This window comes from Shewanella sp. BJSY2023SW001 (assembly GCF_047314685.1).
GTDB lineage: Bacteria > Pseudomonadota > Gammaproteobacteria > Enterobacterales > Shewanellaceae > Shewanella > Shewanella indica.
In genome coordinates, this window is the sequence record NZ_JBKORF010000011.1 from 57,672 (window position 1) to 114,287 (window position 56,616).

52 protein-coding genes and 3 tRNA genes (2 of these 55 running past the window's edge) are annotated in these 56,616 nt (G+C 50.7%); 32 read left to right on the top strand and 23 right to left on the bottom strand.

The window, feature by feature from the left end; genetic code table 11:
- Positions 1-421 carry the final stretch of an acyl-CoA dehydrogenase family protein gene (locus ACMHXH_RS01980; protein ID WP_071476680.1) on the top strand. 1,352 nt of this gene lie to the left of the window's left edge, so only the last 421 of its 1,773 coding nucleotides appear in the window; its start codon lies off the left edge, out of view; it ends in the stop codon at positions 419-421.
- Between the two features lie 104 nt (positions 422-525).
- Here ACMHXH_RS01980 and dacB read toward each other — a convergent pair whose 3' ends face one another.
- Together dacB and ACMHXH_RS01990 are read right to left on the bottom strand one after the other, a co-directional pair.
- On the bottom strand, positions 526-2,064 hold the full coding sequence (dacB, locus tag ACMHXH_RS01985) for a D-alanyl-D-alanine carboxypeptidase/D-alanyl-D-alanine-endopeptidase (protein ID WP_071476679.1): 1,539 nt from the start codon (positions 2,062-2,064) through the stop codon (positions 526-528).
- A 51-nt stretch (positions 2,065-2,115) separates the two neighbouring features.
- Positions 2,116-2,280 (bottom strand): hypothetical protein, encoded by a 165-nt coding sequence (locus ACMHXH_RS01990; protein WP_100143596.1) that lies wholly within the window; start codon positions 2,278-2,280, stop codon positions 2,116-2,118.
- Positions 2,281-2,628: 348 nt separating this feature from the next.
- Here ACMHXH_RS01990 and pssA point away from each other — a divergent pair, with 348 nt between their 5' ends.
- Complete coding sequence (gene pssA / locus ACMHXH_RS01995) at positions 2,629-3,942, top strand: CDP-diacylglycerol--serine O-phosphatidyltransferase (RefSeq protein WP_144361510.1); 1,314 nt, start codon at positions 2,629-2,631, stop codon at positions 3,940-3,942.
- Between the two features lie 119 nt (positions 3,943-4,061).
- Positions 4,062-4,997 (top strand): LysR family transcriptional regulator, encoded by a 936-nt coding sequence (locus tag ACMHXH_RS02000; RefSeq protein ID WP_071476677.1) that lies wholly within the window; start codon positions 4,062-4,064, stop codon positions 4,995-4,997.
- Here the strand turns inward: ACMHXH_RS02000 and ACMHXH_RS02005 are convergent.
- From ACMHXH_RS02005 to ACMHXH_RS02020, 4 genes are all read right to left on the bottom strand, one after another.
- On the bottom strand, positions 4,984-6,060 hold the full coding sequence (locus ACMHXH_RS02005; RefSeq protein WP_083399833.1) for a YjjW family glycine radical enzyme activase: 1,077 nt from the start codon (positions 6,058-6,060) through the stop codon (positions 4,984-4,986). The genes ACMHXH_RS02000 and ACMHXH_RS02005 overlap by 14 nt on opposite strands.
- An 11-nt stretch (positions 6,061-6,071) precedes the next feature.
- Positions 6,072-7,622, bottom strand: a complete 1,551-nt coding sequence (locus ACMHXH_RS02010) for a YjjI family glycine radical enzyme (protein ID WP_071476676.1) — start codon at positions 7,620-7,622, stop codon at positions 6,072-6,074.
- Between the two features lie 345 nt (positions 7,623-7,967).
- Positions 7,968-8,978, bottom strand: a complete 1,011-nt coding sequence (gene gap / locus ACMHXH_RS02015) for a type I glyceraldehyde-3-phosphate dehydrogenase (protein ID WP_025010313.1) — start codon at positions 8,976-8,978, stop codon at positions 7,968-7,970.
- Positions 8,979-9,189: 211 nt separating this feature from the next.
- A complete protein-coding gene (locus tag ACMHXH_RS02020) occupies positions 9,190-10,137 on the bottom strand; it encodes a DUF2989 domain-containing protein (RefSeq protein WP_335908516.1) in 948 nt (315 codons plus the stop codon).
- A 193-nt stretch (positions 10,138-10,330) separates the two neighbouring features.
- Between ACMHXH_RS02020 and ACMHXH_RS02025 the strand changes: the two genes are divergently transcribed.
- The 4 genes from ACMHXH_RS02025 (at position 10,331) to ACMHXH_RS02040 (ending at position 12,504) form a co-directional block, all read left to right on the top strand.
- Positions 10,331-11,773, top strand: a complete 1,443-nt coding sequence (locus ACMHXH_RS02025; RefSeq protein WP_039032918.1) for a glyceraldehyde-3-phosphate dehydrogenase — start codon at positions 10,331-10,333, stop codon at positions 11,771-11,773.
- Between the two features lie 432 nt (positions 11,774-12,205).
- Positions 12,206-12,281, top strand: a tRNA-Gly gene (locus tag ACMHXH_RS02030).
- 20 nt (positions 12,282-12,301) lie between these two features.
- Positions 12,302-12,375: transfer RNA gene (locus tag ACMHXH_RS02035), tRNA-Cys, on the top strand.
- 42 nt (positions 12,376-12,417) lie between these two features.
- Positions 12,418-12,504: transfer RNA gene (locus ACMHXH_RS02040), tRNA-Leu, on the top strand.
- Between the two features lie 372 nt (positions 12,505-12,876).
- On the opposite strand, the gene ACMHXH_RS02045 is transcribed toward ACMHXH_RS02040, so the two are convergent.
- The 3 genes from ACMHXH_RS02045 to ACMHXH_RS02055 all read right to left on the bottom strand — a co-directional run bounded on the left by ACMHXH_RS02045 (position 12,877) and on the right by ACMHXH_RS02055 (position 16,133).
- Positions 12,877-14,211, bottom strand: coding sequence for an anti-phage deoxyguanosine triphosphatase (locus tag ACMHXH_RS02045; RefSeq protein WP_071475536.1), 1,335 nt, complete (start codon positions 14,209-14,211; stop codon positions 12,877-12,879).
- An 11-nt stretch (positions 14,212-14,222) separates the two neighbouring features.
- The gene (gene yfbR, locus ACMHXH_RS02050) at positions 14,223-14,810 is read right to left on the bottom strand and encodes a 5'-deoxynucleotidase (RefSeq protein ID WP_039032920.1); all 588 of its coding nucleotides are present in this window, start codon (positions 14,808-14,810) and stop codon (positions 14,223-14,225) included.
- Between the two features lie 108 nt (positions 14,811-14,918).
- Positions 14,919-16,133, bottom strand: coding sequence for a pyridoxal phosphate-dependent aminotransferase (locus ACMHXH_RS02055; protein ID WP_039032921.1), 1,215 nt, complete (start codon positions 16,131-16,133; stop codon positions 14,919-14,921).
- A gap of 575 nt (positions 16,134-16,708) precedes the next feature.
- Here ACMHXH_RS02055 and ACMHXH_RS02060 point away from each other — a divergent pair.
- Positions 16,709-18,091, top strand: coding sequence for a Na+/H+ antiporter NhaC family protein (locus tag ACMHXH_RS02060; RefSeq protein WP_071475537.1), 1,383 nt, complete (start codon positions 16,709-16,711; stop codon positions 18,089-18,091).
- 216 nt (positions 18,092-18,307) lie between these two features.
- Here the strand turns inward: ACMHXH_RS02060 and ACMHXH_RS02065 are convergent, their stop codons facing one another.
- Positions 18,308-19,561, bottom strand: a complete 1,254-nt coding sequence (locus tag ACMHXH_RS02065) for a uracil-xanthine permease family protein (RefSeq protein WP_039032923.1) — start codon at positions 19,559-19,561, stop codon at positions 18,308-18,310.
- A 211-nt stretch (positions 19,562-19,772) separates the two neighbouring features.
- Between ACMHXH_RS02065 and ACMHXH_RS02070 the strand changes: the two genes are divergently transcribed.
- Together ACMHXH_RS02070 and hda are read left to right on the top strand one after the other, a co-directional pair.
- The gene (locus ACMHXH_RS02070; RefSeq protein ID WP_413737549.1) at positions 19,773-20,918 is read left to right on the top strand and encodes a DUF2066 domain-containing protein; all 1,146 of its coding nucleotides are present in this window, start codon (positions 19,773-19,775) and stop codon (positions 20,916-20,918) included.
- A 76-nt stretch (positions 20,919-20,994) separates the two neighbouring features.
- Positions 20,995-21,705: a DnaA inactivator Hda gene (gene hda / locus ACMHXH_RS02075; RefSeq protein ID WP_039032924.1), complete on the top strand. Its 711-nt coding sequence runs from the start codon at positions 20,995-20,997 to the stop codon at positions 21,703-21,705.
- A 79-nt stretch (positions 21,706-21,784) separates the two neighbouring features.
- On the opposite strand, the gene ACMHXH_RS02080 is transcribed toward hda, so the two are convergent.
- Entirely contained in the window at positions 21,785-23,734 is a 1,950-nt protein-coding gene (locus tag ACMHXH_RS02080; protein ID WP_071475539.1) for a PKD domain-containing protein, read from the bottom strand.
- A 310-nt stretch (positions 23,735-24,044) separates the two neighbouring features.
- Between ACMHXH_RS02080 and ACMHXH_RS02085 the strand changes: the two genes are divergently transcribed.
- Positions 24,045-24,323: a peptidylprolyl isomerase gene (locus ACMHXH_RS02085; RefSeq protein ID WP_025010268.1), complete on the top strand. Its 279-nt coding sequence runs from the start codon at positions 24,045-24,047 to the stop codon at positions 24,321-24,323.
- A gap of 1 nt (position 24,324) precedes the next feature.
- Here the strand turns inward: ACMHXH_RS02085 and ACMHXH_RS02090 are convergent, their stop codons facing one another.
- Complete coding sequence (locus ACMHXH_RS02090; RefSeq protein WP_071475540.1) at positions 24,325-24,912, bottom strand: class I SAM-dependent methyltransferase; 588 nt, start codon at positions 24,910-24,912, stop codon at positions 24,325-24,327.
- On the bottom strand, positions 24,909-25,382 hold the full coding sequence (locus ACMHXH_RS02095) for a mechanosensitive ion channel family protein (protein WP_052247916.1): 474 nt from the start codon (positions 25,380-25,382) through the stop codon (positions 24,909-24,911). Before ACMHXH_RS02095 ends, ACMHXH_RS02090 begins: the two co-directional genes overlap by 4 nt.
- A gap of 256 nt (positions 25,383-25,638) precedes the next feature.
- Between ACMHXH_RS02095 and ACMHXH_RS02100 the strand changes: the two genes are divergently transcribed.
- From ACMHXH_RS02100 to ACMHXH_RS02120, 5 genes are all read left to right on the top strand, one after another.
- Positions 25,639-27,144, top strand: a complete 1,506-nt coding sequence (locus ACMHXH_RS02100) for an EAL domain-containing protein (RefSeq protein ID WP_071475541.1) — start codon at positions 25,639-25,641, stop codon at positions 27,142-27,144.
- Positions 27,144-29,012: a VRR-NUC domain-containing protein gene (locus tag ACMHXH_RS02105; RefSeq protein ID WP_335911697.1), complete on the top strand. Its 1,869-nt coding sequence runs from the start codon at positions 27,144-27,146 to the stop codon at positions 29,010-29,012. Before ACMHXH_RS02100 ends, ACMHXH_RS02105 begins: the two co-directional genes overlap by 1 nt.
- A gap of 165 nt (positions 29,013-29,177) precedes the next feature.
- On the top strand, positions 29,178-29,711 hold the full coding sequence (locus ACMHXH_RS02110) for a PepSY-associated TM helix domain-containing protein (protein WP_411911903.1): 534 nt from the start codon (positions 29,178-29,180) through the stop codon (positions 29,709-29,711).
- Positions 29,712-29,780: 69 nt separating this feature from the next.
- Positions 29,781-30,314: a DUF2271 domain-containing protein gene (locus tag ACMHXH_RS02115; RefSeq protein ID WP_071475544.1), complete on the top strand. Its 534-nt coding sequence runs from the start codon at positions 29,781-29,783 to the stop codon at positions 30,312-30,314.
- Positions 30,315-30,317: 3 nt separating this feature from the next.
- Positions 30,318-31,142: a DUF4198 domain-containing protein gene (locus ACMHXH_RS02120; RefSeq protein WP_335911696.1), complete on the top strand. Its 825-nt coding sequence runs from the start codon at positions 30,318-30,320 to the stop codon at positions 31,140-31,142.
- A 283-nt stretch (positions 31,143-31,425) separates the two neighbouring features.
- On the opposite strand, the gene ACMHXH_RS02125 is transcribed toward ACMHXH_RS02120, so the two are convergent.
- The 3 genes from ACMHXH_RS02125 to ACMHXH_RS02135 form a co-directional block, all read right to left on the bottom strand.
- On the bottom strand, positions 31,426-31,803 hold the full coding sequence (locus ACMHXH_RS02125) for a DUF2069 domain-containing protein (protein ID WP_335911695.1): 378 nt from the start codon (positions 31,801-31,803) through the stop codon (positions 31,426-31,428).
- Complete coding sequence (gene arsC / locus ACMHXH_RS02130) at positions 31,804-32,154, bottom strand: arsenate reductase (glutaredoxin) (protein WP_101056322.1); 351 nt, start codon at positions 32,152-32,154, stop codon at positions 31,804-31,806.
- 122 nt (positions 32,155-32,276) lie between these two features.
- Positions 32,277-33,746 carry a M48 family metalloprotease gene (locus ACMHXH_RS02135; protein ID WP_039032942.1) on the bottom strand — a complete coding sequence of 490 codons (1,470 nt, stop codon included), beginning with the start codon at positions 33,744-33,746 and terminating at the stop codon, positions 32,277-32,279.
- 102 nt (positions 33,747-33,848) lie between these two features.
- On the opposite strand from ACMHXH_RS02135, the gene ACMHXH_RS02140 reads away from it, so the two are divergent.
- Positions 33,849-34,094 (top strand): sulfurtransferase TusA family protein, encoded by a 246-nt coding sequence (locus ACMHXH_RS02140; protein ID WP_039033027.1) that lies wholly within the window; start codon positions 33,849-33,851, stop codon positions 34,092-34,094.
- 61 nt (positions 34,095-34,155) lie between these two features.
- Complete coding sequence (locus ACMHXH_RS02145) at positions 34,156-35,247, top strand: AI-2E family transporter (RefSeq protein WP_039032943.1); 1,092 nt, start codon at positions 34,156-34,158, stop codon at positions 35,245-35,247.
- 102 nt (positions 35,248-35,349) lie between these two features.
- On the opposite strand, the gene ACMHXH_RS02150 is transcribed toward ACMHXH_RS02145, so the two are convergent.
- Entirely contained in the window at positions 35,350-36,243 is an 894-nt protein-coding gene (locus ACMHXH_RS02150) for a LysR family transcriptional regulator ArgP (protein WP_335911694.1), read from the bottom strand.
- A gap of 156 nt (positions 36,244-36,399) precedes the next feature.
- Here ACMHXH_RS02150 and ACMHXH_RS02155 point away from each other — a divergent pair, with 156 nt between their 5' ends.
- A complete protein-coding gene (locus ACMHXH_RS02155) occupies positions 36,400-37,026 on the top strand; it encodes a LysE/ArgO family amino acid transporter (protein WP_039032945.1) in 627 nt (208 codons plus the stop codon).
- A 112-nt stretch (positions 37,027-37,138) separates the two neighbouring features.
- Here ACMHXH_RS02155 and ACMHXH_RS02160 read toward each other — a convergent pair whose 3' ends face one another.
- The 4 genes from ACMHXH_RS02160 to ACMHXH_RS02175 form a co-directional block, all read right to left on the bottom strand.
- Positions 37,139-38,740: a PepSY-associated TM helix domain-containing protein gene (locus ACMHXH_RS02160; protein WP_335911693.1), complete on the bottom strand. Its 1,602-nt coding sequence runs from the start codon at positions 38,738-38,740 to the stop codon at positions 37,139-37,141.
- The gene (locus tag ACMHXH_RS02165; RefSeq protein ID WP_234500655.1) at positions 38,741-39,028 is read right to left on the bottom strand and encodes a hypothetical protein; all 288 of its coding nucleotides are present in this window, start codon (positions 39,026-39,028) and stop codon (positions 38,741-38,743) included. It lies immediately after the preceding gene.
- On the bottom strand, positions 39,025-39,282 hold the full coding sequence (locus ACMHXH_RS02170; RefSeq protein ID WP_039032947.1) for a hypothetical protein: 258 nt from the start codon (positions 39,280-39,282) through the stop codon (positions 39,025-39,027). The genes ACMHXH_RS02165 and ACMHXH_RS02170 overlap by 4 nt, the downstream gene beginning before the upstream one ends.
- A 964-nt stretch (positions 39,283-40,246) precedes the next feature.
- A complete protein-coding gene (locus tag ACMHXH_RS02175; RefSeq protein WP_335911723.1) occupies positions 40,247-41,524 on the bottom strand; it encodes a site-specific integrase in 1,278 nt (425 codons plus the stop codon).
- Positions 41,525-42,029: 505 nt separating this feature from the next.
- Between ACMHXH_RS02175 and ACMHXH_RS02180 the strand changes: the two genes are divergently transcribed.
- Positions 42,030-43,607, top strand: coding sequence for a DUF3369 domain-containing protein (locus ACMHXH_RS02180; RefSeq protein ID WP_335911692.1), 1,578 nt, complete (start codon positions 42,030-42,032; stop codon positions 43,605-43,607).
- A 36-nt stretch (positions 43,608-43,643) separates the two neighbouring features.
- Here the strand turns inward: ACMHXH_RS02180 and ACMHXH_RS02185 are convergent, their stop codons facing one another.
- Positions 43,644-43,931, bottom strand: coding sequence for a hypothetical protein (locus ACMHXH_RS02185; RefSeq protein WP_157823068.1), 288 nt, complete (start codon positions 43,929-43,931; stop codon positions 43,644-43,646).
- Positions 43,932-44,370: 439 nt separating this feature from the next.
- Between ACMHXH_RS02185 and ccoN the strand changes: the two genes are divergently transcribed.
- The 11 genes from ccoN to ttcA all read left to right on the top strand — a co-directional run bounded on the left by ccoN (position 44,371) and on the right by ttcA (position 54,358).
- On the top strand, positions 44,371-45,807 hold the full coding sequence (gene ccoN, locus ACMHXH_RS02190) for a cytochrome-c oxidase, cbb3-type subunit I (RefSeq protein WP_028779894.1): 1,437 nt from the start codon (positions 44,371-44,373) through the stop codon (positions 45,805-45,807).
- 12 nt (positions 45,808-45,819) lie between these two features.
- Entirely contained in the window at positions 45,820-46,425 is a 606-nt protein-coding gene (ccoO, locus tag ACMHXH_RS02195) for a cytochrome-c oxidase, cbb3-type subunit II (RefSeq protein WP_025010382.1), read from the top strand.
- A gap of 10 nt (positions 46,426-46,435) precedes the next feature.
- Positions 46,436-46,612, top strand: a complete 177-nt coding sequence (locus tag ACMHXH_RS02200) for a CcoQ/FixQ family Cbb3-type cytochrome c oxidase assembly chaperone (RefSeq protein ID WP_039032950.1) — start codon at positions 46,436-46,438, stop codon at positions 46,610-46,612.
- A 5-nt stretch (positions 46,613-46,617) separates the two neighbouring features.
- Entirely contained in the window at positions 46,618-47,598 is a 981-nt protein-coding gene (gene ccoP, locus ACMHXH_RS02205) for a cytochrome-c oxidase, cbb3-type subunit III (protein ID WP_101056347.1), read from the top strand.
- 104 nt (positions 47,599-47,702) lie between these two features.
- Positions 47,703-48,182, top strand: a complete 480-nt coding sequence (locus tag ACMHXH_RS02210) for a FixH family protein (RefSeq protein WP_039032951.1) — start codon at positions 47,703-47,705, stop codon at positions 48,180-48,182.
- 8 nt (positions 48,183-48,190) lie between these two features.
- Positions 48,191-50,587 carry a heavy metal translocating P-type ATPase gene (locus tag ACMHXH_RS02215; protein WP_039032952.1) on the top strand — a complete coding sequence of 799 codons (2,397 nt, stop codon included), beginning with the start codon at positions 48,191-48,193 and terminating at the stop codon, positions 50,585-50,587.
- Positions 50,584-50,811 (top strand): cbb3-type cytochrome oxidase assembly protein CcoS, encoded by a 228-nt coding sequence (ccoS, locus tag ACMHXH_RS02220; protein ID WP_039032953.1) that lies wholly within the window; start codon positions 50,584-50,586, stop codon positions 50,809-50,811. Before ACMHXH_RS02215 ends, ccoS begins: the two co-directional genes overlap by 4 nt.
- Positions 50,801-51,493: a sulfite exporter TauE/SafE family protein gene (locus tag ACMHXH_RS02225; RefSeq protein ID WP_039032954.1), complete on the top strand. Its 693-nt coding sequence runs from the start codon at positions 50,801-50,803 to the stop codon at positions 51,491-51,493. The genes ccoS and ACMHXH_RS02225 overlap by 11 nt, the downstream gene beginning before the upstream one ends.
- A 55-nt stretch (positions 51,494-51,548) precedes the next feature.
- The gene (etrA, locus tag ACMHXH_RS02230) at positions 51,549-52,301 is read left to right on the top strand and encodes an electron transport transcriptional regulator EtrA (protein ID WP_025010389.1); all 753 of its coding nucleotides are present in this window, start codon (positions 51,549-51,551) and stop codon (positions 52,299-52,301) included.
- Positions 52,302-52,390: 89 nt separating this feature from the next.
- Positions 52,391-53,317: a universal stress protein UspE gene (uspE, locus tag ACMHXH_RS02235; protein WP_039032955.1), complete on the top strand. Its 927-nt coding sequence runs from the start codon at positions 52,391-52,393 to the stop codon at positions 53,315-53,317.
- 78 nt (positions 53,318-53,395) lie between these two features.
- Positions 53,396-54,358, top strand: coding sequence for a tRNA 2-thiocytidine(32) synthetase TtcA (ttcA, locus tag ACMHXH_RS02240; RefSeq protein ID WP_039032956.1), 963 nt, complete (start codon positions 53,396-53,398; stop codon positions 54,356-54,358).
- Positions 54,359-54,532: 174 nt separating this feature from the next.
- Here ttcA and ACMHXH_RS02245 read toward each other — a convergent pair whose 3' ends face one another.
- Positions 54,533-54,994: a hypothetical protein gene (locus ACMHXH_RS02245; RefSeq protein WP_143078331.1), complete on the bottom strand. Its 462-nt coding sequence runs from the start codon at positions 54,992-54,994 to the stop codon at positions 54,533-54,535.
- Between the two features lie 190 nt (positions 54,995-55,184).
- Here ACMHXH_RS02245 and dgt point away from each other — a divergent pair, with 190 nt between their 5' ends.
- A protein-coding gene (dgt, locus tag ACMHXH_RS02250; RefSeq protein WP_256213841.1) for a dGTPase crosses the window boundary here: on the top strand, positions 55,185-56,616 show its 5' portion. It continues 26 nt past the right edge of the window; the window shows 1,432 of its 1,458 coding nt (coding positions 1-1,432); it begins with the start codon at positions 55,185-55,187; its stop codon lies beyond the right edge, outside the window.

A 56,616-nucleotide genomic window follows, 5' to 3' on the forward strand; every position in this document is an offset into this window, starting at 1 on the left:
GCTGACAGGTGATCGCTTGGCAACCTTGAATGAGTTTATCGCCGATATCAAGGTTGATATGGCGACTTTTGGACAAGTATCAAGTGAGCAGAAACAGCGCGTTGAAAGCCTGTTTGACCAGTTCGCCAGCGCGATTGCCGCTATTAACGAGCAAAAAGGCGATAAGCCTGCGCTTATTAACGCCTTGGCGGTTGAAGCCTTGGATGCCTTTGGTTACATACTCTACGGTTACCTGTGGCTGTTGATGGCAGATAAGGCACTCGCTGCAACCGATAATACCCTTGAGCCAGGCTTTGCCGAGGTCAAGAACCAACTGAAGGAGTTCTACTTTGCCAAATTGTTGGCCAAAGCCGATTTCCATTTGAGTCAGCTGGCCGGTGGTGATGACAGTGTGATGGCCCTTGCGCCCGAGCTGTTCTGAGAACGCAGAAGTATTCAAGCTGAATCGAAAGAGCCGCTATAAGCGGCTCTTTTCTCATGGCTTTGTTGGCGTTTTATCTAAGTACAAGCTTTGACGTTGCTCTACTAACGGGCGCTGACATTCAGCTCGGCCTGGGCTTTTTCCTGTTGTGCAGCTTTGGGTTTGTCTTGCCCTTTTGCCGCCAGTTGGCCTTCTGCGCGGCTGTTTGTGCGAAAATCTGTCAGCCCCTGCAGCAAAAGTGTGGCAAAGGGCGCGGCTTCAAGCTCCTTGCTCTGGGGGCTCAAACCATTTTCCAGCACTACAAACAGGTATCTGGGCACTTGCTTGTCACTGCCATCGGTAACATAACCGGCCAGATTCACCACACCCTGCATACTGCCGGTTTTGGCCCAGACTCTGCCCTTGAGCGGCTTGTTGGCATAGCGCTTGCGGTACTTTAAGGTGCCGCTGTGGCCGGAAACCGGTAGCTTGTGCATCAACCATTGGTAATCCGGGGTATCGGCAATTAATCGCAGCAACTGCGCCAACTGCCTGGCATTGAGCAGGTTATAGCGTGACAGTCCGGAGCCATCTATCAACTGGGCTCTTTCCAGCACTACACCTTTTTCTGCCAGCACTTCCCTGATGGCTTTGGCGCCGGCACTGAAACTGGCGCCATCACCATAATAGTGTTTCCCCAGCTGTTTAAGTAGGCTGTCGGCAATCAGGTTGTCAGATTCCAGTAACATGATTTCCAACAGCTCGGGCAGGGCATCCGAGGCATGACTGGCTACCACCCTGGAGCTGGCCGGCAGCTGATTGGAGGTCAGTATCTTGCCTTTGATACTGAGTTTACCCTTGATAATGCCGGCGACGCTGTCGATGGCATATTGGCCGGGGTCGTTGACCGCCAGCGCCAACGGTAATACCTGAGCGCCCGGGAAACAGCCACTGAAATGAAAGTGGTTGCCGGGTAATCGGTCCAGTTGCAGTTCGCAAAAGCCCTGCTTGTGACCTTTGTCGAAAATGGCGTTGGTGGTCAGCTTGACCGGCAGATAAACCGGCGCTGAAATTTTGGCTTTGTCCGAGGCGAGTGTGGGTTCGAGTTTGCCATGGACACAGTTTTGGTTAATCACATAGCTGGAGACGGGGGCTGCGTAACAGATCCCCAAGTCATCCCATACCCAACCGGGTGCTCTAAGCTGCTCATGGGTTTCTCCTATCAAGATAAGGTTGCCCTGTACCTGATTGATACCCGCTTCGGTGACACGCTTGAACAGTTCCATCAGATCCTGGCGCTTTAAGGTAGGATCGCCACTGAACAGTAGATAGAGATCGCCTTGAAGTACGCCATTTTTGGGCGAATTGGTACTGAGAATGCTGGTGTGATAACGAAACTCCTCTCCCAGCAGCTCAGTGGCCGTTACCGCGGTCAGCAGTTTTTGAGTACTGGCCGGGATCATCAGGGTTTCACTGTTGTGGCTCAGCAGTTGCTCGCCGCTTTGCAGATCTTCTATCCAGACGGCAGTTTGTGATGAGGCCGGAGTGATCAGAGTCAAAAGATCATCAAGGGAGGTATTATCGGCCTTCAAAGGGGAAGACAGCGCCATGGCGCTCAATAACAACAGTGGACGTGCCAAGCCCTGCAGGGACAACTGTGGCATAAAAAAGCCTCCGGTTCCGTGAATGCTTTCGAGAGTATAACCTGCAGAGCCTTAGCTGTCGTCCTTGTCCATCAGTGCATAGAGTTTAAGTGTGACTATCAATACCAAACCGATAAACAGCGGCAGTACCAAAGGGCCGAGATAGGTTTTGAAGTGAAACAAGGCCCAGGCCGCGAGCAGGGTACCGATAAGCGTCAACCAGAATTGTTTGTTCATTGCCGTCCAGGTTTGAGTTAAGTGAGTGAGGGATTAAGGGCATATTAGTGTATAAGGCTAATGCTGTGATAACAGGGCTGCCATCACAAAAGCGTGATCTGGGTCGGTTTTACTCTTGGCGCGGTGTCCTCATAGCCTCTTTTGATACAAATTGCGCCGAAATCGTGAACCAATAGCGGCTGTTGACTAGAAAAGGCTTGCCCGATAGAAGACAAGTGGGTAATTTCTATTGCCTTATTCGCCCCGCCGTGGATCTTTATCGATTACGCCATCACAGGGGAAGGACATTTTGCCGGGAAACACAAGGAGCGAGTGGATTGCCGGAACATACAGTGACAGGAGGATACCTTGCTGGATAAGCTGGGTGGAATTGCCATAGCGCCGGATGCATTGCACTGGCTGCTGACCCCAAGTAACTTCAAACAGACCTTGATTGAGCGGATCCGTAGCGCCAAAGAGGCCATCTATATTGCGGCACTCTATCTGGAAGACGATGAGGCCGGACGCGAAATACTTGCCGAACTGCTGGCGGCCAAGGCAGCCAGACCCGAACTCGAAATCAAAGTGTTGGTAGATTTTCACCGTGCCCGCCGCGGCCTTATCGGCCACAAGGGCGATGGCGGCAACAACCTGATGTACCGTCAGGTGATGGCGCAAGCGCAGCAGCGTTTCAACATCTATGGCGTACCGGTGAAATCCCGTGAGTTTATGGGAGTACTGCACCTCAAGGGCTTTATTGTCGATGATGCCGTGATATACAGCGGCGCCAGCCTCAATAATATCTACCTGCAGCAGAAAGACAGATACCGTTTCGATCGCTATCACTTGCTGGAATCGGCCGAGCTGGCTGCCAGCATGCGAGAGATGATTGACAGTGCTATTTTAAGCGACAAAGCGGTCAGTTGCCTGAGCTGTCCGGAAGAAGAGGAAGTGCTGCCGGAAAAAATTGATGTCAGAAGCTTTAAGCAGCGATTGTCGGCGGCAAGCTATCAATTCAAGGGCGTTGAAGAGGGATTGCGGGTCACGCCGCTTTTGGGGCTTGGACGCAAGCGCAATCCGCTCAACAAGGCGGTACTCGCCATGGTTGAGGAGTCCAAGGAATCGCTTTTTATCTGCACTCCCTATTTTAACCCGCCCTATGCTTTGGTGCGGGCGTTGGTTAAACATCTGCGTAACGGCAAGCGTCTGGATATTTTGGTGGGTGACAAGACGGCCAATGACTTCTATATTCCGCCGGATCAGGATTTTTCCACCATAGGTGCATTGCCGTACCTCTATGAGCAGTCGCTGCGCAAGTTTGTCAAACGCCAGCAGTGGGCGGTTGATCAAGGACTACTCAATATCCATCTGTGGAAGCATGACAACAACAGTTATCACCTCAAAGGGGTGAGCATGGATGGTCGCAAACATCTGCTCACCGGCAGCAATCTCAATCCGCGGGCCTGGGCCCTGGATCTGGAAAATGGTTTACTGCTGCATGATGACAAACAAGAGCTGGCCGAGTCTTTTGCCAAAGAGCAGCAACATCTGCTGCTGCACAGCCAGCGTTTGTATCATTACAGCCAGATAGATACCTTGCAGAGTTACCCCAAGCCGGTAAAAAAAATCATGAATCGTATTCGCAGGCTCAAGGCCGACTTTCTGCTGCGGCGTATTCTCTGACAGCGCTTTAGCAAGCGCTTGGCTGAATGAGAGCCTGATTGCAGAACTTGATTCAGTTTTGGTTTAGCCTTGGCTTATTCAGTCAAGGTTAAATCCAGTCAAGGTTAAACACAGCCAGAATGAGTGATATCGTCCGCTTATCCCGCATTAATTTCCGTCATCTTCTGGTGCTCAGACAGCTGCTGGAAGAGCAAAGCGTCACCCAGGCGGCCACGCGTCTGTGTTTGAGCCCTTCGGCGGTCAGCAAAATACTCTCCCAGCTCAGGGATTGCCTCGATGATGAGCTCTTCTACCGTCAGGGTAATCAGCTGTTGCCGACTGCCAAGGCCAAACGACTCGGGCCGGTTATCAGCGCCATGCTCAGAGAGATGGACAACCTGTTTACCGAAGAGGGCTTTCGCCCGGAAGGATTTCAAGGGCGGATGAATTTGGCGCTGAGAGAAAGTAGCTTCGAACTGCTTGCGGGCGCTATAGCCAGCGTGCAACAGCAGGCGCCGGGAATGAAACTGGCAGTGCATGCCAAAGAGAGCACGGGTTTTCAGTCCCTGTGTGAAGGACGGGTGGACTTGCTGGTTCTGCCACACGACTTGGGACAGCCGCCAACTGGCCGCAACGAACTGATTTGGGAGCGTTTGGCAGAGGACGAGATGTGTTGCCTGATGCGAGCCGGGCACCCGCTGGCAACAAAAAAGTTGACACTGGATGCCTATCTGAGCTTTGCCCATGTGGGCATTTTGGACGCCGATCTGCAGCAACCCTTTTTCGAGCAGTCATTGGCACAATTGAGCCGCAGGCGGGAGCTGGCGCTGGAAGTCGCCGACTTCGGCGCCGCCGCCAGTATCTGCCGCCACTCGGACTTGTTGTTTACCTGCTCGGCTCTGTGGGCTTCAATGGCGGCGCAGGCAAGCGGCATGGTAGTTAAGCCATTGCCCTTTGCCTATGGCAAGGTGGGCTATAGCATGGTGCATCATCAAAGTGGTAGCCGAGATCCGGCGCTACAATGGCTAAAAGCAACCCTCCTCAGTGGCTTTAAGCAGTCCATCAGCCAAGGTTAACCGGTGGCAGACTGATATTGGCTATACCGGCGCGGCTGAGCGCCTTGGCCAGGTCATCAATCTGCTGTTGGCTCGCCTTGGGCCAGCGCAAGGCCTCGCCTTTGACACCATGATGATTGTAACCGTTTAGGCGCAGCCGCATCGGCTCCCCCTTCAGCGCTTGCCGGCGTTGCAAGTCGAGCAAAAACAACGCCAGAGCGTCAAAGTGCTGCCAATAATCACTTTTTCCGGGGACTTCCAGTAGCCTGATTTCCGCCAGTTTTCCTACTTCGGCCAGCAGTTGCAGGCTCTGCTTGACCTTGATATTGCCACGGCCTGTCAGTCGTCGGTGAGCCGGCTCATCCCAGGCTTTCAGGTCAACCATAGCGCCATCAAGCCAAGGGATCAGACGCTGCCAACCACTTGCTCCCAGGCTACCATTGGTATCCAAAAGGCAAGTCAGGTGTTTGAGCTCTGGGCTTTGTTTGATGGCTTTGAACAAGGCGCTGACAAATTTCAGTTGCAAGCTGGCCTCTCCGCCACTCAAGGTGATACCGCGGATAAAAGCTTTCTGCCTTTTAATCAGTGTCAATGCTGTTTCGACTGACAGGCGTTGGGTTTTGGGCTGGCTGCTCGAAGGGCAAACATCGAGACAGGTGTTGCAGCCGATGCAGCTTGTACTATCCCAGGCAAGCCTGAGAGATGCCTTGCTATTTGAAACTGCTTGAATGTCAGCCGCAGCTGATTTTAGGCTCAAGGCACCTGCCGGGCAGTGCGTAATACACTCCTGGCAGGCGTCACACAGAGTGATGGTTTCCGGATTATGGCAACCGGGGCAGCGAAAGTTGCAACCCTGAAGGAAAAACACCATGCGATTGCCCGGGCCATCAACGGTCGAGAAGGGCAACACTCTGGCGACGTCGGCACTGGCAACCTCGGAACTTATAGCCAATACCGAAGTGCCAGTGTCGCCGCTATTTAACTCACGGCAATTCGACTTACGCCCATTCAGCTCATCGCGATTAAGCTCAGAATGATTAGACGGGCTATCAAATATTCCTATTCCCGGGGCTGCACTCTTCATAGCTTGCGTCCTTACACCTGGGACTTGTCGGCGGCATGGAACTCTGCGCTCACTACCCGCGGTGCCCTTTGGGTCACGGCCGTGGTTTCACTGGCTTCTGTGCCCAGAAAGGTGGTGTTGGTACGTGAGCCTTGTTGGCGGTAACTGGCGATCTGCGACTTTTTCACCATATAACCTGTGATGCGCACCAGATCGGTATCGGCGGTATTGGCGGTAAATTCACGAAAGCCGGCATCCAGGGCGCCAATACACAGCTCAAGCAGGGCTTCAGGATTGGCCTTGATGGTTTCATCCAGGGTCAGGATCTCGCTGATCCCGGAAGGATAGAAAGCGTGTTGCGGCGCCAGCGCCAACACATGAGTGACAGGGTCCGGCTCGTGGCCGTAGGCTATTCTGACTCCCGGAGTGGTGCCTTTGTCGATGGAAAGGCCCCCCTGGGCATGAAGTAAGGCGCGGCCATTAAAGCCAAAACTGACTTGGGTAGTGGTCACTCTGTCACTGAGCGCGCGGGTAATGGCTAAACCGAGTGCATTGGCCTGCTCGTTGTGACCATATTCGCCACTCATACCTGCCAGCTGTTGCAGATGATTGACGGCTTCGGCCATGGCATAAACGCCGAACATGGGTGCAAAGCGGGATTCGTCAATGAGTCCTTCTTTTACCAGGAAGGAGTCGAAGAAATGGGATCTATGGTGTAAAAACTCACAACGTAGCTCAATCAGTTCATACATCAGGTTGCAGTAATGGGGCAGGGTGCGCTCGAGCATTTCCTCCAGGGTACCGGCTTCTTCGGCGACGGCTTTGAGGTTAAGTCTGACCAGCGTATTGGCACCGCCTCGGGTGGGGAGCGCGTTATAACAGCTGACAATGCCGAACGTTTGATTTGGCGCCTCACCGGGAGCACAGGCAAAGGTTTGGGCATGTATCGGCCAGTTGCCGATATGAGGTTTGCTGCAGGCAATGATATTGTCTGTCGCCAATCGCAGCAGCGCTTTGGGCGTGCGCCTGGGGTCATACATAAAGGTTAGATTGGGAGCCACCTGCTTGAGCTCGGCATCAATGCGTAAAATAGTGCGGCAGACACGGTTGTCCTCTGGGCCTATATTGGCATGCATAAAGGCGTCCGGCAGGGTGCGATCCAACTGGATCCAGAAGCGTTTCAGTTTCTGATATAGGGCTTCATCACTGACGTCCTGGCAGTAAGGCAACAATAAACTATCGAGATAGCCGAGAAAAACCGGGATATTGGTGACTGACGGCACATGGTGATACAGCACCATCAGCTTCATCAGGGCATCATCCAGATCTTCGGCCGGTGTCAACTCCAGATACTCGGAGCCTTGCTCGAGAAAACGTTGGTAATCGGGCAAAACATATCTGGGTTTGAACGGGGCATGGCCCTCAAACATATCGCAAATAATGCCTTTATCCATGGCTTGGGTCAGTGCTTCACTGCGAGGCAGATAGGGAATACTGGCATCGGCGGCACCGGCCAGCGCCAGGGTCTTTTGCTTGGGGTCAAGCAGGGGATCGGTAATAAGACTAAGAAATTGATTGTCCATAGTGAGGCTCCGCTAAAGGCAAGGCGCTAACCGGCGCAATGGCCGAATTGGCTTTCAAACACAATAATTGAAATGGCTTTTAACCTGAGTCTAAGTAGGGACTTTATTTTCCGGAAGTGAAATGTGTTTGATGGCGCTTGTCTAAAATGGAAATCCGCTGCTTTACATCAAATATTGAAAGAGCAATGAGACAGCAGGGGGATATCGGGAGAAGCACTGCTGACAGACGGATAAAACGGGCTATGGAAGTTTGAGAAATAAAGACCTAGTCTGTGGCAAGACAAAGCTAGTACAACTGGCATAAAAAACGCCTGCACTAGGCAGGCGTTCGGCTTTGAACTTATATTACTTGGCTGTCATCAAGGCAACGGCGTTGTCCAGCATACGGTTGCTGAACCCCCACTCGTTGTCGTACCAGGCCATGACTTTCACCAGGCGTCCCTTGACGCGAGTCTGGGTGGCGTCGAAGTTGGATGAGAAGGCGTTGTGGTTGAAGTCGATGGAAACCAGAGGCTCCTTATTAACCGCCAGCACTTCGTTCATGGGGGAAGTCTTGGCTGCCGCTTCTATAATGGCGTTAACTTCTTCCACTGTGGTGTCGCGGGAAGCGATAAAGGACAGGTCAACCAGAGACACGTTGACAGTCGGAACCCGAACTGCCAGACCGTCAAACTTGCCCTGAAGCTCAGGTACAACCAAACCAACAGCCGCAGCAGCACCTGTTTTGGTTGGGATCATCGACAAAGCCGCCGCGCGGGCACGACGCATATCGCTGTGATACACATCAGACAGACGCTGGTCATTGGTGTAGGCGTGAATCGTGGTCATCAGGCCGGATTCAATGCCGATGGCATCGTTCAATGGCTTGGCCACTGGTGCCAGACAGTTAGTGGTACAGGAAGCATTGGAGATAACAGTCATCTCTTTGGTGATTTCCTGGTTGTTAACCCCGTATACCACGGTGGCATCAACATTCTTACCGGGAGCTGAGATGATAACCTTCTTGGCGCCGGCATCCAGGTGTGGTTGTACCGCTTCTTTGGAAGTGAAGATACCGGTACATTCGAAAACCACATCTACCTGCAGCTCGGCCCATGGCAGTTTGGATGGATCGCGTTCCTGGAAGGTCGGGATCTTGTCGCCATTGACATAAATAGCTTCATCGTCGTGTTCTACTTTGGCGTTGAAGCGGCCGTGAACAGAGTCATATTTGGTCAGGTGAGCGTTGATGGAAGCGTCTCCGAGATCGTTGATGGCAACGATTTGAATAGGATAGTCTTTCTCGCTCTCGTATAGAGCACGCAGAACATTGCGTCCGATACGGCCATAACCGTTAATTGCTACGCGGATAGTCATCTCATATCCCTCTGGTGAATGTAAAAACAGTAATTGGTAGTAAAATTACAAAAATGTCGCGGGTCGTCAAGTTAAATCACGCTGTAACTGGCTATCCCGTTAACAAATTAGGTGTTTTTATTACAGCGGTCGCGAAACAATGCTTTAATTGTGCGACCGACAGGCGTAAATTACAAACTGGCAAGTAATTTGCCGCCCGGAGAATAGATCATCAGTTTTGTTTGGCCGCTTCGGCGCTTTTCTCAAGCTTACTGTCGCTATCAATGGGTTTGCTATTTGCGGCTTGTGTTGCTCCAACCTCAGGAGCAACTTGTGTCCCCGCATTGCCTTGCAGGCGTTTGGGCCAGTCACTCTCAAGGTAATCACCGCTTTTGAGAGCGTCCGCCAGACTACTTGCCTGTTGATCCAAATGAGTACTCAGCTGACTGTTGTTGCCTATCATGGCCTGAAGCTGGACCTCATCGACCGGGTTGTCGGTCAACAGTAGATTGGTTCTTGAAAGCAGATAGGCCTGCTCCATATCCTGCAACTGCCGGGAAGCACTCGCCAGCCCCAATAACCAATCGGGGTCGAAGTTCTTATCTGTACTTTTTAAAAACACTTTAAGATAGAGTTGTTTCGCTTTGATGGCATCAAACTTGAGATAATAGCCCGCTAGCCCGGCAAGGATCTCGGATGAATCTATCTGTTGCTGTTTCTCTGCTTCAAGCAATACCTTGAGCGCCGCATCGTCACCTAAATGTGCCCAGTGATAGAAGGCAATATAAATGTCATTACTGCCCTTGGTGGAGGCCTGCAGCTCAGACAGGCTTTGCGCGCTTAAACCATAGGCTCTGGCTCTGTCATTGGTGCGCTCTGGATTGAGAATATGTTGTACTCCGGACGCAAGTCCCACACAGCGGTTGTAGTTTTCCAGTTTAGTGAGCAAGTGATAAATTTGCTCACCTGAGGGTTCAGCGGTGGTTTTGACCTGGTAGCGCTGAATAATCAGACTGTTTTTTTCCCGCCTGCACCAGCTATCCTTATGCAAATCGTCACAAAGTTCAGGATTATTCTTACAAATAGTGGCGGGGTTACCGCCGTTATCACAGCCACTAACCCATGCTATAAGGATAAATGATGTAATTATTACTAGATTACGCGTCAAAATACGCTCCACATGGTTAAATCTGTAATTTAATTAGAGATTTAGCGAAAATCTCCTACTAGCTTGAAGCTGCAGTTTTCATTACAATAGCGCCGACCAAAGAGGGGCAGGTTAGCTGTCATAAATATGATTATTGGTCTTTTCTTTTTGTTACTCAAACCTTTCCCGTTAATTTAAGTGGAAAAGTGAGATAAAGGATCTGTAAATGAGCGCTGATAAACACCTACAAAGTTGGCAAGAACGCTTCGAACTGGCAGAGGCCATGCAGCCCCTGTTGGGCAAGTTGTATCGCAATCAGGGCGTAGAAGTGGTGGTTTATGGTAAACCCCTGCTGATCGCCTCCACTATCGATATTATCAAGGCCCATCGTCTGGTTCGTCGCCATGTGGGCGACAAGCTGCGCCTGCGTGAGAGCTTCCCCTTCGTAGAAGCCCTGAGCAAACTGGATGTCAAACAGTGCAAAGTGGATATAGGTAAACTGGCGGTTAAGTACTGGCGTAATCATACCGATGGCAGCGAAATCGAGGCTTATATGAGCCGCGAGCTGGCCAGTGCCATTGAAAGCAAAGATGAAGTTGAACCACGCAACGTCGTACTGTACGGCTTCGGCCGTATCGGTCGTCTGCTGGCCCGTCTGTTGATCGAAAAAACCGGTCGCAGCAACAAGTTGCGCCTGCGCGCTATCGTTCTGCGCGGTGGCCGTAAGGGCGATCTGGAAAAACGTGCCAGCCTACTGCGCCGTGATTCAGTACACGGACCTTTTAACGGTTCGGTTGAGGTGGATGAAGAGAACAACGCCATCATCGCCAACGGTACTTATATTCAGGTGATTTACGCCAACTCACCCGATGAAGTGGATTACACCAAGTATGGTATTACTGATGCCTTGGTGGTCGATAACACAGGTATCTGGAAAGATGAAGACGGTTTGGGTCTGCACCTTAAGAGCCCTGGTGCATCCAAGGTTCTACTGACTGCACCTGCCAAAGGCAGTATCAAGAACATAGTCTTTGGTGTTAACGACAGCGATATTCTGCCGGAAGACGTTATTGTTTCTGCTGCCAGCTGTACCACCAACGCCATTACGCCTGTATTGAAGGCCGTTAATGATAAGTACGGTATCGAAAATGGTCACGTGGAAACTATCCACTCGTATACCAATGACCAAAACCTGATTGATAACTACCACAAAGCCGACCGTCGTGGTCGCAGCGCGCCGCTGAATATGGTGATCACCGAAACCGGTGCCGCCAAAGCCGTTGCCAAGGCCTTGCCGGTGCTTTCCGGTAAGCTGACCGGTAATGCGATTCGGGTGCCGACTCCTAATGTGTCTATGGCCATCATTAGTCTGAACCTGAATGCTGAAACCAGCAAAGAAGATATGAACGCGTATCTGCGTGATATCGCGCTGCATTCAGAGCTGCAAAACCAGGTTGACTTCACCGAGTCTACGGAAATCGTTTCTTGTGATCTGGTGGGTTCACGCTACGCCGGCGTGGTTGACTCTCAAGCCACTATCGCCGATGGCAAGCGCGCCATCCTCTACGTATGGTATGACAATGAGTTTGGTTATAGCTGCCAGGTGGTGGGTGTAATGCAGAAGATGTTAGGTCTTAACTACTTGTCTCTGCCATTGTCTGAAGATTAATTCCGACTCTTAATAGCCAAGGCCCGGTCTGAGTACCGGGCCTTGTTATATCCAAGCCTGAATATTATTGGATTCACCTCGGACCGTTTGAGAAGTGATTTTAGAGAGGCGTTGTACAAGGTTTTTTAGGATGTCATTTGATAGGGAAGGGAGTCGACAAGCTACTGAATCAGATTGCATTTTAATCATTTTGACCGGAAATAGTCCCCTGTTGAGTAAATTGCCAGCATTCAAGCCATTTTGATATAAAAATGCTTATTTGCCGATTGACTCCCGCCCTTAAATCGGTAGAATGCCATTCCGCAGTCAGGGGATAAGACTCTGGCTTTCGCTTGGATAGCGGAACTGGTATGCGACATTAGCTCAGTTGATAAAACAAAAGGTCGGTACCTTTGTTGATTGTCAACTCGGAAGATGAAGCAAACAAGTGATGCGACATTAGCTCAGTTGGTAGAGCGGTACCTTGCCAAGGTACAGGTCATCGGTTCGAACCCGATATGTCGCTCCAATCCCAGCCTTACGGCTTGGGGCGCGATGGCAGAATGGCTATGCTGCGGATTGCAAATCCGTCGATCTCGGTTCGACTCCGGGTCGCGCCTCCACTCTTTCAGCGACGATGAGATATGCTCCTTGTCGCACAATTTGCCCGAGTGGTGGAATCGGTAGACACAAGGGATTTAAAATCCCTCGCTGGTAACAGCGTGACGGTTCAAGTCCGTCCTCGGGTACCATATTAAAAAAGAGGCCAAGCAAATTTGCGGCCTCTTTTTTATTTCCATAGCTAGCTTTCCGAATATTTCCCTAGATGGCTACCCAACAAAGGTAACCCTCTTTTTCAATCACGTTTTAACATCAAGCGGCTATGCAGCCATCTAGAGTGATTGCTCATGATCAATCATGTAGTGGTTCATGATGGTAAAACTACCGCCATGTCCTCCTTGGTATAAATCATCAAAAAATAACAGCTATTATACGGCCTGCCTTGATGAGTTCGCCCCTTCGCAACGATATGGCAAAGCCTGCGTAAATCGTATTCCCCTCATGTGAAATGAAGATCAATTTTTTCGACCCATTATTAACTGAACGGCATTGGCTTGATGTGGTCAATAATTCTGGCTCAAGTCTATGATGGCACCGCCCTTTGGGCTAAACAGTTGCTGATGTAACCTGGCGGCAAACTCATCTGTCATTCCCGAGATATAGTCTGCTATTACTCTGTGGCTGTTTTCGCCCTTGTTGTTGGCTTGCTGCCAACGAGATTGTGTGTTGTGAGGCAAAAGCCTCAGGGGATCCGAGGCAAAGGCTTCAAACAGCTCCATCACTATCTGTTGCCCCTTGTACTCCAGCATCTGGATCTCGGGCTTACGTACCACATGTTTAAGTACAAACTGCTTCAATAGTTCCAATAGCTCGGCAAAGGCCGGCTCCAACTTGGCACTGAATCTCAGCAAGGGTTCGGCAAAGTCCGGAGTTTGGTCGATTCTGATGGCGGTTACCAGCGCATTTACCAAGGTTCCTATGGCATCCTTACGCAAGTGATGTTTGCGGGAAAACAGCTTGAGCTCAATATTCCCGAGCTGGCTTTGGATCCATTCATCCTCAATGGCTTGCAGCGGTGCACGCATATCCTCATGCCAATTGGAGCAGGTGACAATTCCCATCACTATGGCATCTTCGAGATCGTGCACCGCATAGGCGATATCATCGGCCAGCTCCATAATGGTGCAGTCGAATGATTTATAGCGGGTGCGATGGTGCAGCCCTTCGCCCGGGCTATAGTGGCTGAGAAAGCCTTGCTTGTCTTTACTATCCAGCGGCTCAAGCACCCAATCGAGGATAGCTTCATCATCATCGAAAACCCCTTTGACCGGCGGCCATTGGCTCGGCCTTAACTGACGATAGTGACTCAGTTCCGGCTGGGGTCTATCGACTTTCAGCGTACGTACCGGCGCTGGATATTTGAGTACACCGAGCAGGGTACGCCGGGTTAGGTTCATGCCAAAGTGTTCGGTATAGGGTTCAAGCCGGGTAAGAATTCTGAAGGTCTGGCCATTGCCTTCAAAGCCGCCGTGCTCACGCATCATGTAGTTGAGCGCCACCTCACCGCCATGGCCATAGGGTGGGTGGCCGATATCGTGGGCGAGACACAGGGCTTCGAGCAGACTCATGGAATCGAGCAAAAAGGCCATTTCGGGATAGCGCTGCTTCAGCTGGGCGGCTATGCCCGTGCCTATTTGCGAGACTTCCAGTGAGTGGGTCAGGCGGGTGCGGTAAAAGTCGTTCATGCCCACCCCAAGTACCTGAGTCTTGGCCTGTAAGCGCCGAAAGGCGGCAGAGTGCAGAATTCTGGCTCTGTCTCTCTGATAGGGACTGCGATTATCGTCGCGGCGCTGACTGTTATTGGGCTCGCGCCTGGCTTGCCAGTGGGCTTGGCTCATAATATCTCCTGCTAGAGCAGTTGATTGATCTCATCCAGATCCAGGGTGAAACTGGGAATAAAATGCTCGCGAAAATACGCCACTGCCGGGTCGGGGTTGGCATCCAGCATGGTTTCGAGTCGCTTGCGGGCACTATTGAACTCGTTGTTGCCTGCACGCTTTTCTTCGAGACACTTAAGATAGGCGCACAGAGTATCGGCGGACTTGACCAACTTGCGATGGCTGAGCTCGGCGTTATCACTGATAAACAGCGAGCGGTAGTCGTCACGAAACTCTTCGGGCACCATCTCCAGCAGCCTGGCTTCGGCTATGGCTTCAATCTTCTTGTATTCGGCTTCTATCTCGGCATTGAAGTATTTGACCGGAGTGGGCAGATCGCCGGTAAGAATTTCGCCGGCATCGTGAAAGATGGCCAGGGTAGCGGCGCGATCGGGCGAATACTGACCATTGAATTTACGGTTACTGATGATGGCCAGCGCATGGGCCACCATGGCGACCTGCAATGAGTGTTCCTGCACATTCTCGGGGCGGACGTTATACATTAAAGGCCAACGCTGAATTAACTTCATCCTGGCCAGGTGGGCAAAAAGGTGACTCATACAACTTCTCTAAGTTTTTGCGCGTTTCCCTTACTTTACCTCAGTGGTTAAAGGCTGTCAGTGCCGGGCGGCGATAAAAAAGCCGCCTCGACGGGCGACTGGCATTTGTTATTGGCGGTAGTACTCGAGGAAGTCACCGAAGGCGAGCAGGGCCCGCTGTAAGTCTTCCTTATGAGGGAGAAACACCACTCGTAAGTGATCCGGCTCTGACCAGTTAAAGGCAGTGCCCTGTACCAAGAGAATTTTCTTATCTTTCAGTAGATCCAGCACCAGGCGCTCATCGTCCCTGAGGCCGAAACGCTTGCTGTCGAGGCGAGGGAATGCATACATGGCACCCTTGGGTTTCACCACGCTCACGCCGGGAATTTGATTGAGTAGCTCATAACAGATATCCCGCTGTTGGGTCAGGCGGCCATCTATGGCGGTAAGCTCATTGATACTTTGATAACCACCTAATGCGGTTTGAATCGCGTGCTGATTGGGCACGTTGGCACAAAGGCGCATAGAGGAGAGCATCTCCAGCCCTTCAATATAACTTCGCGCCGCCTTGAGATTGCCGGACAGCATCATCCAACCGACCCGGAAACCGGCGGCTCTATAGGCTTTGGAAAGGCCATTAAACGTCACTGTGAGAATATCGTCCGACAAGCTGCAGGCCGGGATATGCACAGCGCCATCGTAAAGAATTTTGTCATAAATCTCATCGGCAAACAGTATGATGGAGTGTTGCCGGCACAACTCAACAATCTCCAGCAACAGCTCGCGACTGTATACGGCACCGGTTGGATTGTTGGGGTTGATAATCACAATTCCGCGGGTTCTTGGGCCAATCTTGCTCTTGATATCCTCAAGATCGGGAAACCAGTCGGCCGCTTCATCGCAGCGATAGTGGCGCGCCTTGCCGCCGGCCAGGTTAACCGCCGCGGTCCATAGTGGATAGTCAGGGGAGGGAACCAACACCTCATCATCGGTATTGAGTAGCCCTTGCATGGCCATCACTATCAGTTCGGAAACACCATTACCTATATAGATATCTTCAATATCGACACCGAAGATCCCCTGGGACTGGTAATGCTGCACTATCGCCTTACGGGCAGAAAACAAACCTTTGGACTCACAATACCCTTGAGCCGATGGCAGGTTGAGGATGACGTCACGAACTATCTCTTCCGGGGCTTCAAAGCCAAAGGGGGCCGGGTTACCTATATTGAGTTTAAGAATACGGTGCCCTTCATCTTCCAACCGACGTGCTTCTTTATGTACCGGTCCTCGAATATCGTAACAAACACTGTCGAGCTTATTGGATTTGATGATTGGCCGCATTACTACCTCGAAACTGGCTGATATGAAAGAGTTTAACCTTCGGCACGATACCTAATTTAAAGCATCTTAGAAAGGGGGGATGAGTCATATTTTTTGCTTTTAACAGAATTTTTATCTTTTCACGTCAAACAAATATGCCAGTTAAAAGATGATGCGACTACAACCTGATTGGATATCAGTATTTAAAACTGCTTAATCGCCAGGGTGCTGGTGATTAGCACAAAACTCATTTGACATTGTTTAAAATAAAAAGGCAGTTTAACTGAATGCTTATATGTCAATAACGCTAAAAGAGCTTAAAATGTGCATGTAAAAGCTATTGAATCATATAGAAATTTTTTGGCAATTGCCTACAAGGTCAAAATTTGGGCTGACTGATTCAGATTATGGTTGACTCATATGCAGTTGAGCATTATTTTCTGCGCGATGTTTTTAGCAAGGCTCCAACAAAAGCGACCAGTTGTTACTGTCCGTCTGGCGGAAAGCCGTAAATAAAGCAGTTGTTTTGGCGGTGTCTTGAACGCCCCACATGACTTTATAGGGCCGTAAGGCCATCTTTTTGAGGACCTAAGTGCATGTCTGAGCCGACAGCGTTAAGTCTTGTTCCCCCCATTGTTGTATTGGTGCTGGCCATTTGGCTGCGTCGTCCCATTTTGGCGTTGATCATAGGCGCGGTCAGTGGTCTGTTACTTTTGGATCCCAGTCAGGTACTGAATAACTTCGCCGATATTTCACTCAAAGTGATGGCCGATGAGACCATAGGTTGGTTAATCCTGGTGTGTGGCAGTTTCGGTGCCCTGATTGCCTTATTGGTGCGCACCGGCGGTGCCTTGGCCTTTGGCCGCAAGGCAATTAAGTTAGCCAAGGGGCCGCGCTCGTCCCTGCTAATGACCTTTGTACTTGGCCTGGTTATCTTCATTGATGATTACCTGAATGCGCTCACGGTCGGTGAAACCATGAAACGGGTCACCGACAGATTCAAGATCTCCCGTGAGATGCTGGCCTATGTGGTCGACTCTACCGCTGCGCCAGTGTGCGTGTTGGTGCCGCTATCTACCTGGGCGGTCTTTTTCGGCGGGCTCTTGGTCAACAACGGAGTGGCTGCCGAAGGTGAGGGGATCCAAATCTATATGCAGGCAATCCCGTACATGTTTTATGCCTGGTTGGCAGTTGCCATGGTGTTGTTGGTGATTCTCGGCATAGTCCCGGCCATAGGGCCAATGAAAAAAGCACAGCTTGCTGCGGCTGCCGGTAGTCCAGCCAAAGAACAAACAAATTTTGATGAAGTCCAGACCTTGGATGAATATGCCGTGCGCGCGATGGAAGAGGAGTTTGAGCTGGCCGATAAGCAAGGACAATTACATAATTTCCTGGTACCTATTTTGCTGTTGGTTGGCTTTACCGTCTACTTCGATATCGATGTATGGAAAGGCTTGTTGGCAACCTTGGTGATTACCTTGCCATATTACGCGGTACAGCGTTTGATGCCCTTGTCCGAAATGATGGATCAGATGATAGATGGCTTCAAGAGCATGCTACCAGCTATAGGCACTGTTATCGCCGCCTTTGTGTTCAAGGATGTTTGCGATCAACTGCTGCTGCCTCAGTATGTCATCGACTCCCTGAGTCCCTTTATGACACCTAAGCTCTTGCCGGCAGTGGTATTTGTAGCCATGGCAATTCTGGCCTTTGCCACAGGTTCCAGTTGGGGTATTTTTGCGGTGACCATTCCTATTGTAATGCCGCTGGCGCAATCTGTTGGTGCCGATATCCCCTTGGTGATAGGCGCCTTGTTGTCAGCTTCATCCTTTGGTAGCCAGGCATGTTTCTACTCAGACTCCACCGTCCTTGCGGCGCAAGGCTCCGGCTGTAATCTGGTAAGCCACGCAGTCACTCAACTGCCTTATGCCTTAATCGCAGCGGCACTGACTTTTGTTGGCTTTATCATAGTGGCTTGAGCCCTAACCTGAACTCTAAACAGTGACCTAAAATCCCCGGGTATGTCCTGGGGATTTTTGTTTTCTGAACATCCCAGACGGTTTTTATTCGAGTCTGTGAGGCTCGTTATGTGTTCTTATGCTTCCCATTGGGAAATGACAGATTATAAGTCAAAAAACCGATGACAACGCCATCGGTTTTTTAATTAATATGTTCTAACGCAGCCAGTACTCAGCTTAGGTTTCATCTGCTACAGAGTTACCTGTTTTGCTCGCGTGAGGTTTGCTGTTTGGCAGCAACAGGTTCATCAATATAGCTACGATACCGCAAAGGCTGATGCCGGTCAGGCTGAATGAACCGATACCGAAAGCCATACCCCCGATACCGAATACCAGTGTCACTCCAACGATAGAAAGGTTGCGAGGTTCACTGAGATCCACCTGGTGTTTGATCAATGAGTTGAGGCCCACTGCAGCGATAGAGCCGAACAACAGACACATGATACCGCCCATTACAGGTACCGGAATGGTCTGCATCAGAGCCCCCAACTTGCCGACGAAGGCCAGCAAAATAGCAGTAATGGCTGTCCAGGTCATAATTCTCGGATCAAAGTTGCGCGTCAGGGTTACTGCGCCTGTGACCTCAGAATAAGTGGTATTGGGTGGGCCGCCAAAAGCGGTAGCTGCTATGGTGGCAACACCGTCACCGGCAAGAGTGCGATGTAAGCCGGGCTTTTTCAGGTAATCTTTACCGGTAACATTGGAGATAGCCAGAATATCCCCTATGTGCTCCACCGCCGGGGCGATGGCAACCGGGATCATGAAGGCTATGGCGTGCCAGTTAAATTCGGGAGCGACGAAGTTAGGCATGGCCAGCCAGGCGGCTTCGTGTACAACATTGAAGTCCACTATGCCGTAATACAGACTCAAGCTGTAACCGACTATAATGCCGGCCAGGATCGGCATCAGCCTCAACAGTCCCTTGGCAAAGATGGCCACGGCTATGGTGGTCAGGAGTGATGCCAGAGAAACAAATAGCGCGGTATCTTGGGCAACAAGCACCTGGCTGCCATCTCCACTTTTACCAAGCGCCATATTCACCGCAACCGGTGCCAAGCCGAGACCTATGATGATGATAACCGGCCCCACAACCACAGGGGGCAGAAGCCTCATAATAATGCCGCTGCCACGCAGTTTTACCACAGAGGCCAGCATTAGGTAGACACAGCCGGCTGCCATCAACCCGCCCATGGTGGCAGGGATACCCCAAGTTTGGACGCCATACATAACAGGTGGAATAAAAGCAAAAGACGACGCGAGGAAAACAGGGATTTGACGTTTGGTGATCAGTTGGAATAACAGGGTGCCGAATCCGGCGGTAAACAGGGCTACGCTGGTATCGAGGCCGGTGAGCAACGGCATCAGCACCAGGGCTCCGAAAGCGACAAATAACATTTGTGCGCCTTGCAGAGGACGGGCAAGGTATTTCATTTTTTTATCCGTATTGTGGTTAAACCGGCCAATATTACCAGATGGCCACAAAGCGTGGGGGGCTATTTGCCGTTTTAGATCAAATTTTTCACAATTTCCATAGTTGAACCCGAGATGAACCAAGAGGCAGGTTTTTCATCTCCACCGGCTCGCCAAGTGGGGCATATATGATACACTTTTGCCATTCCGACCACTTTTTACCGTCGCAAAGATGCTGAATTTATTTGTAAAGCCAGTTGTTTTTCTTTCCCTGTTCTGCGCCACGACTTTGGTTCAGGCTGTTGAGGTTAAACAGCTGGATGAAGCTACTGTAGCCGTTGGGTCCAGATCCAGTGCCGAGAAGAGCAAGGGGCTCAAGAAGGCATTGGAAGATGTTATTTTAAAAAATTCCGGCTCACGCAGTGCTCTCGAAAGCCCGGAGATCCAAGCCAAACTTGCCAATGCCGATGCCCTGGTCAGTCAGTTTGGTTATCTTGATACTGAAGAAGGGCTCAAGCTAAAAGCTAATTTCGAACACCGGAAGATAGTCGACATGTTGCGTGAAGCCGGCTTGCCTGTATGGGGCAAACAGCGTCCCTTAACTCTGTTTTGGCTCAGTACGGATATCAACAATGAAAGAGTTATCCTAAGTGATGACTCAAGCGCTGAAGAGCGCAAGGCGTTTGCCGATGCTTCGATGGAACGTGGTGTGCCGCTGATGTTTCCTTTGATGGATCTTGATGATTTGATGCGTATCAATGTCAATGACGTGCGCGGTTTATTTGCCGATACTGTTGCTACCGCCTCAACTCGCTATCAGGCGGACTTCTTTGCGATGGGCGCACTTGAGGCAAATGGCAGTGAATTTAACTATCAATTGGTACTTTATCCCAAGACGGATATCAGTCAGTCCTTCGGCCAGCCTCTGCTCAATCGTCAGGGACAAGCTGCCAGTAAAGACGAGGCTGTGGCCGAGATGATGTTGTCACTGTCCGATTACTTTGTGTCCCGGTACGCCATAGCCGACTCTGGGGATGGTTTGCTGAGCAAGGTACGTTTTACCGGCATCAGCCAGATGAAGCAGTTGGTGGAAATTGAAGCGTTTCTCAATCAACTCAGCGCGGTGCGTGAAGCAAGCCTTAGCACTTTGCAGGGTGATAGCGCTACTTTTAAGGTGCAACTTTTTGGCTCGGAAGACGACTTGAAAAACCTGTTGCGTTTGGAGCCTCGGTTATCTTCGGCCCAGAGCGGTTTTCAAGATGTCGCCGACGGCCAGGGTTACGATGGTTTTAACTCATTGTCGCAGGCATCCGAGACCACAAAATTCAACGAGAATGTGAGCCAGCCCTTAGGTCCTTACCAGTGGCACAGCCGTTGAGGTTTTAACCGCGGCGCCAGTCATGCTAGACTTGGCGCCCGCATTTTTGATTGACCGCGATTGGGAACGATCCTGAGTGACACAAAACTCACCCTTGCAACTTTCACTGCCCGTTCACTTGCCGGACGATGAGACTTTTAACAGTTACTATCCAGCGGCAGGAAACGATGAACTTATCCAGACTCTGAGGGCCTGTGCCGAAGGCCACAGCCAGGGAGCCGTTTATTTATGGGGACCGGTAAAATCGGGTAGAACCCATTTGATGCACGCCGCCTGTGCTCACGCCAATGAGTTGGAACGCAGCAGTTTTTATATTCCTTTGGGTATTCATGCCAGTATCTCCACCGCTTTACTTGAAGGGTTGGAGCAGCTCGATCTGGTTTGTATTGATGATGTCGATGCGATTGCCGGCCATCCTTTATGGGAAGAGGCGATATTCGATCTCTATAACCGGGTAGCCGAACAGAAACATTGTGCTCTGGTGGTCAGTGGCAGCGCAGCGCCTATAGATGCCGGTTTTGCCTTGCCGGATCTGGTCTCAAGGATGCAGTGGGGACTCAATTATCAGCTCCAGCCCATGGCCGATGAAGAAAAGTTGGTGGCATTGCAACGTCGCGCTGCCATGCGTGGCCTACAGTTACCGGAAGATGTAGGCCGCTTTCTGCTTAATCGTTTAGCCAGAGACTTACGTACCCTGTTCGATGTACTGGATAGGCTGGACAAGGCGTCTATGGTTCATCAACGTAAGTTGACCATTCCCTTTATCAAAGAGATGCTACGGCTTTAGTCTTTAAGTCGCTAAAGATAGTAAAAAAGCGCTGCCCTAGAGCAGCGCTTTTTTATACTATGACAAACTAAAATAACAATCAGTGTCTGTTTACACCCACAGGAGCTCTGTGGCGATCGCCACTCAAACGCAGCGGCACTTGAGTTTGTTCACGCTGTTGTTGATGCTGGATATTGCTCTTTGGCGCCATAAGTGTGGGTGATATGCCGAGGTTGGCTGCCCAACTCAAGCCTGGTTGCATCTGCAGCGGCGCCGGCAAACTATCCAGCAGCAGCTGATTATTGAGCTCAGGCATCATCTCGCTCAACACCAAACCTGTTCGGTTTCTAAGTTCGGTGGCACCGATCCGTCCCCGTTGGCCCCAGTCGACACTGATGCTGTTTGCGGTCACAGTTGCGGGTTTGTCTGTGACAGCCACATCCCGCTGTACCCCAAGACGGTAACTCATCATGGCTTCTTCAAACAGCATGGCGGCATCTTCCCTGGAGGTACTGTAGTTGTAAAAGTCATTGGCTCTGTCGGCAAAGAAGAAGCCGCTGACATCCCCGGGCGAGTATGCCTTTTGGGTCGCTGTGGCGGTTTCGCCCATAAAGCTTACGCTGGCCAGGGCTCTCATTTCTGTGCTATTAAGCGGATAAGCGCTGCTGAGCTGATCCGATATCAAGGCTTTTTGCGCCGTGCGCCGGTAATAATCATCCAGCAAAGTTGGTCCCTCAAGGCTTGAATGAACACTGCGCGGGAAAAAGTCATTGGCATGAGCCAACTCGTGGTATAGCAGCGAGGAAAGATCGGTAGTCAACTCACTGATAGGACGATTGCTGCGCTGGTTGCGATCACGATAGACAGAAGCATAATCGTTGTCTTTGACATAACGCCAGGGGATCAGGAACTGCAGCTCATTACCGAAACCGGCACGGTAATCCGGCGCTTCATTGATGCTGTCGCGCTCGGTTGCCGTCAACCAAAGATCTTCCGGATCCAGATAGATGGCGCCGGTAACCACCCAATAAAAGGAGGGACGGACATCGTAGCTTATCACCACGGCGGTGACAGATTGCAATAAGGTGGCAAAGTCACCATGAGTGTCCATTTGATCGATAAAGGCTTCAAAATTACGCCCCATCCAATCGTGGGATACCAGTACCCGGTCCATTATCGCTTGTTTATCACTGATGCCGGTGCCGACTTGTCCAATCAAGGGCAGGGTACTAAGCTGGCAAGCGCTCAACTGATTGGAATAAGTGCAGCGTTTTAGTACATCGGCATAGGGCGAGTTTCGCCTGTAGGCATGAGTGCGGGCAACTGGCGCATCAAAGTACTCTGAGGTAATTTGCGCTTCATCAGTTATCAGTATGCTGACTTCATCGCTTAAGATCTCGCCATTGACACTGGCGCTGGCTCGCAAGATCACCCCCGTATCCTGGCTAACCCCGGGGGCGACAAATAAGGGACGCTCAAGATTGGACAAGTCCAGATTAAGGTCAGGCCCGGCAGCAATACACCAGTTGATATTGTTTGCCGCAGCGCCATTGACTCTATCCAGTCGTACGCTGACATTATTGCCTTCTACCACTTGGTGATCCTGGCGGATATTTAGGCCACTTCCCGCTGCTACTGTCAGGGTAACCGTCTCCTGCAGGCTGAGATCATTGCCGCTGACATTTAACTGAAAGCGGTAATCACCGCTTTGTGGCGGTACAAACGCCAGCACTGGGCTGTCATTGATGCTCATATCGACACCGGGCCCGGACAACTGCTGCCATTGGAACTGCATATTACGGCTGTTGAGCGTGCCCATAGTGGCAATAACACTGCTTTGCTGGCCGGCTAAATAACGGCTTTGCAACTTAAAAACCAGACCGGATGCTGTTGTTTGATTGTTGAATTCACTTTGTTGCTCACAGCGAGACAAGGCCTGAGGTGGAGTAACGACAGGAGGGATAAGGTCGCCGCCATTATCATTGCCACCACCGCCACAAGCGCTGAGCAATAGGGTACAGCTTAAAGGGAGGTAAGACAGTATCTTCATGGCACGACTCCACTTGGTTGACAGTTTGTTGTTGCTTGTTGTTGTTTTATATCAAAATGGTTGTAAACATTGGGCACTATAGCACGGGCCGTTAGGGTCACCAATAGTCCGGGGGATTGGGACTTTTGTAGTAAGAGAGCGGTGGCAGAAGCTATTTTGAAGCTCTAACATAGGTTTGACTAAAGCTTGCCCCAGGCAAATAAGGTCAACATAGTGCAGCTTGTTTAATATCGAATGAGGGGAGGATCCAAGATTATGGTAAAATCGTCTGCTAATGGTTAGCTAACGAAGATGACTCAGGAGAAACAACATGGCCCGAGCTTGTGCCCGACACATTTTGGTTAAAACCCGTGAAGAGGCGGAAAAACTCAAGGCCCGGATCGCCAAAGGAGAGGACTTTGGCAAGCTGGCGAAACAATACTCTCAGTGCCCTTCAAAAAAACGCGGTGGCGATCTCGGGGAGTTTGGTCCGGGCCAGATGGTTAAGGCCTTCGATCAAGTGGTGTTCAAAAAGCCGGTGCTGGAAGTGCATGGCCCGGTCAAAACCCAGTTTGGTTTTCATCTGATCCAGACTATTTATCGTAATTAAGCTAAAGCTGCTGCGGTTTTCTGGCAAAGGCTCGATAGCATTGAGCCGTATCGCCGGCCAAAGTTCTACAGGTTGTGACTTCATCTTTCAGGTCGACAAAGTCTTCCAGCAGCTCCTGCAACTGCATGGGCGTGTGGTAACACATAGGAGTACCCAGCCCTGAGGTGAAACGTTTCGCAATGGGGGCGCAAAACTCACTCAGGTGGAACAAGCCACCCGGCTTAAGCACGCGTTTTAGCTCCAATATGGCGGCTTTTTGCGCCATTTCAGATGACATGCAGGTTAAAACGGCGCAGCTCAGCACTACATCGAATGTTTCATCGGCAAAAGGCAATGGAAGTTGTGGCAGCTGAATTAAATTGATGTCCGGGTACAGACTGAGGCCGCGCTTTATCATGGCGGTTGAGGGATCGACCCCCAGCACTTCAGGATAGCCTAACTGTTTCAGCTGCTTGGCTATCCGGCCATAACCGCATCCAAAGTCCAGTATTCTGGCGTCGGGTTTTACCAAGTGGCAGAAGCGCTGCACATCGATTTCCAGATTGAAATTGACCTGATTGGCAACCTTATCCCAAAGCTGCGCCGTCATTGCTTATCTTCATCAATAATGGAAACTTTATTGTTTAGGAACAAAGAGTTTGGCACCAGGTGTGTCACACCGTCATCCTTCACCGTGATATAACGCAGATTGAGATCCACCACAGTCCCCCTGGAGCCGGTAATATCGATTTTATTGCCCAGCTTTATCGGCTTATAGAGCACTATCATAATACCGGCAATCAGGTTGGAGATGGCGTCTTTGAGGGCGAAACCCAGCGCAAAGCCAGTGAGTCCGAGGCCGGCAACCAGGGCGCCAACATCAAAGCCCAACTTGGATAAGGCCAAGACAGCGCCGATAAATATCAGTACCACGCGCTGGGAGTTGGAGATCAAGCGAAACGATTCGCTGGCCGCCGAGTCAAAGCGGGCGGCCACTTGTTTCAGGCAACGGTCGATAATCAGGCTGAACACTGCAAATGCGGCAAACACCAGGATTGCCTGAATGACATTCTCATTCATTTTCTGCTCCGAATAATAAAACCCTAATCGCTGAAATTTTCAGCTTGGTGCACAAAGGCATGCCAAACCGCTAAAAATATCAAATTCCGAGATAGAGACAAGAGTCAACCCATTAATTTCAGTGACTTAATTGGGCTTGCTATAAAGCTGTTTACCCGCTTTAATACTGTCATTTCTTATTGAATTACCGAGTGCATCATTGTATTTGAAAATATGGCTGTGTATAAGGGGGTAACATTTTACAAGGACGAAAATCATGAAGGCTGTATCTGAGAATAAACGGGTTTTGCTGCTATTGCTGTTACCTGTAGTTCTCTTGCTGTTGTCATCGGAATTATTGTTAAGGCCAGTGACTTCGATGATAGTTAAAAAACAGTTCAAACTCATGGAAGAGTATCTTAGCCAGAGACAGCGCTCCATCAATGACATTATCCTACATCAAGTACCTGAGTTTCATTTTGATTGTGGTCCGAAAGACGCGAAATTATTGCGGTCCCCTGAAAACTACAATCGTTATTTTCGGGTGATGGGGATTAAAACCAAAACCGGCCTTGGCTGCAGTTCGCTTGGCACAGATTTACTATTACCGGATCTTCCCAATGACACGTATGTAGGTCAAGGCTTTGGCCTGACCACCACAGGCGCCATGTATGATACCGAGCAGGAGCTCTTGGTTTATTTCAAAAGCAATGGCAATACCGCTTACTGGATTTTGGACAGCAGTTGGATCCGTGAGCTTATTAACGTTCCCTGCAGTGATTGTTTCTACATAGAGTTTAGGCATCATGCTCCAGGCTCCGAAGGCCTGGTATTTGAGCGCGGCAATCCTTCGGTACCCAGAGAAGCCAATGTGCATTTTTTCAGCGTGATGAACCAGCAGCAAATGGAGCAAAAACTCTGGTTTGGTGAGAAACTCGATGATTACGCCAGAGAAAAGATCTTTGTTTACGGTTTACCCTTGAGCATTTTACTCGGCGCGCTGCTCGCCGGGGCTTATTGGCTTTATCTGAGTTACCACAGTTCGCTCAAGAGCATGATCCAAAGAGGCATTGCCCGGCAGGAGTTTATCCCTTTTTATCAACCCATAGTCGATATTAATCAGAATAAAGTGGTCGGTTATGAAGTGCTGGTGCGCTGGAAGAAGGGCAAAGAGTTTATTCCACCTGTTGCCTTTGTTGAGCATGCAGAAGCCTGTGGCCTAATCATTCCCATTACCGAATCTTTGCTGCAGCAGGTACTGCAACAACTGCCGGAGCTGGAGAGCGGCACTTGGGTTAGCATCAACCTGGTGGCAGAACATCTGGAGCAGGCTCATGTCAGTCGCGTGCTGCAACAGCATAATTGGCCAGAGCCGGACAGACTTAAATTTGAGATCACCGAACGCTTGCCCATTGCCGACATTGATGCCGCCAAGCAGGAAATCGCCAGGCTGACCGAGAAGGGCTACAGCTTTAAAATTGATGACTTTGGCACCGGATATGGCGGCTTTAAGTATATTCAAACCTTGGGGATTGACAGCATCAAGATAGATAAGATGTTTATCGATACCATAGGCACCAACGATCTCAAGCGTGGTGTGCTGGATGCCATTATCGCCTTTGGTTTGGAGTCAGAGCTTGAGATGATAGTCGAAGGCGTGGAGACGGCGGAGCAGGTGGAGTACCTCAAAGAGCGCGGTATATTCCTGGTGCAGGGATACTATTTTGCCCGCCCCGTGCCGGTTGAGGATCTGAAAACCGTGAAATCAGGCGAAGCTTCCTAATGGCAGAAACCTTAGCGGCAAAAACCTTAGTGAAACCAGCTGCCCCTGAACTTGCAAGCGACTATTACCTGAGCAATTTTGAACTCTTGCTGGAGGGTAGCCGCCGCTATCTGGATATTTTGCCAAGCGAGCTTGCCAGGTTACGCGCGGCGTACCTGGCCTGCTCCAAACCTTCACGGATGTTGCTGGTGCGTCTCTTGTCCCGTAAGGGCGAGTGGTTTCGCGCCGATAAGCTTAACTACCCGGAAATAGGGGCTTTGGAACCTGCGATAAAGGGGCTTGAGCAAGCGGAGCTTATCAGCACCACATTCCTGCCAAACACTGAAACCTGGCTCAAAGGAGTCACTCTCACCGAGCTGCGCCGGGCGCTTCTCAAACTGCAACAGAGTCAAGCCCCGGAGGGCAAAAACTGTCTTGGGGGCCTGGTCGATATTGCGCTGCATCTAGGTAAAAGCATGAAATGTGCCTCAAAGGAGACGCTGAAACGTACCCTGCTGGCGCTCGGGCCCCAAGACTCACAGTTATTGATTGACGAACTGAACTCTCTACTGGGCATTGACTGGCTTGAGCTTAAATGCCAGCGGCTTCTCGATGGCCTATTGCTACTCTATTTTGGCAACCGTTATCAGGATCTGAGCCAGTTTGTGCTCAGCGATCTTGGTTTGCAATGCTTTGAAGTCACTGTGCTGGACAAGGCCCACCGCGCCTATGACAGCCCAGAGCAGCTTAACGCTGCGTTGGCATTTGGCCTTATGAGTCAGCAGATAGAAGAGGCGATACTGGCCAAACAGGTGCTGGATATTCCATTGCGGCTTGAGCAGCTTAACGCCATTTCAGCAGTGCCCGAGGCTAACCCCTTACTCGAACGGCGCCGGCAAAAACTACTGACTCTGATAGGCCGCGAAGCCGAAAGGCAAGGCCAAACCACTCTTGCCATCAGTGTCTATTCGCAGTGTGAACATTGGCAGGCAAGGGAACGCCTGTGTCGCTGTCTGGAAAAACAGGCTCAGTGGCAGGCTCTGACTCATGCGCTGCTGCACCTTTGCGACCTTGCCGGTAATGAGAGTCAGTGGCAAATCATAGAACGTATTGGCAAACGCCTGCTTAAAAAGTTGCCAAATGGCAACGACAGCAAGTTTGCCTCACCATCAGGCCATGGTGAAACGCTTGATTCCTTGGCGCTTGAATCTTTGATGTTAAGGCTGCAAGCGCTGAAAGAAAGTGTGCCGGGTAGACTGGGTGCGCTGCAAACGATAATACTGCAACTTACTCCCAATGGTGAACGAGTTGAAATGCGTGTCGCTGCGCACTTTGAAGCGCTCGGCTACCGGGTGTTTTTTCTGGAGAATACCTTGCTTTGTGGCCTTTTCGGGCTGGCCTTTTGGGACATTATTTTTGCCCCCATTAAGGCGGTATTCGATAACCCATTTCAACGCAGCCCACGGGATATGTTCACCGAGGAGTTTGTTAGCCGCCGCCAAGAGGCCATCACGGCGCGTCTTGATGAAATCGCTCGGGAGCCCGGCGCTGTTATTTGGCGCCATTTTCAGCAAAAGCAAGGGCTGGCAAACGATTGGGTTTACTGGGAAAATCTGCCGCAACAGGCGCTGGAGCTGACGCTGGCGGCACTTTCCGGTGCCAGGCTCGCTCAGGTATTTGAACGTATGCTTGGCGATCTTAAGCATTACCGCAGTGGCCATCCGGATCTTGTGTTATTTGACGCCGAAGGGCGCATCAGTTGGCTTGAAGTCAAAGGCCCGGGCGATAAGCTGGCCGATCATCAAATATACTGGCTCAACTTCCTCAGTGACTTGGGAGAGGCCCGGGTTTGCTATGTCGACTGGGCAACTGCCGGCGAGTGTAAATAAGGTAAATAGCATTAAGGCAAGAATGATTGTTATTTAGTATTGACCAATAACAGTCAATTAACAGGCAGCCCAGTGGCGGCCTGCGCTATGTGGAAACCTTAATTGAAGTTCAGAGTCAGCAAGTCATCGCTCCATTTCGCCCGCGTCGTTCATATCTATGTCTCTATGGCACTGCTGCTGTTGATGCTGTTCTTTGCCGTTACCGGTATCACTCTCAATCATCCGGATTGGTTTATCCGCCAGGGCGGAGAAAGCCTGGCATCGGAAGAAGCCCTGCCGGGATTTTTGTTGCCGGTGAATAGTGAAGATCCGGATTGGCGCGAAGCCACAGCGCATTGGCTCAGTAGCCACTGGGGAGTGGATGGTCACAGTGCCGAGTTCAGTGAAGATGAAGTGGCGCTGGTGCACAAGGGGCCGGGGCGCTATCAGAGCATTACCCTGGATCTGCTGGATGGGAAAGCCTATGTCGAGCAGATAGATTATGGTGTTATCGCAGTACTCAATGATCTGCATAAGGGGCGTAACAGTGGCACCCTGTGGGTCTGGCTGCTGGATCTCAGCTCAATTCTCATCATCCTGTTTTCCCTGACCGGTGCTTTCCTGCTGTTGCCTCAGAGCCGTAGATTGAAAAAATCCTTACTGGCCATGGCCGGTGTCAGCAGTGCCTGTGCCCTTATTTATCTGTTGTTTGTTCCCTGAGTTCAAAGTGACAAACGGCAAAGCACGAACTCGTGCCCCTACCTTTGGTGTGTTGTGAATGGAGAATGTATGAGTGGCAAACCTTTGAAAACCAGATTGTCTCTGTCTCTGGCGGTATTACTGAGTAGCAGCTTAACTCTGGGGCAGGCCCAAGCCGATTCGTTGGAGATTAATCTGATACTGCCGGAAATCACCACAGGCCAATACCACAGGCCTTACACAGCCGTGTGGGTGGAAGATGCCAAAGGGCAGAGCGTGCGAACCTTGAGCCTTTGGGTCATGCAGGAAGGCGAGGGATACAAGTGGCTGAAAGACATTCGTCGCTGGTGGCGCAAGGCCGGGCGGGATGACATGAACTTTGTCGATGCCATTGCATCGGCAACACGGCCGGCGGGCAAGTATCCCATCAGCTGGGACCTCAAAGATGACCAAGGGGCTAAGGTTGCCAACGGTAAATATACCTTGCTGGTGGAAGTGGTACGTGAGCACGGTGGCCGGGATTTGGTACGGCACAAGTTTCAGCTCGACGGCAAGCCTTTCAAAGCTGAAATAGCGCCCACCATAGAAACCGGCACGATTAGCCTTCAATACCTAGTGGAGTAAAAAATGATGAAAACAAGCAAACTCTTGTTGGCCCTGGGGGCCTGTCTGTTGGCACAAACGGCGAACGCCCATGACAGATTTATACTGCCCAGCCAGTTCAATGTCTCGGCCGATCCCGGCAAAGGTGTGTGGATCACTTCAGATGTCAGCGCCAGTAATGAAGTCTTCCTGTTTGATAAACCTTTTGGCTCTGAAGATGTGCAAATCGTCACGCCGTCCGGCACCAAGGAGCGGCCATCCTCAAGCTATCGCGGCAGCCGTAAGTCTGTGTTTGACTATCGCCTGACCGAAGACGGCACCTACAGATTCGAGAAAGAGACCCAGCCAAGATATATGTCGCGCTATAAGCTCAAGGGCCAGCAAGACAGCGTCCACAGCCGTACTGACAAGCAAACCACCAAGGCAATGATGCCCAAAGGGGCGTACGATCTCGAAGGGGCGCTGTATTTCTCGCGTGTCGAGTCCTATGTCACCCTCAACAAACCAAGCGACAAGGCTTTTGAAGTGAAAGGGGAATACCTGGAACTCAAACCTTTGACCCATCCGGCTGACATAGTCGAGCAGGAGCCCACTGAGCTGCAATTCTATTTCCAGGGTAAAGTGATTGCCGGTGTGGAAGTCGCGATTGTGAAGGAAGGCACACTTTATCGTAACCAGAAACAGCAATTGACGCTGAAGTCAGACAAAGAAGGCAAGGTGAGTTTTGAACTGCCCAGCGCCGGCCGCTATATGTTGCATGCATCATTCGAGCAACTTAACGCCGATACTCGCCTTGCGGATAAGACAGTCAGTGAAATTTTCCTCACTTTCGAGGCCGGTTTGCAATAACCTAAATAGCCCGAAGCAGGCACTTTTAAGGCTTATCACCTTGTGAGTGCTTGTCAAAGTGAAGCTGTGGTGTCGCTTGCATTGCTGCTGTTTTAAGCTGCATTGGTTTTTGTGAGAGCTGTACGCTGTATCTTATGATTTGAACCTTCAATTATCTTGGAAAGCTTTCCTGCTTGGTTATCGACAACATAGTCAGTTCTTGGGCTAGGGAATGATGAGATTTCCGTTGAATCATTTCGAGCTATCACCCCCCCTTGGAAGTCTCGGTTTCAGGGGGGAACTTTCAGTTTTTGGTGCGTTTCTTGAGCCCAAGCCCCAACTCGCGGCCGCGTTTTCGGGCGTAGAAGGGCATGCTGATAAGCAAGCATGCGATCAACAGGCTCTCAATCAACGCAAACCACCATTCATTGCCCTGGGCTATATAGAGCAAGGTCAAGCCGTGCAGAAAATAGAGGCAAAGAATGAAGCTGGCCCAGGCAAAGGTATAGGGATTGCCTTTGAGGATCCCCGGTAGCGGCAGCAGCAAGGGCACCAGCCAAAGACTGGTAAACAGCAGTGAGTATTCGCTGTTGAGCCCCTTATCGATAAAGGCATAGGCCAACAAGGCTGTCAGTAATAGATAGCCGCTCCGTGAGATTTGCAATAGCGCGAGACTGCTCATTTACAGGATCGCCAACACGTTTTCCGGTGGACGGCCAATGGCGGCCTTACCTTTGGCAAGCACGATTGGTCGCTCGATCAACTTGGGAGTGGCTACCATGGCGGCAATCAACTGGGCTTCTGTCAGCTCAGGATTATTCAACCCCTGGGCTTTGTATTCTTCTTCTTTGGTGCGCATCAGTTCACGGGCGCTGATACCCAGTTTGGCCAACAGTTCACTGATTGTGGCGGCATCCGGAACTTGTTTCAGATACTCGACAATCTGGATCTCGACGCCTTTGGACTCCAGCAGTGCCAGTGTTTCGCGGCTCTTGGAGCAGCGTGGATTATGGAAAATAGTGACCTGGGTCATGGGTTTTCTCTTTACCTTGGCTGAAAAGTGCGACGATGATAGCAAAAATCTGCGCAGACGTCAGGGGAAAGTGGCCCGGTGAACGGGCCAATGAAAACCAGCATAATCAAAGTTTAAGCAAACTATTTCTTCAATTCGTCCAGCGCCCTGTCGGCGATTCGGAATTGGCGTATCTTGGCCTCGATTCTGGCAATCTGCAGAGGCTGGCCATCGGCGGCCTTGTAGGCAAAGTTGAGCTGATCGATAGCCCCCTTATAATTGGCCCGCAGCGCCATAGATTCGGCATTGGAAAAGTGTTCCAGCGTCTTGTTACCGGTTTGTTTGTAAGCTTCGGTCAGCAATTGATAGGGTAAGGGATTTTGCTTATCCAGAAACGCCATATCCTCGAGAATAGGGATAGCCAGCTGCGGCTGTTTACTTTCGAGATAAACGCTGGCCAGGTTGGCGTTGATCACTTGAGAGGTGGGTTTGAGGCGTCTTTGGGCTTCCAACATCTTTATCGCGCCCTGATAATCGTTACGCTCCACCAGCAGATCGGTTTTGGTGTCGAGATAGAAGAGGTTGTCCTGATCTTTTTCCAATAATTGATCTATCAGTTGTTCAGACTGTTTGAAGTCCTTGAGGCGAAACAGTGCCAATGCTTTGCCATAGAGGGCCGCATCTTTAAAGGCGTAGTTGTGCTTGGCTAACTGGGTTTCAAACAGCGACAGTGCCGCATCGTCGCTATAGCTGGAAAAGCGCACCTGGATCCTGGCCTTGGCCAAATGGAAATTAAGGTTGTCTGCCACATATCTGTGGGGGTACTGAGCCGCGCGGTTACGGGCATCGGTTATCCGCGATTCGGGCAGTGGGTGAGTCAGCAGCATTTGCGGCGGCTTGGAGGTAAAGCGATAACGGGCTGCAAGTTTACCGAAGAAGTTGGCCGAGGCATTGGGATCGAAACCGGATTCCACCAGAATTTGCATGCCTATCCTGTCGGCTTCTTTTTCATGCAGCCGGGTATAGTTTATTTTGGACTGGGTCGATAATGCCTGAGTGGTGGCCAGCGCCGCCATCCCGGCCTGAGGCGCCGCTATGGTCAGCAAGATAGCGCCGAGTAGCCCGGCAATGGTGGCCGGACTGGCTTTCTCCTGGGCTTCGAGTGAGCGCGCCAAGTGCCTCTGGGTTACGTGGGTAATTTCGTGCGCCAGTACCGAGGCCAATTCACTTTCGTTGTCGGCGTTGAGAAACAATCCGGTGTGGATTGCCACATGGCCGCCAAAGAAGGCAAAGGCGTTGATTTCATCGTTTCGCAGCAGGAAGAAATAGAAGGGGGTCTTAACCCCGGTGGCATGCGCCACCAATTTATTACCCAGCTCAGTGGCGTATTGGCTCAACACAGGATCGGATAACACAGGCGCCTGGGAACGAATGACCCGCATATAGGCGTCACCATAGACCATCTCTTTTTCGAGACTGAAGGTATTGACGGCGGCGGTACCGAGATCCGGCAGGTCGTTATTGGCGAAACTATGGCTGGCGGTGGCGAGTAAAAGAGTAGTGGCACCGGCCAGAATGGATTGTCGAAACTTGGAAAAAGTCAAAGTACTCAAGCTGATTAGATTTCCTGTATGCCACTAATGCATAACTGCCTGGCTTGTGGTTTCAGTTGCAACTTAGGATAATAGCCGAGGTTTATGTTTAGCAAGCTCATCATGGTTTTAATTGATTTAACTCAGAGTCGTTGTCCCGAAGCCCTGGTCAAGGCCAAGATGGCGATGAAACGTTTGCTGCCCGGTGAAACTCTGTGTCTCTTGCTTTCAGACCCAGGATCGCGGCAGGATGTTCCCCGTTTCGCCAAAAAACAGGGTTATGATTGTCGGATAGCGTCCGATGAGTCGGCCGTTTTGCGTTTACATGTCTCAGTTGCCCAACAGGGTAGAAGCGCAGAATCTAACTAGACAGCTTCTTGATGAAGCGATAATCAAGATGGCGCAGCCATCATCAGCACAGGAATCCCGGATGTTTAGCTATTTGAGTCGTTGGTACCAAGCCCGCTTCAGTGATCCTCAGGCTCTGACACTATTGTTTATTCTGCTTGGCATTGCGTTGACCATCTACTTTGCCGGTGGTTTGTTGATGCCGCTGCTGGTCGCTCTGGTATTGGCCTTTTTGCTGGAGTGGCCGGTGGCACAAATGGCGAGGATAGGGGTAAGCCGCACTGCGGCCGCCTCTTTGGTATTGGTCCTCTTTATCGGCTTAATGATCCTGTTGTCATTTGGCCTGATCCCCAGCATCTGGCGCCAGGGGGCAGCACTGCTTAGCGATCTGCCCAACATGCTCGATAAGGGAATAATCCTGCTACAGGAGCAGGCGCAACAGTATCCGCAGTTTATCTCAACAGATCAGCTCGATACCATGGTGTCCGAACTCAAAAAATTGCTCGATACCCAGCATCTTTTGGATATTGCCACTCAGCTCCTCGGCTATTCGGCCTCTTTGCTGGTATTGATGGTTTACGCCATCCTGGTGCCGCTGCTGGTATTCTTCTTCCTCAAGGATAAAGATGAGCTGATCCGCGGCAGCAAGCGCTTCTTCCCCAGCAATCGTGAGCTGGCCCGTAAGGTTTGGTTCGAGATGAATCAACAGATCTTTAACTACATTCGCGGCAAAGTGATAGAAATTGTGATTGTCGGAGTCGTGAGTTACGTGTTCTTTGCCCTGATGGATCTGCGTTATGCGGCGCTGCTCGGGGTGTTGACCGGACTTTCAGTGCTGATCCCATACGTTGGTGCCACCTTGGTGACCTTACCGATTGCCCTGGTTGCCTTCTTCCAGTGGGGTGTCAGCCCTGAGTTCGGTTATTTGATGCTGGGTTACGGTATTATTCAGGCGCTGGATGGCAACCTGCTGGTGCCTTTGTTGTTCTCCGATGCGGTGGACTTGCATCCGGTGATCATTATCGCAGCAGTGTTGGTCTTCGGCGGCCTTTGGGGCGTTTGGGGCGTGTTCTTCGCCATCCCGTTGGCCTCGCTGGTCAAGGCTGTACTGAACGCCTGGCCCAATGCCGAAGCCGATGCTGCCAAAGCCGCTTTAGAGGCGCAAGCCGAATAAGGCAGTCAATTTCAAGGTAACCGACACAGGCGGCCTAAGGTCGCCTGTGTTTTAAGCTACGGCAGTGGTTATTCCAATGTCTATTGCTATTGATAAGCCAGTTTATTCCGGCAGCAGGTAGTTTCTGGCACTCGCCGCCAATGCCCTGAATACCAGCGTGGTCTGCTTGGCCTTGAGGTTCCAGTGCTGCCAATAGAGTGGCACCCGCATCCGCATCATGGGTGTCAGCTCTATCAGGCGCCCGGATGCCAGCAGCGGCTGTGCTTGCAGATGGCCCACCAGTCCATAACCCAACCCTTGTAAAATCGCTTCCAGAAAGCCTTCCGATGAAGGTACTGTGTGTTGCCACCATTGTCCCGGCAGCATCTCGAAGTAGCGCTTCAAGTACTTTTCATGCAGCTTGTCGCGGGTGGAGAACACCACTGCCGGTGCCGAGGAAAGTGAGTCGGTATTTGGCAGACCGTCGAAATAACGTTCGGCAAACTCAGGCGTGGCCACACAGGCATACTCCATCACCCCGAGAAACTCGCTGGAGCAGCCGTTCATCGCTTGCCCCAAGGTGGTCACGCAGCCCACCGCTTCACCGTTTTTCAATAGGTGATGAGTGTAAGACTCGTCATCCACAATCAGCTCCAACAGCCAACCGCGGCGGGCGAACATAGCACTGATAGCCGGCAGGAACCAGGTTGCCAGACTGTCGGCGTTCACCGCAATTCTCACTACAGTGGGCATGGCCGGATCGTCGGCGTCCATTTCGGCTCTGAGTTCAGTCTCCAGCAATTCGACCTGAGCATAGTGGCGCAAGAGCCGTTTGCCTGTTGGTGTCGGCACTACAGGGTTACTTCTGATGAGCAGCGCTTGTCCCACTCTTTCTTCCAGCTGCTTTATCCGCTGTGATACCGCCGATTGGGTCACATGCAGCCGTTTGGCGGCCCGCTCAAAACCGCCTTCGGCGACCACTACTGACAAAGCCTTGAGATGACTGTAGTCCAGCATAACGACTCCTTGGGTTAATCCTTGCTCGATTATAAGTTTTGCTAATGACCAATAAAAAACATTAGTTATATTAATTTTCTTGCCGGGAGTAAACTGCCGCCATTGAAAACCTTTATTGGTCGCCGATTATTGCGACGACCTGCTGTTGGAGAGATTATGCAAACCGCTTTCATTCAGGGCATGGGGATAGGTGCCAGTCTGATCATTGCCGTGGGAGCTCAGAACGCCTTTGTATTGAAGCAAGGCATCAAACGTGCCTATCCGTTTCCTATCGCCTTGACCTGTTCTTTGATAGACGCCCTGATGATTACTGCTGGGGTTGCCGGGCTTGGTCAGTTGATCTTGGCCGCACCGGCCATTAAACATCTCGCGAGCTTTGGCGGCGCAGCCTTTCTGCTGTGGTACGGCTTTAATGCGCTACGTTCCTCGTTCAAGAGTCAGGGGTTGCAGACCGGGGATACCGAAGCCGCGGATTCGTTTCGCAAGGCGATGATCACCACCTTGGCGATAAGCTTTTTGAACCCGCATCTGTATCTGGATACCGTGGTTTTACTGGGCAGCATAAGCACAAAGTTTGATACCGAGGTCAGGGGCTGGTTTGGTGCCGGTGCGGTACTGGCTTCCTTTATCTGGTTCTTTAGTTTGAGCTTTGGTGCGCGCCTGTTGGCTCCCGTGTTCAGCCGTCCCGCGGCCTGGCGTTATCTGGACAGATTTATCTGGTTGACCATGTGGTCAATCGCCTTGGCTATCCTGTGGCCCTATTTTCAGGGTAGGGGTTTCTGAGGCAAGCTTAAGTATTTTGCAAAACACAAAAGCCCGCATCGCGGGCTTTTGTTATGGTTTGATTCAAACGAATGGACTAAGACTGAATGCTGGTTTGCAGCCCAGCAACAGGCTATTTTTGCGGTATGGCCCAGATACTGTCAGCCGGCCCCTGGGTCCCTCGTTTAAAGGTTTTGAGTGCGCCAAAGGCAAAGATGGCGGCAAAACCGAATGCAGTAAGATCCACCGCCCAGGTGCCCGGGGTCTGCGGTGCCCAAATTCCAAGGCCGGGTGCCAGCAACGCCAGCATGGATGTCAGCGGCATTGCCAGACAGACCAGCGCCGATAGCGCTTGCAGCGTTACTGCGGCTCTGGCAGCACCACGCCAGAAAGCATAAGCCAGGGCGAAAAGGAAACTGGCGTAGTAACTCCACAGATAGAGATGATTGATATTCTCTACATGAGCATATCCCCATTTGCCCAGCAACATCGCCAGCGCCACGCCTAACATTGAACCCAAGCAAATTCCCACAGTAGCGGCCCCAAGGATCCTGACTCTTCTTGGTTGCTGTGGAATAGGCTCTCCCTTGCGCTGTTTACTGCGGCGCTTTTCCAGCCATAGCAGATTACCGCTGTAAAACAGCATGGCACCACTCATTCCGAGGAAAAAATAGAGCCAGCGACCGGGATAGCCGCCGTAGGAGCCAAAGTGAAGTCCAAAGAATACCGAAACCATCCGGCCCCAAACGCCTTCTTCCCCCGGAGTAAAGGTGCTGTTGCCCACCTCAAGGGTGTAGGGATTGATATAAAGGAAGTCTCCTATCGGGCCGCGCATCAAGGCTTCTTCGTTATACATGGCCATCCGGACCATGGGAGCCGGAGTATCCATACCCATATAGGTCAAACTGAGCGCCTGATAACCGGGCGCAAAGCTTTCGGCCCGAGCAACCAGTTCAGTTACCGGGGGCAGGGTGCTCAGTGAGCGCACTTCGCCCTTGGGCGCTTCGCGGTTGAACATCGGCTTATCGCCATAAACAAACTGCCCCAAGGCGCCGTACAATTGATCGTGAAACACAAACACCACTACGGTCAAACTGATAATGATATGAAATGGCAGTGCTGTGATGCCAAGCAGGTTGTGGCTGTCGAGCCAAAAACGATTGGGGCCTTTCTTGCGCCTTAAGGCAAACAGCGTTTTCACCAGAGTTGGCAGCAGGAAGATCACCCCGGAAACCAACGCCAGAAAATAGAGAATGCCGGCAACCCCCATAAGATAAGCACCGAGCTGCTCGTGTCCCATATCACCAGGAATACCGCCGGTGCGGTGCAGCTCATCTATCAAGCGTGCCAGTTGGCTCTTGGCTTCCTTATGGGAGATGAGCTCACCTTGATTGCTTAAACTGGCATGCCAAAGCTCATCGCCCAGACCCCATTGCCGCTCACTGCCGGAGGCGTACCAACTCAAAGGCGAATGCTTGTCGCTGGCAAGATGAAGGCTGAAGCCCTTACTTAACTCAGGGTGCTGCGCTCTGGCTTCGCTGAGTAGTTGGTCCATCTGTTCCAGTTTTACCTGTGGCAAAATGGTTTGCGGTGGTGATGACCAGGCGGCAATCTCTTCCTTGAACATGGTCAGGGCGCCGGCATAAAAACCGATAAACAGTAAAATCCCGGCCAGTATGCCCACCCAGGTATGAAGTGTTTGATAAATTCTGAGAATATCGCTGCGGATCTGCATTTACTTAACCCACCATAGTAGCAGCCATGCAAGCAGGTTGGCCGCCATTAACCAGAAAATGGCGCGGCGGGCACTGTAGAACAAATAGCTGAAGCTGAAGAATGAAAGCCAGAGTGGCGTTATCAGCCACATATTGAATTGCACCTTATCTTTGGCATCTATTCCACCAGGCCCCACCCAGGCAAAGATACCACTGAGTGCTACTGCCAGGGCAAAGCCCAGCAAGGCGCCGGCAAGGGTTTTCCCCAGCCAATCAGGGCGGATTTTATCTTTTTTAATGGTTGTCATTCGTTGTCTCCCTTGAGCAGGGAAATAAAGGGCAGGGAGCCCAGCAGCATGGAAAGCAACATTAGCCAAAAGAACAATGCGGCCGAAGCCGTCAGCAGTAAACCCCAGCCGAGCAGAGTCAGCAGCAATAATAAAGTGCCCAGTAGATTGGCCTGCCAGGGCAAAGGTTTGGCAAGCAAGGCCTGGTGTTTACTGCCTAAATAGATAAGCAGTGAACCCAGGGTCATCGCCAGGATCAACAGGAGGTACCACATGAGTTGCGATGTCCGAAGAATTAGTTTGATAAAGAATCGCAACATAGCACAAGTATCAGACCCGTTAAATGATATTTGTTCGCATTTACAATTAGGGCTGGCTTAAACACAGGCTACTGATATTAATGCTTAAACCTATGAACAACTCACATCAAACCTTTGAAATGATACTGGGGATGTGACCCCACATATGGTCGTGGCCAGGAAGTTAAGCCGCTATGTGGAGCTGGCACTGCATTTTTGATTGACAGCTGTTGTTTAAAGGCGCTGTAAGCCTTTCTTGGGAACATCTCCAATGGAGGATCTAATGTGGAAAGAACTGGTATTCAGGGATGTCGTTCATAGCTCAATGCATTGTTGAGGTCACTGGAATTACCGGAGCCATTTGACCGACAAATGGAAACTTAGCCTCTTGATAACTATGTTGAATAGAGTAAAGCATCCGAGATCCTGGTTATTTCAGACCAGCCAGCTATAAGGTGTAGAGACAATCGCGATGAAGCAAGGGTTATGGGGAAAGCAACTCATAAGCTAAGTGGGACAAATTAATTAAATTGATGGGGCAAATCGTTGGCAAGTACTTAGTCTTGATGACGTCAGTAATTATCTGGCGTAGTTGCAAGATAAGCAATATTAGGAAGTAGACTAAAGGCTGACGTAAAAATCCGAGTTAACGCAACGGCGGTTGGGCTTAACTCAACTCAGGACATTCTTGGTTATTGTATGTTTTACATGAGACAGGCATCCATGATGCAGGGTGCGGGGGCATGGATTTGTAGGGAAAGCAGAAAGAATAAAAGAATATATGTAGATAGATTCATCCAGACCCTATTTAACATAATATACATTGTGCGCATTTGTATGTGCAGCTGTTTGAAATCTGGAGTGTTATTACCGGTAATTCCAGGTTTAAGGTAACTTCCTCCGTGATTCACCTTAAACCTCTAGCAATAGCTTTCTTGGATTAACTCTCAATTCCTTGCAGTCGATCCAATGGTTTGGCGGATGCGCTCTGGTGCCTTTCTTCTTGGCTGGTGTGCAGGTACTGCGATGTTGTGTCTATGCTTTCATGACCGGCGTCAGCTTGTACGTGTGATAAAGGTCGACCGTTGAGATTGATGTCATGGGTGATCCCGGTGTGGCGGATGCTGTGCGCTGTGAGTTGCCGCATTTCATTGGCTTCACGGATAAAGCCATCCTTCTCGGCATTATCGGCGGCGCAGTTTATCAGAAACTGAATTTCATCCCGCAGTTGACGTATACCGAGGTTAGCATTGAGCACGCCGCTTTCCCGCCCTCGGCCGGCGGCGCGATGCCGTATAAACAGCGGCGTGGTTTCATTGGCTTCGGGATAATCGCTCAGTCCCAGATGGCGCCGGTAACATTGCAGTGATTGCAGCAACGCCTTGGATACAGCTACGTTTCTGGCCTTGCCGCCTTTGCTCCTGGGAATATGAAAATACCAGATGCCACTGTGATTATGACGCTTGAATTGACTCATGGTTGGTGCATAACCGGCGCGGGCGGCAATTTCCGAGATCCGCAGATAACAGCCGTACATCAGGTTAATCAAGAACAGACTGCGTTGGTGTTGTGCCGGCAGCGTTTCCGCCAGTCGCTGTACGCAAGCCACAAGATAAGACCATTGCAACTCACTGAACACCTTAAGTTGCTCTTCGGCAGGATCTAACCTGAACTTACTCTTATTAGCAAAGCGGCTGTGATTGAGCCAGAGTTGCGCCGGGTTGCGCTCGCAATACTCTTCGCTCATAAGATAAGTATAAAATGATGAAAGTATGGCAATTTTCGTCTTCAAGGCATTATCGCTCAGACTGTATGGCAAAGGTTTTCCAAGCGCCTTGCGCCCAATAAACGGTCGCCAGCTGGGATTGGGTTCCCGGCTCTGACTGAGCTTATCCGTCTTGAATTGTGGGACGTTGAAATAACCCACTAATTCTGTCGGTGGCGCCTGACAATAAGCCACGTAACGTCCTATTTCCCGTCTGCCTACCTTGGCTGCTGATATACCTGCAACATCGAAACACCAATGAAAAAAGGTTGTCAGTTCACTCCGGTAAGCCTTGTAGTTGTTTTCACTGTCTCTTTGTTCGTAAAGCCAGTCTGTTGCATGCTCAAGCAAGAGACCCGCATCGGCCACTTTACCCAGGCTTAAATGGGTTATATAGCTGTTGACCACAGGATTGCCCTGCAAAAGTAAGTCTGCGCGGTCAAACAACGGCATGGCAGATAACGGCTGATTGTCTTCCAAGGTAAAGCCTATCCTATAGCAATGATTATTATAGATTTTACCCTTTTTTCACTAATGCCGATAATGTTATTTATCGGCACTAATCTCTGTCTCACATTGGCTGCACTGGTGATCGCAATGGACTCTTTGCTTACAGCACCAAAGGCACAATTGCCAAACCTGCTTTTTGGATTGACTGTCGAGACAACGAAAATCCGCTGCACATAACTCGCCCTTGTGGATCAACTCAGCCAGTTTGGCGACGGGTATCGCCATGCAGACTTCCTGATCGGTTTTATACGCTATTGTTCTGCTGTTGGCTTTCATTTTTCACCCCTCATTAATGAGAATTATTCTCAATATAGTAGATATTGACGCTGCTGAAAATCCCCTATCCCACCGTGAGCCAATTTTGTGAACAATTGCTAGCCCTTCTCTAGGCTTGGACTACACTTTTGATTGGTAAATCAAAACTATTCAAATGATTGGAGTCAGACCGATGCTGATCGACACGGCCAAGAAAGGCCCTTTATTTGCCTCTAAGACAGCTTCAACAACGACAGATACCCTGCCCCCCTGGAAAGTTCTGGTGGTGGATGATGAGCCTGATGTGCACACAGTCACTAAACTTGCCCTCTCCCGTTTCAAGCTCGATGGCCGCGGTTTGAGCTTTATTAACGCCTATAGTGGCGAACAAGCCAAAGAGTTACTGCAAGGCGAAGAGGATGTCGCCGTCGCCTTTATTGATGTGGTGATGGAAAGCGATCATGCCGGGCTTGAATTGGTACGTTGGATCCGTGAAAGACTGCAAAATAAAGCTATCAGGCTGATTCTCCGCACCGGCCAACCCGGGCAAGCGCCGGAAGAGGACGTGATAGTCAACTATGACATCAATGACTATAAAGCCAAGGCCGAGCTGGACTCCCGTAAACTGACAACCTGTGTCTACTCTGCCCTGCGTTCTTTCAGGGACATTACTGAAATTGAGCAGGCGCGGCAGATGCAGCTCAATCATCGTCGCGGACTGGAACGTGTACTCGGAGCGACTTCTGGCCTGTTTGAACTGCGCACTCTGCACAAATTTGCCGATGGCTTACTGACTCAGGTCGCCAATTTGTTGGAGTTAAAAGGCACTACAACCATACTCGGTTGTAACGCTATGGATGCAGTGACTGAGCCTGGTGAAAACAAAAAAATTCAAATCATTGCCGCCACAGGCGAATTTACCAACCACCACGAAAAGCCCTTGCCTGCAGAGATCCGCTCACTGATGGAAGAAGCCCTGAAAGAGCAGCGCTGCCTTTATCGGGATAACTGCTTTGTGGGCTACTTTCCGGCCAAGAATAACTGGGTCAACCTGCTTTATATGGATTCTGTCAGCCAGTTGACCGATCTGGATAAACAGCTTATCGACATCTTTGCCATCAATGTCGGGATGGCGTTTGAAAACCTGTTGCTGAACCAAGAGGTGGAAGATACTCAGTCGGAGCTTATTCTACGTCTTGGTGATGTGGTGGAAAGCCGCTCCAAGGAAGCGGCCAATCATGTAAAACGCATGGCCGAATATTGCCACGCGCTGGCGCTGATAGCCGGTTTGCCGGAGCCTGAAGCCGATCTGCTCAAGCGGGCAGCACCTATGCATGATATAGGGAAAATAGCCATTCCCGACAATGTGCTGCTCAAACCGGGGAAACTGGACGATATTGAATGGGATGTAATGCGCCAACACCCGATAATCGGCCATCAGATCCTGGCTAATTCTGAAAGGCCCATTTTAAAGGCTGCCGGCACCATAGCCTTGCAACATCATGAGAAATACGATGGCAGTGGCTATCCCAGAGGTCTCTCGGGCAAAGAGATCCACCCTTTTGCCAGAATCGTTGCCATTGCCGATGTGTTCGATGCGCTATCCCATGCCCGCTGCTATAAGCCGGCCTGGCCGCTCGATGACGTACTGAGTGAGATGCAATCCTGCAGCGGCAACCATTTTGATCCGAACTTTTTAAAGCTGTTTATCGATAACATAGATGTTTTCATCAAAATCAAAAACAGCTGGCGCGATGACGCGGGATCTTGAGTTGTTGCCAATGGCGCGTCAATAAGGTGATTCTTATTACTTTTGCTTGTGACTATCAGCAAGAAAGTCGAACCAAGTGGAGTACTGTTCTGTACCTTGCTGCCAACTGACAAACACCCGCCATACCATATAACCACTGCTGCAGGAGCCAAAAATCAGCTGGCCCTCAAATGATTCCCCTTCGGTGGCAGATGGCGTCATAGGAATGACGCCCATAAACATATCTCTGCCTTCTACACGAAGTTTGAGATTGGACACTGGGCGATCAAAGCCAAGCTGCCAGTGAATAGGCTTTTCGCTGGGGGCATATTCTGGGTTTAACATCAGAGAGATCTGCTGCTCGCCCAATTTTTTAACACAAGCAGACACGGAAAAATCACACAAACTGGGATCGCTGGCAGATTGGGTTGTGCTTGGAACTTGAGCCTGGTCACACCCAAGAAGCGCGAACAGGCTGAAAACGGCGCAAAATAGCTTGGAAAGAGTCACGCTATGCATAAAATTTCACCTTATGCTGCAAGGTGTTAACATTCTATGGTCAAGTTTGATCTGGATCAACAATGTGTCCGGCAGATTGGTATCTTTTTTGATGTAGCTCAAGTATCATTGCATCGCCTGACGTTTTATTCCAAATATGCAGGCCAAGCCATTGACACAAGAGTGTGACTCTCATAGGGGACGCCTTCACTCGAGTCATTTTATAACAGGTAAAGGCCAGTCCTTTACTGAACAACAAGTAAAAGTAATAAGCAGTGGAAGCAATATGATGAACCATTCCCAGCCAACAGGCGCTGATTACAATTACACCGTTGTCCGCCAATTTGCCTTAACCACAGTTTTGTGGGGCATTATTGGTATGTCATTAGGTGTACTTATCGCGGCTCAGTTAATCTGGCCACAGCTGAACTTTGAGACTCCTTGGTTAACTTTCAGTCGTTTAAGACCGTTACATACCAATGCTGTGATCTTTGCGTTCGGCACATCAGCCCTTTTCGCCACATCCTATTATGTCGTTCAACGCACCTGTCAGACCCGTCTGTTTGCACCTAAGCTGGCTGCATTCACGTTCTGGGGATGGCAAGCCATCATCCTTTCGGCCGTAATCACTCTGCCGCTGGGTATCACCAGCAGTAAAGAATATGCCGAACTGGAATGGCCGATTGATATCGCCATCGCCGTAGTCTGGATCGCTTATGCGACCGTGTTCTTCGGTACCATTATCAAACGAACCACTTCCCACATTTATGTGGCCAACTGGTTCTTTGGCGCCTTCATTATCACAGTAGCCGTACTGCACATAGTGAACTCCATGGCTGTTCCTGTCAGTCTGTGGAAATCATACTCGCTGTACAGTGGCGCCGTCGATGCTATGGTGCAATGGTGGTACGGCCATAACGCGGTAGGCTTCCTGCTGACTGCCGGTTTCCTCGGAATGATGTATTACTTCGTTCCCAAACAAGCCGGGCGTCCCGTTTACTCATATCGTCTGTCGATTGTCCACTTCTGGGCTCTTATCGCCCTGTACATCTGGGCCGGTCCTCACCATCTGCATTACACCGCCCTGCCCGATTGGACTCAGTCTCTGGGTATGGTGATGTCACTGATCCTGTTCGCACCTTCTTGGGGCGGCATGATCAACGGTATCATGACCCTGTCCGGTGCTTGGCATAAACTGCGTACCGATCCGGTTCTGCGCTTCCTGGTGGTATCTCTGTCCTTCTACGGTATGTCTACCTTCGAAGGCCCTATGATGGCCATCAAGACAGTAAACGCACTGTCTCACTACACCGACTGGACCATTGGTCACGTTCACTCTGGTGCACTTGGCTGGGTTGCGATGGTGTCTATCGGTTCTCTGTACCACCTGATCCCTGTGCTGTTTGGTCATGGCCGCATGTACTCCACCAAGCTGGTGAACCTGCACTTCTGGCTGGCGACTATCGGTACCGTACTTTATATCGTTGCCATGTGGATCTCCGGTGTAATGCAAGGTCTGATGTGGCGCGCTGTGAACGCAGACGGCACCCTGACTTACAGCTTTGTTGAAAGTCTGGAAGCCTCTTATCCGTTCTACTTCGTCCGCTTCCTGGGTGGTTGTTTCTTCGTAACGGGTATGCTGATCATGGCTTACAACGTGCTGCGCACTGTTTATGCCCCTAAAGACTCTCTGCCTGCCATCGCAGAAGCCAAAGCCGCATAAGGAGCAGTAACGATGAAATTCAATCATGAAATAGTTGAGAAGAACGTCGGCCTGCTGGGTATCTTCACTGTGATTGCCATCAGTATTGGTGGCCTGGTGCAGATCACGCCGCTTATCTTCCAAAAAGATACCACTGAGCCGGTTGCCGGTCTCAAGCCTTACACAGCCCTGCAGCTGGAAGGCCGTGATATCTATATCCGTGAAGGATGTAACAACTGTCACAGTCAGATGATCCGTCCGCTGCGTGCCGAAACCGAGCGTTACGGCCACTATTCGGTTGCCGGTGAATCTGTTTGGGATCACCCATTCCTGTGGGGCTCCAAGCGCACCGGTCCCGACCTGGCCCGTGTGGGTGGTCGTTACAGTGACAAATGGCATGAAGTTCACCTGATCGATCCCCGTGCCGTTGTTCCTCAGTCCAACATGCCTGCCTTCCCTTGGCTTGCTGAAAACACCCTAACAGGTGAATACACAGCCAAGAAAATGGAAGTGATGCGTGGTTTTGGTGTGCCATACGAAGATAAAGATATCGAAGGCGCCCAAAAAGCCGTTGAAGGCAAGACAGAGCTGCAGGCGCTGATCGCCTATCTGCAGTCGCTGGGACACGCACTGAAATAAGGAGGCAAATATGGACTACGGCACTATACAAGGGATTATAACGCTGGTTTTGATCCTGGTTTTTGTCGGGATATTTGCTTGGGCATATAGCTCGCGTCGTCAAAAGCAATTCGACGAAGCGGCTAACCTGGTGTTTTCCGATGAAGAACAACACCAGAATGCGAAGGACTCAGGAGAACACAAATAATGTTAATGAGTAACTTCTGGAGTATCTGGATCACCGTACTCAGCTTACTGGTGATCGCAGGATGTTTTATTCTGCTACGGCTCTGCTCCAAAAACACCACGCCGGAGATTAAAGAAGGCGACCTGATGGACCACAGCTATGATGGTATCCAGGAGATCAACAACCCACTGCCTAAATGGTGGAGCTATCTCTTTTATATCACCATCGTCTTTGGTCTGCTCTACCTGGTACTCTACCCAGGCCTGGGTAATTACAAAGGCCTGCTCGGCTGGAGTAGTTCCAACCAGAGCATAGGTACAGAGCAAGGCATCAAGGCCGACTCTGCCAAGGCGATTGCCGACGCAACAGAAGAAGGCCGTTGGGTGCAGTACGATCAGGAAGTGAAGCTTGCCGATGAGAAGTACGGCCCTATCTTCGAAGCCTATAAAGCAACGCCATTGGCCGAGCTGGTTAAGAACGAAGAAGCTCTCAAAGTAGGTGGCCGTCTGTTCCTGCAGAACTGTGCCCAGTGTCACGGCTCTGCCGGTCGTGGTGGCAAAGGTTTCCCTAACCTGACCGACGGTGACTGGTTGTACGGCGGCGAGTTGGAAACCATCAAGACCACCATAATGAACGGTCGTCACGGTATGATGCCACCTAAAGGTGGTCTGCCTATCGATGACAGCGAGATTGAAGGTTTGGCCGAATATGTGATTAGCCTGTCCGGTCGTGAACACGACGCGGCTTTGGCTGCCAAAGGCCAGGGTTCATTCATGAAGGGCTGTTTTGCCTGTCACGGTATGGACGCCAAAGGCAACAAGCTGATGGGTGCCCCTAACCTGACCGACAATGTCTGGCTCTACGGCGGCAGCCGTGGCGTGATAATGGAATCCATCAAGAACGGCCGCAGTGGCGTTATGCCACCTTGGAAAGACGTTCTCGGTGAAGAGAAAGTTCACGTTATCGCCGCTTACGTATACAGCTTGTCACATCAGGCAGAGAAGTAAGTTCGCTTGACTTTTCAAAGGCCTCGATAATTTCGGGGCCTTTGTTTTTAAAAAACCGCTTTCGCGATAGAATAGCCGCCCAAATAGAATAGTAGGTAAACAGTATGAGCGCTCCACAAGCCTGGTATAAGCAGTTCTGGCCTTGGTTTCTTATCGTTTTGCCCATGTGCGCCGTTATAGCCAGTTTTGCCACTCTGCGTATTGCCCTCACCAACTCCGATTCCCTGGTTGCCGACGACTACTATAAAAACGGTAAGGCAATTAACCAGGACATCCACAAAATTCAATATGCCCGTCAACTGGGGATGCAGTTTTCCCTTGAATGGCATAATGGTGAACTTTTGATAACCCAACACGGCGGCCCGGAATATCTCGCGGCAATGAATCTGGAGTTTTACCACCCAACTCTGGCAGAAAAGGATTTTACCCAAATGCTGACGGCTGATGCCTCCAAGGTCTATCGCTATATCCCCAATGAGTCGCTTGATGGCGCCTGGGTTGTGCGAATCGAAGGATTTGACCGTAAATGGCGTTTGCAGCAAAGACTGCAAATAGAAGCGGATAAAACCTACTGGCTCAATTGAGTGCTGTCATGACACATACAGTCTGTTTTCATTGTGGGGAGCCCGTGACCACGGGTATGCAGTTCAGTACAGTGATTGATGGTCAGGCTCAGCCCATGTGTTGTCTTGGCTGTCAGGCAGTGGCTCAGGCCATCATGGATGCCGGACTGACCAATTACTATAAATTTCGCTCCGAACCCGGCAGCAGGCAAAACGCTCTGGTGCCGGACGAGCTCAAGACCTTCAGTGCCTACGATCTTCCCGAAGTGCAGCAGGATTTTGTGCATGATCAAGGCAATCAAACCTCAGTCTCGCTATCGATTGACGGCATTACCTGTGCCGCCTGCGCCTGGCTCATCGAGCATAAAGTTAAACAGTTGCCCGGCATAGATTCGGTGCAGGTTAACTCCACCACCCAAAGAGCCCTCATCAGTTGGCGTCCGGCCGACATTAAGCTGTCTGAAATACTTAATCAAATCGGCCGTATCGGTTATCAGGCGGCGCCTTATCAGTTGGATGATCAGGAAGTTCAGAGTAAAAAGAACAGCCGTAAGTTTCTGCTGAGGCTTGGCTTGGCGGGCTTTGCCACCATGCAGGTGATGATGTTTGCCCTGGCGCTGTACGCCGGTTACTTTACCGGGCTTGAAGTGGAATATCGCGACTATTTCCGCTGGGTAAGCATGATGTTTGCCGCACCTGTGGTGTTCTATTCGGCGCAGCCTTTTTATTTCAGTGCGCTGCGGGCCCTGCTTGCCGGCAGGCTCAATATGGATGTGTCTGTCTCCATCGCCATCTGCGGCGCCTATATCGCCAGCTGTATTGCGACAGTACAAGGCACTGGCGAAGTCTATTTCGAGTCTGTGTCCATGTTCACCTTCTTCCTGTTGCTTGGGCGCTATTTTGAACAGGCGGCGCGGCAGAAAGCCTCGGTCAGTTCGAGTAACCTGCATAAGTTGGTGCCCTTGACCGCCCAACGTATTGCGGAAGATGGCAGCAACGAAGAGATCCCCGCCAAACGTCTGCAAATAGGCGACTTGGTGCTGGTAAGACCGGGGGAAGTGATCCCCGCCGACGGCTCGGTTGAGCACGGCCATTCTGCGGTCAACGAGGCCATGCTTACCGGCGAGCAGATGCCGCAGAGCAAACAGCCTGGAGACCAGGTTTATGCCGGTACCATCAATCAGGATCAACCACTGAAAGTACGGGTGAACGCCATAGGCCAAGATCAACTGGTGGCAGAAATCATCCGCTTGCAGGAACTGGCCTCCAATAACAAACCCGCCGTCGCCATGACGGCCGACAAGCTGTCGCGTTATTTCACCGGCACCATACTCAGCATAGCGGCTATCACTTATCTGGTGTGGCACCAGTTCTCACCCGAAGATGCTTTCTGGGTCACGCTGTCTGTATTGGTAGCTACCTGCCCATGCGCGCTGGCCCTGGCAACCCCGACTGCTGTGACCTGTGCTACGGCACTGTTTACCCGCCTCGGGGTGATTACCCGTAAAGCGGGGGTATTTGAAAAATTGCCACAAATTGATGCTGTCGTCTTTGACAAGACAGGCACCCTCACCTGCGGTAATCTGACCTTATTGGAAACCCGCATCAACAAAGGCCGTGAAGCTGAGTACAGCGAGTTGCAGGTAAAACAATTGGCGGCAGCGCTCGAAGCCGGTTCATTGCACCCGATAGCTCTGGCTTTCAGCCCTTATGGGGGCACACTTGAGGCTGAAAACGTGCATCATCAAGTGGCTCGCGGCATCAGCGGCCAAATCAATGGTCGCGATTTTAAGATAGGCAACGCCGAGTTTGTCGGTATCAAGTTTGCGCCAAGTCAGCAGCAACAGGTGTTCCTCGCCGATGAGCAAGGTTTGGTGGCCAGTTTTATTTTGCAAGACAGGCTGAGAGAAGACGCCAAGGATACGGTCGAGGCACTCAAGGCAAACAATATCCGTCTGGCGATTGCCAGCGGTGATACCCGGCCCCATGTCGAATCTCTGGCCCGGCAAGTTGGCATAACTGAAGTGCACGCAGACATGAGCCCGGCAGACAAGCTCGACTATGTACGCAGTTTGCAACAACAACATAAGGTAGCCATGTTCGGCGATGGCATCAATGATGCCCCAGTGCTTGCCGGCGCCGATCTCTCTATCGCCATGGGCAGTGGCACCGCGCTGGCGAAAAACAGTGCTGATCTGATTCTGCTTGGCGATCATCTGTGGCGCTTTACCCAAGCCATAGCCGTTGCCCGCAAAGCCAATCGTATCATTCGTCAAAATCTTGCCTGGGCTTTGGGATATAACCTTCTTATACTGCCTCTGGCCGTAACAGGTCATGTCGCACCATATATCGCCGCCATCGGCATGTCGGCCAGTTCGCTGATCGTTGTCAGCAACAGCCTCAGACTTCTCAGGGTCCGCTTATGAGTATTATTTACGTACTAATCCCCATCGCCATGCTGTTTGTGCTGATTGCTGTTGGTGTGTTTTTCTGGGCGGTAAAATCGGATCAATTTGACGATCTTGAGCGCCACAGTGTGTCGATTCTGTTTGATGAGGAACCTATGGACAGCAAGACGCAACAGGAGCAATCTCAAACGGCTGAAACTGAAGTCACTCAAGCTCCTCAGGATAGAGGCAATGGAATATAACCTCACAGGTGCCTTTTTAGTGGGCCTAATGGGAGCCGGACACTGCTTTGGTATGTGCGGTGGTTTGGTGGGCGCCTTTTCGAGCCAGCTTCCCGCTGCCCGTCGAGGCCAGAATCCGCTGGCGCAACAACTCTCGTTTCTGCTTCCCTATAATCTTGGCCGTATTCTCAGTTACAGCCTGGCCGGCGCTTTGGTGGGCGGTTCTGCAGCCGGGCTTGGCATGCTGTTTGATATCGATATTTACCTCTTGGTGCTCAGGCTCATTGCCGGTGTGATGATGATCGCCATGGGGCTCTATATTGCCCGCATCTGGGTAGGGCTGGTGCAGATTGAGCGCCTGGGTCAGGGATTGTGGCATTTACTTAAACCATTGTCCCAAAAAGTGTTACCCGTGACTCACCCCGGGCAGGCTTTATTGGCTGGTATGGTATGGGGCTGGTTGCCTTGTGGGCTGGTATACAGCACTCTTACCTGGGCCGTGGCCAGCGGCAGCGCCAGCCAGGGCGCGCTTATTATGCTTTGTTTCGGTTTAGGAACATTACCTGCCCTGCTCAGCGCCGGGGTTGCCGCCAAGGCGCTGGCCGACTGGGCTCAAAAGCGCGCCGTGCGTTTAATTGCCGGTTTACTCTTGGTTGGATTCGGGATCCAAACACTCTATATCGCCTTGGCTCAGCTCGACTAGCCGGGGTCAGTGAATTGGTTTAACATGGGAAGAGTCGCTTTACTTGAGAAAGACTATGACAATAGACAACAACAAGCATCGTCGCCCTGCTGCCGGGGGCTGTACCATTCATTGTCATGATTGCAGCATGGGGACCTTGTGTATTCCCTTTACGCTCAACACTAATGAGTTGGATCAGCTTGACAACATTATCGAACGCAAGAAACCCATTCAGAAAGGTGAACAGCTGTTCAAGTCCGGAGATCCGCTAAAGTCTCTATATGCTATTCGCTCCGGAACGATTAAAAGCTATACCATCACAGAACAGGGTGATGAGCAGATCACCGGCTTCCATCTGGCCGGTGATGTCATAGGCTTTGACGGTATCCATGCCCAGTCACACCAGAGTTTTGCCCAGGCCCTGGAAACCTCTATGGTCTGTGAAATCCCCTTCAATACTCTGGATGAGCTCTCAGGTACCATGCCCAAACTCAGACAACAGATCATGCGCTTGATGAGTAATGAAATCATGAGTGACCAAGGGATGATCCTGCTGCTAAGCAAAAAGAATGCCGAGGAACGCTTGGCCGCTTTCATCAGTAACCTGGCCGCTCGTTTTGGCAGCCGTGGCTTCTCCCCTAGGGAATTTCGCCTCACCATGACCCGTGGTGATATAGGCAACTATCTTGGCCTGACGGTAGAAACTATCAGTCGTTTGCTGGGACGGTTCCAAAAGGCCGGACTAATTGAAGTGAAAGGCAAATATATCACTATACTGGATCTGGAAGAGCTCGACAGGTTGGCTGGAGCTGCCCGGATAGCAAGATAGCAAGCGATTCAATATATTGATCTCAAGCAATACAAATCACAGCCAATATCGCATGATATAGGTATATCCTGCGGAATAAGGAAAAAGCCATGAGGGACTATCAAAAGCTATTGGTCGTAGTCGACCCTACATCAGAACAGCAACCTGCTCTTGCCCGCGCGGTGGAACTCGCCACCCGCAGCAAGGCCAAGATCACTGTCTTTCTGTCTATCTTTGATTTCTCCTATGAAATGACCTCAATTCTTTCCAATCAGGAACGTGAGGCCATGCGTCAAGGGGTGATTAACCAACGTAAAGCCTGGATCGCTGATCTGCTCAAACCGCACCAGCAAGCCGGACTCGAGATAGACAGTGAAGTACTGTGGCACAACCGCCCGTTTGAGAGCATCATCAACTTTGCCATTCAGGGAGAATATGACCTGATAGTCAAAGGCACCCATGAGCACGACAAACTCAAAGCGGTTATTTTCACCCCCACCGACTGGCACTTGTTGCGTAAGGCTCCCGTACCTGTGTTGCTGGTAAAACAGCATGACTGGCCGGTAAAAGGTAAAATTCTCTGCGCCGTTAACGTTGCTTCTGAAGATGAAGAACATCAATCCCTGAACGGCAAGATCATTGAACATGCTCAAGAGCTTGCAGCCAAGTTCGATGCCGAGGTGCACCTGGTTAACGGTTATCCGGGAACTCCGGTCAACCTGGCGATTGAACTGCCGGACTTTGATGCCCACACTTACAACGAAACCATTCGCATGCAGCACGAGCAACGGGTCAATTATCTGGCCAACAGCTACGGGGTTGATACCGCCCACTGTCACGTGAAAGAAGGTCTGCCTGAGGATGTTATCCCTGAGCTGGCAGAGCAATTGGACGCCGAATTGGTTGTTCTCGGCACTGTGGGTCGTACCGGATTCTCTGCCGCGCTTATCGGCAACACAGCAGAACATGTGATAGATTCGGTCAACTGCGATCTGCTGGCGGTCAAACCCGACGGTTATAAGTCGCCTCTGGCCTGAGTCGCCCCTTTACCCGACCGGCTTTAGCTGGAATAATACGCGCCCTGAACCATAGTGTTACTGGGCGCTTATTTTTTTATGTCTGAAGTTATGCAAGAGCTGGATAAGAAACAAATCACTCGTCTCAACAAACTGCAAAAGCGTTTACGCCGCGAAGTAGGCAGCGCCATTGCCGATTACAATATGATTGAAGAAGGCGATCGCGTGATGTGCTGCCTCTCCGGCGGCAAAGACAGCTATGCCATGCTGGACATTTTGTTGAATCTGCAGCAGCGTGCACCTGTGCAGTTTGAAATTGTCGCCGTCAATCTGGATCAGAAACAGCCCGGCTTCCCGGAAGAAGTGCTGCCGGCGTATCTGGATAGCCTAGGCGTGGCCTACCATATTCTTGAAAAAGACACTTATTCGATAGTCAAAGATAAGATCCCCGAAGGCAAGACCACCTGCTCGCTTTGTTCCAGGCTGCGCCGCGGTACCCTTTATGGGTTTGCCCAGCGAATAGGAGCCACCAAGATAGCACTCGGCCACCACAGAGACGACATCATAGAAACCCTGTTCCTTAACATGTTCTATGGTGGCAAGATGAAGGCCATGCCACCCAAGCTGCTATCGGATGACGGGGCCAATATGGTGATCCGTCCCCTCGCCTATTGTCGTGAAAAAGACATTGCCGAATACGCCAAGCTGAAAGCCTTCCCTATCATTCCATGTAACCTTTGCGGCTCCCAGGAAAACCTCAAGCGCGCCGAGGTCAAAAATATGCTCAAGCTGTGGGACAAACAGTTCCCCGGCCGCATCGAAACCATTTTTACTGCGATGCAAAATACTGCACCATCCCAAGGCGTTGATAGAAACGTGTTTGACTTTTTGGCTCTGGAGCGTAATCCGGATGCTCCTGCCAGCGGTGAAGTTGCCGAAGCAGATTTACCAGCCTTTGACTTTATGGATGTCAGCAACAGCGGCCATATCGATCTCGATAATGCAGCAAAACATGCAGACTCGAGTCAACGTATTGAAGTAGTGGGCGTTTATCAGCCCTGATCACGCTATTATCCGAACAAGCTGCCATTGCTTGTTCGGAACCATTACCGCATATTACGACGACCATTAAAATACGAAATACTGCCAGGATCTGAATGGCTTTTCGTCGAATGGCGAATGTCAGCCCAGATGGGGCTGGAACAAATCTGCCCCATCCCCTGTAGCTTGGTTGGATTATTTACTACGGTGGAACTTGGCGTCCTGATCGAGACACCACTGAGCCGCTGCACTCTTGTCTTCATTGGGCCGTCCGGTCAACAGTTCTCCTTGTTCATTGATGTAATAGACAAACGCTTTGGCATCCCCCAGTTCATCCCAATACAGCATGGCTTCATCTGCTTCAAGGCCTTCACAAGTCGTGATTTTATCCCCAATGGATTCAACATAAGCACTGCCCTTTATCTGACTCAGCGGCACGCCTGTGCATTGGTTATTATCATAGAGATTAGCCACACTATGGTAGCGGTTTTCCTCAAAGCGCATGATAAACTCCTTACCCAGTTTTTCGTCACTGAGACAACCGGTTGTCCACTCCCCTTGGAGTCTGTCCGGCATGGTATCATCGCCATGGAACACCAGGAAACCGAGGGTCGCCGCTAAAATAAGCAGCAACATCACACTTAAAGACTTGAGCATTAACACTTCTCTGACAAAGGATTTGTCAGGATAGTACTCTGCGATCGCCAAAGACGCTATCGAACTCATCGCAAATTTACATAGAGTGTCACAAATTGGCTCCATGGGATAAACTGTGGCACATTGAAAGTACTTACAAATTGCTGAGTTTTTTCTTTTTCAGGCAACCACTTATTTGGAGGTTTTCTCGGTGTCATCCACATTTTCTGAGATAGATTTTCGTCGTAAAATTACAGCACAACGTCCATTTGGCAAAGTGGACGCTCGGGTCGATAATCCAGAAAAACTGCAGTTGGCACTGGAGAGTGATCGCGGCCGTATCATTAACTCGGCCGCCATTCGCCGTCTACAGCAAAAGACTCAGGTATTCCCGCTGGAGCGCAATGCCGCGGTACGAAGTCGTTTGACACATTCGTTGGAAGTACAACAAGTTGGACGCTTTATCGCACAGAGGATATTTAGATACCTGGGGCCGGATGCTGAGCTATACGGTCTGCAAGAATTGGAGCGGCAACTGGAAACCCTGGTAGAAATGAGTTGTCTGATGCACGACGTCGGTAATCCTCCCTTTGGTCACTTCGGTGAAGCCGCTATCAGTCATTGGTTCAGTCGTAATCTTACTTCTCTTGTTCCTTCAGGGTTTGATTCCGAGTATCCTGAATTAATTCAAGATTTATCTCATTTTGAGGGTAATGCCCAAGGTATACGCTTAATCCACACCTTGTTAGGGCTCAACCTCACCTACAGTCAACTGGCCGGCATTTTGAAATACACTCGCCCGGGCACGCTAGTGAAAGATAAAGCCAGTCCTGAGCATAGCTATTTGATGAAAAAAGTTGGTTATTACGCCAGTGAGTCCAGCTTTGTTGCCGAACTGACACAAGCCATGGAAATGACGCCCGGTTGTCGTCACCCAGTGAGTTACATCATGGAGGCCGCCGATGATATTTCATACTGCCTTGCTGACATTGAAGATGCGGTGGAAAAAGGCATTATAGAGTTGGATACCCTAAAACAGAGTCTGATAGCCGAATACCAGCGGCAAATTGCAGTCAAGCAAGACGCTCTCGGACACCAGGACTTTATGAGTAAATCGATTGAAGCGGCAGACAGCAGCGCCCGTCACCTGGCAATCAACCAACAAAGCCAGTTCTTTACTTTCCTCCGGGTTCGGCTGATACACCCTTTGGTCAATCATGCCGCCAAGCGCTTTATCGACAATATTGATACTGTGTACCACGGCAACCTGAACGAGTCGCTGCTTGAAGATGGCGGCTATGAGCACGCCATTACAGAAACGCTCAAGCAAGTCGCTATTAAACAGGTATTTTGCCATCGGGAAGTGGAGAAACTTGAGCTACAGGGATACAGGATCATAACAGGTTTACTGGATAACTATCGTTCCCTGCTGGCATTGAGCGAGGATGAGTTTAGCAAACTGGTACAAGGGCAGCCCAAAACTGCGCTTATCGAAACCCGGCTATTCCATAAGCTGCCTGGTAAACACCTGGCCACCTATAAAAGAGCCATTGAAACCAATCAGTATCCTGAATTTTATCATAGGTGCCGTTTACTGCAGGATTATATCAGCGGCATGACAGACCAATACGCTTTGGATGAGT

Excerpts from the sequence above, each read along its gene's own strand:
- dacB (WP_071476679.1), bottom strand. The coding sequence starts at position 2,064 with ATGCCACAGTTGTCCCTGCAGGGCTTGGCACGTCCACTGTTGTTATTG.
- ACMHXH_RS01990 (WP_100143596.1), bottom strand. The coding sequence starts at position 2,280 with ATGAACAAACAATTCTGGTTGACGCTTATCGGTACCCTGCTCGCGGCC.
- ACMHXH_RS02000 (WP_071476677.1), top strand. The coding sequence starts at position 4,062 with ATGAGTGATATCGTCCGCTTATCCCGCATTAATTTCCGTCATCTTCTG.
- ACMHXH_RS02005 (WP_083399833.1), bottom strand. The coding sequence starts at position 6,060 with ATGAAGAGTGCAGCCCCGGGAATAGGAATATTTGATAGCCCGTCTAAT.
- ACMHXH_RS02010 (WP_071476676.1), bottom strand. The coding sequence starts at position 7,622 with ATGGACAATCAATTTCTTAGTCTTATTACCGATCCCCTGCTTGACCCC.
- gap (WP_025010313.1), bottom strand. The coding sequence starts at position 8,978 with ATGACTATCCGCGTAGCAATTAACGGTTATGGCCGTATCGGACGCAAT.
- ACMHXH_RS02025 (WP_039032918.1), top strand. The coding sequence starts at position 10,331 with ATGAGCGCTGATAAACACCTACAAAGTTGGCAAGAACGCTTCGAACTG.
- ACMHXH_RS02045 (WP_071475536.1), bottom strand. The coding sequence starts at position 14,211 with ATGAGCCAAGCCCACTGGCAAGCCAGGCGCGAGCCCAATAACAGTCAG.
- yfbR (WP_039032920.1), bottom strand. The coding sequence starts at position 14,810 with ATGAGTCACCTTTTTGCCCACCTGGCCAGGATGAAGTTAATTCAGCGT.
- ACMHXH_RS02055 (WP_039032921.1), bottom strand. The coding sequence starts at position 16,133 with ATGCGGCCAATCATCAAATCCAATAAGCTCGACAGTGTTTGTTACGAT.
- ACMHXH_RS02060 (WP_071475537.1), top strand. The coding sequence starts at position 16,709 with ATGTCTGAGCCGACAGCGTTAAGTCTTGTTCCCCCCATTGTTGTATTG.
- ACMHXH_RS02065 (WP_039032923.1), bottom strand. The coding sequence starts at position 19,561 with ATGAAATACCTTGCCCGTCCTCTGCAAGGCGCACAAATGTTATTTGTC.
- ACMHXH_RS02070 (WP_413737549.1), top strand. The coding sequence starts at position 19,773 with ATGCTGAATTTATTTGTAAAGCCAGTTGTTTTTCTTTCCCTGTTCTGC.
- ACMHXH_RS02080 (WP_071475539.1), bottom strand. The coding sequence starts at position 23,734 with ATGAAGATACTGTCTTACCTCCCTTTAAGCTGTACCCTATTGCTCAGC.
- ACMHXH_RS02085 (WP_025010268.1), top strand. The coding sequence starts at position 24,045 with ATGGCCCGAGCTTGTGCCCGACACATTTTGGTTAAAACCCGTGAAGAG.
- ACMHXH_RS02090 (WP_071475540.1), bottom strand. The coding sequence starts at position 24,912 with ATGACGGCGCAGCTTTGGGATAAGGTTGCCAATCAGGTCAATTTCAAT.
- ACMHXH_RS02095 (WP_052247916.1), bottom strand. The coding sequence starts at position 25,382 with ATGAATGAGAATGTCATTCAGGCAATCCTGGTGTTTGCCGCATTTGCA.
- ACMHXH_RS02100 (WP_071475541.1), top strand. The coding sequence starts at position 25,639 with ATGAAGGCTGTATCTGAGAATAAACGGGTTTTGCTGCTATTGCTGTTA.
- ACMHXH_RS02105 (WP_335911697.1), top strand. The coding sequence starts at position 27,144 with ATGGCAGAAACCTTAGCGGCAAAAACCTTAGTGAAACCAGCTGCCCCT.
- ACMHXH_RS02110 (WP_411911903.1), top strand. The coding sequence starts at position 29,178 with ATGGCACTGCTGCTGTTGATGCTGTTCTTTGCCGTTACCGGTATCACT.
- ACMHXH_RS02115 (WP_071475544.1), top strand. The coding sequence starts at position 29,781 with ATGAGTGGCAAACCTTTGAAAACCAGATTGTCTCTGTCTCTGGCGGTA.
- ACMHXH_RS02120 (WP_335911696.1), top strand. The coding sequence starts at position 30,318 with ATGATGAAAACAAGCAAACTCTTGTTGGCCCTGGGGGCCTGTCTGTTG.
- ACMHXH_RS02125 (WP_335911695.1), bottom strand. The coding sequence starts at position 31,803 with ATGAGCAGTCTCGCGCTATTGCAAATCTCACGGAGCGGCTATCTATTA.
- arsC (WP_101056322.1), bottom strand. The coding sequence starts at position 32,154 with ATGACCCAGGTCACTATTTTCCATAATCCACGCTGCTCCAAGAGCCGC.
- ACMHXH_RS02140 (WP_039033027.1), top strand. The coding sequence starts at position 33,849 with ATGGTTTTAATTGATTTAACTCAGAGTCGTTGTCCCGAAGCCCTGGTC.
- ACMHXH_RS02145 (WP_039032943.1), top strand. The coding sequence starts at position 34,156 with ATGTTTAGCTATTTGAGTCGTTGGTACCAAGCCCGCTTCAGTGATCCT.
- ACMHXH_RS02150 (WP_335911694.1), bottom strand. The coding sequence starts at position 36,243 with ATGCTGGACTACAGTCATCTCAAGGCTTTGTCAGTAGTGGTCGCCGAA.
- ACMHXH_RS02155 (WP_039032945.1), top strand. The coding sequence starts at position 36,400 with ATGCAAACCGCTTTCATTCAGGGCATGGGGATAGGTGCCAGTCTGATC.
- ACMHXH_RS02160 (WP_335911693.1), bottom strand. The coding sequence starts at position 38,740 with ATGCAGATCCGCAGCGATATTCTCAGAATTTATCAAACACTTCATACC.
- ACMHXH_RS02165 (WP_234500655.1), bottom strand. The coding sequence starts at position 39,028 with ATGACAACCATTAAAAAAGATAAAATCCGCCCTGATTGGCTGGGGAAA.
- ACMHXH_RS02170 (WP_039032947.1), bottom strand. The coding sequence starts at position 39,282 with ATGTGGTACCTCCTGTTGATCCTGGCGATGACCCTGGGTTCACTGCTT.
- ACMHXH_RS02175 (WP_335911723.1), bottom strand. The coding sequence starts at position 41,524 with ATGCCGTTGTTTGACCGCGCAGACTTACTTTTGCAGGGCAATCCTGTG.
- ACMHXH_RS02180 (WP_335911692.1), top strand. The coding sequence starts at position 42,030 with ATGCTGATCGACACGGCCAAGAAAGGCCCTTTATTTGCCTCTAAGACA.
- ACMHXH_RS02185 (WP_157823068.1), bottom strand. The coding sequence starts at position 43,931 with ATGTTAAACCCAGAATATGCCCCCAGCGAAAAGCCTATTCACTGGCAG.
- ccoN (WP_028779894.1), top strand. The coding sequence starts at position 44,371 with ATGATGAACCATTCCCAGCCAACAGGCGCTGATTACAATTACACCGTT.
- ccoO (WP_025010382.1), top strand. The coding sequence starts at position 45,820 with ATGAAATTCAATCATGAAATAGTTGAGAAGAACGTCGGCCTGCTGGGT.
- ACMHXH_RS02200 (WP_039032950.1), top strand. The coding sequence starts at position 46,436 with ATGGACTACGGCACTATACAAGGGATTATAACGCTGGTTTTGATCCTG.
- ccoP (WP_101056347.1), top strand. The coding sequence starts at position 46,618 with ATGAGTAACTTCTGGAGTATCTGGATCACCGTACTCAGCTTACTGGTG.
- ACMHXH_RS02210 (WP_039032951.1), top strand. The coding sequence starts at position 47,703 with ATGAGCGCTCCACAAGCCTGGTATAAGCAGTTCTGGCCTTGGTTTCTT.
- ACMHXH_RS02215 (WP_039032952.1), top strand. The coding sequence starts at position 48,191 with ATGACACATACAGTCTGTTTTCATTGTGGGGAGCCCGTGACCACGGGT.
- ccoS (WP_039032953.1), top strand. The coding sequence starts at position 50,584 with ATGAGTATTATTTACGTACTAATCCCCATCGCCATGCTGTTTGTGCTG.
- ACMHXH_RS02225 (WP_039032954.1), top strand. The coding sequence starts at position 50,801 with ATGGAATATAACCTCACAGGTGCCTTTTTAGTGGGCCTAATGGGAGCC.
- etrA (WP_025010389.1), top strand. The coding sequence starts at position 51,549 with ATGACAATAGACAACAACAAGCATCGTCGCCCTGCTGCCGGGGGCTGT.
- uspE (WP_039032955.1), top strand. The coding sequence starts at position 52,391 with ATGAGGGACTATCAAAAGCTATTGGTCGTAGTCGACCCTACATCAGAA.
- ttcA (WP_039032956.1), top strand. The coding sequence starts at position 53,396 with ATGTCTGAAGTTATGCAAGAGCTGGATAAGAAACAAATCACTCGTCTC.
- ACMHXH_RS02245 (WP_143078331.1), bottom strand. The coding sequence starts at position 54,994 with ATGCTCAAGTCTTTAAGTGTGATGTTGCTGCTTATTTTAGCGGCGACC.